At 41.0% G+C, this 56,871-nt stretch carries 61 protein-coding genes, 1 tRNA gene and 1 pseudogene (1 of these 63 only partly in view); 8 read left to right on the plus strand and 55 right to left on the minus strand.

What is annotated here, in order from left to right; translation table 11 throughout:
* Positions 1–103 precede the first annotated feature (103 nt).
* The 6 genes from K1I97_RS08310 to K1I97_RS08335 form a co-directional block, all read right to left on the minus strand.
* Positions 104–1,174 carry an ABC transporter substrate-binding protein gene (locus K1I97_RS08310; RefSeq protein ID WP_223332134.1) on the minus strand — a complete coding sequence of 357 codons (1,071 nt, stop codon included), beginning with the start codon at positions 1,172–1,174 and terminating at the stop codon, positions 104–106.
* Entirely contained in the window at positions 1,171–1,944 is a 774-nt protein-coding gene (locus tag K1I97_RS08315) for an ABC transporter permease (protein ID WP_000712716.1), read from the minus strand. The genes K1I97_RS08310 and K1I97_RS08315 overlap by 4 nt, the downstream gene beginning before the upstream one ends.
* The gene (locus tag K1I97_RS08320; protein ID WP_223332135.1) at positions 1,941–2,747 is read right to left on the minus strand and encodes an ABC transporter permease; all 807 of its coding nucleotides are present in this window, start codon (positions 2,745–2,747) and stop codon (positions 1,941–1,943) included. Before K1I97_RS08320 ends, K1I97_RS08315 begins: the two co-directional genes overlap by 4 nt.
* The gene (locus K1I97_RS08325; RefSeq protein WP_000742899.1) at positions 2,728–3,885 is read right to left on the minus strand and encodes an ABC transporter ATP-binding protein; all 1,158 of its coding nucleotides are present in this window, start codon (positions 3,883–3,885) and stop codon (positions 2,728–2,730) included. The genes K1I97_RS08320 and K1I97_RS08325 overlap by 20 nt, the downstream gene beginning before the upstream one ends.
* Positions 3,886–4,044: 159 nt before the next feature.
* Positions 4,045–4,950, minus strand: coding sequence for a UDP-N-acetylmuramate dehydrogenase (gene murB, locus K1I97_RS08330; protein ID WP_223332136.1), 906 nt, complete (start codon positions 4,948–4,950; stop codon positions 4,045–4,047).
* A 268-nt stretch (positions 4,951–5,218) separates the two neighbouring features.
* The gene (locus K1I97_RS08335; RefSeq protein WP_125453409.1) at positions 5,219–6,040 is read right to left on the minus strand and encodes an AraC family transcriptional regulator; all 822 of its coding nucleotides are present in this window, start codon (positions 6,038–6,040) and stop codon (positions 5,219–5,221) included.
* A 99-nt stretch (positions 6,041–6,139) separates the two neighbouring features.
* Between K1I97_RS08335 and K1I97_RS08340 the strand changes: the two genes are divergently transcribed.
* Positions 6,140–7,348, plus strand: a complete 1,209-nt coding sequence (locus K1I97_RS08340) for a hypothetical protein (protein ID WP_125453408.1) — start codon at positions 6,140–6,142, stop codon at positions 7,346–7,348.
* Between the two features lie 24 nt (positions 7,349–7,372).
* On the opposite strand, the gene K1I97_RS08345 is transcribed toward K1I97_RS08340, so the two are convergent.
* The 4 genes from K1I97_RS08345 to budA form a co-directional block, all read right to left on the minus strand.
* Complete coding sequence (locus K1I97_RS08345; RefSeq protein ID WP_223332137.1) at positions 7,373–8,305, minus strand: LacI family DNA-binding transcriptional regulator; 933 nt, start codon at positions 8,303–8,305, stop codon at positions 7,373–7,375.
* 43 nt (positions 8,306–8,348) lie between these two features.
* Positions 8,349–9,161 carry a Cof-type HAD-IIB family hydrolase gene (locus K1I97_RS08350; protein WP_223332138.1) on the minus strand — a complete coding sequence of 271 codons (813 nt, stop codon included), beginning with the start codon at positions 9,159–9,161 and terminating at the stop codon, positions 8,349–8,351.
* 370 nt (positions 9,162–9,531) lie between these two features.
* Entirely contained in the window at positions 9,532–10,284 is a 753-nt protein-coding gene (locus K1I97_RS08355) for a YhfC family intramembrane metalloprotease (RefSeq protein ID WP_125453405.1), read from the minus strand.
* Positions 10,285–10,292: 8 nt separating this feature from the next.
* Positions 10,293–11,024 carry an acetolactate decarboxylase gene (gene budA, locus K1I97_RS08360; protein WP_125453404.1) on the minus strand — a complete coding sequence of 244 codons (732 nt, stop codon included), beginning with the start codon at positions 11,022–11,024 and terminating at the stop codon, positions 10,293–10,295.
* A 145-nt stretch (positions 11,025–11,169) separates the two neighbouring features.
* Here budA and K1I97_RS08365 point away from each other — a divergent pair, with 145 nt between their 5' ends.
* On the plus strand, positions 11,170–12,441 hold the full coding sequence (locus tag K1I97_RS08365) for an aminotransferase-like domain-containing protein (RefSeq protein WP_223332139.1): 1,272 nt from the start codon (positions 11,170–11,172) through the stop codon (positions 12,439–12,441).
* Between the two features lie 19 nt (positions 12,442–12,460).
* Here K1I97_RS08365 and K1I97_RS08370 read toward each other — a convergent pair whose 3' ends face one another.
* From K1I97_RS08370 to K1I97_RS08485, 24 genes and pseudogenes are all read right to left on the minus strand, one after another.
* Positions 12,461–13,276, minus strand: coding sequence for an ABC transporter substrate-binding protein (locus K1I97_RS08370; RefSeq protein WP_223332140.1), 816 nt, complete (start codon positions 13,274–13,276; stop codon positions 12,461–12,463).
* Positions 13,277–13,433: 157 nt separating this feature from the next.
* A complete protein-coding gene (gene phoU / locus K1I97_RS08375) occupies positions 13,434–14,087 on the minus strand; it encodes a phosphate signaling complex protein PhoU (RefSeq protein ID WP_223332141.1) in 654 nt (217 codons plus the stop codon).
* An 11-nt stretch (positions 14,088–14,098) separates the two neighbouring features.
* Positions 14,099–14,857 carry a phosphate ABC transporter ATP-binding protein PstB gene (gene pstB / locus K1I97_RS08380; RefSeq protein WP_223332142.1) on the minus strand — a complete coding sequence of 253 codons (759 nt, stop codon included), beginning with the start codon at positions 14,855–14,857 and terminating at the stop codon, positions 14,099–14,101.
* Positions 14,858–14,869: 12 nt separating this feature from the next.
* Positions 14,870–15,673 (minus strand): phosphate ABC transporter ATP-binding protein PstB, encoded by an 804-nt coding sequence (gene pstB, locus K1I97_RS08385; protein ID WP_000049851.1) that lies wholly within the window; start codon positions 15,671–15,673, stop codon positions 14,870–14,872.
* A 10-nt stretch (positions 15,674–15,683) separates the two neighbouring features.
* Positions 15,684–16,568 carry a phosphate ABC transporter permease PstA gene (pstA, locus tag K1I97_RS08390; protein ID WP_000543055.1) on the minus strand — a complete coding sequence of 295 codons (885 nt, stop codon included), beginning with the start codon at positions 16,566–16,568 and terminating at the stop codon, positions 15,684–15,686.
* Positions 16,558–17,475, minus strand: coding sequence for a phosphate ABC transporter permease subunit PstC (gene pstC, locus K1I97_RS08395; protein WP_001070951.1), 918 nt, complete (start codon positions 17,473–17,475; stop codon positions 16,558–16,560). The genes pstA and pstC overlap by 11 nt, the downstream gene beginning before the upstream one ends.
* Positions 17,475–18,353, minus strand: coding sequence for a phosphate ABC transporter substrate-binding protein PstS (locus tag K1I97_RS08400; protein WP_223332143.1), 879 nt, complete (start codon positions 18,351–18,353; stop codon positions 17,475–17,477). The genes pstC and K1I97_RS08400 overlap by 1 nt, the downstream gene beginning before the upstream one ends.
* 210 nt (positions 18,354–18,563) lie before the next feature.
* Complete coding sequence (locus K1I97_RS08405) at positions 18,564–19,868, minus strand: RsmF rRNA methyltransferase first C-terminal domain-containing protein (RefSeq protein WP_223332144.1); 1,305 nt, start codon at positions 19,866–19,868, stop codon at positions 18,564–18,566.
* Positions 19,823–20,641 carry an inositol monophosphatase family protein gene (locus K1I97_RS08410; protein ID WP_223332145.1) on the minus strand — a complete coding sequence of 273 codons (819 nt, stop codon included), beginning with the start codon at positions 20,639–20,641 and terminating at the stop codon, positions 19,823–19,825. Before K1I97_RS08410 ends, K1I97_RS08405 begins: the two co-directional genes overlap by 46 nt.
* Positions 20,631–20,909: a UPF0223 family protein gene (locus tag K1I97_RS08415; protein ID WP_084948866.1), complete on the minus strand. Its 279-nt coding sequence runs from the start codon at positions 20,907–20,909 to the stop codon at positions 20,631–20,633. Before K1I97_RS08415 ends, K1I97_RS08410 begins: the two co-directional genes overlap by 11 nt.
* A complete protein-coding gene (locus K1I97_RS08420) occupies positions 20,910–21,311 on the minus strand; it encodes a Spx/MgsR family RNA polymerase-binding regulatory protein (protein ID WP_004246303.1) in 402 nt (133 codons plus the stop codon).
* Between the two features lie 197 nt (positions 21,312–21,508).
* Complete coding sequence (locus K1I97_RS08425) at positions 21,509–22,129, minus strand: TIGR01906 family membrane protein (RefSeq protein WP_223332146.1); 621 nt, start codon at positions 22,127–22,129, stop codon at positions 21,509–21,511.
* Positions 22,119–22,892, minus strand: a complete 774-nt coding sequence (locus tag K1I97_RS08430; RefSeq protein WP_223332147.1) for a TIGR01457 family HAD-type hydrolase — start codon at positions 22,890–22,892, stop codon at positions 22,119–22,121. The genes K1I97_RS08425 and K1I97_RS08430 overlap by 11 nt, the downstream gene beginning before the upstream one ends.
* A gap of 10 nt (positions 22,893–22,902) precedes the next feature.
* The gene (locus K1I97_RS08435) at positions 22,903–23,640 is read right to left on the minus strand and encodes an acyl-[acyl-carrier-protein] thioesterase (RefSeq protein ID WP_223332148.1); all 738 of its coding nucleotides are present in this window, start codon (positions 23,638–23,640) and stop codon (positions 22,903–22,905) included.
* 4 nt (positions 23,641–23,644) lie between these two features.
* Positions 23,645–24,775: a radical SAM family heme chaperone HemW gene (gene hemW, locus K1I97_RS08440; RefSeq protein WP_223332149.1), complete on the minus strand. Its 1,131-nt coding sequence runs from the start codon at positions 24,773–24,775 to the stop codon at positions 23,645–23,647.
* A 73-nt stretch (positions 24,776–24,848) separates the two neighbouring features.
* Positions 24,849–25,247, minus strand: a complete 399-nt coding sequence (locus K1I97_RS08445) for a YtxH domain-containing protein (protein ID WP_223332150.1) — start codon at positions 25,245–25,247, stop codon at positions 24,849–24,851.
* Positions 25,248–25,262: 15 nt separating this feature from the next.
* Positions 25,263–25,646, minus strand: a complete 384-nt coding sequence (locus K1I97_RS08450) for a DUF948 domain-containing protein (RefSeq protein WP_084857729.1) — start codon at positions 25,644–25,646, stop codon at positions 25,263–25,265.
* Positions 25,647–26,435 (minus strand): prolipoprotein diacylglyceryl transferase, encoded by a 789-nt coding sequence (gene lgt / locus K1I97_RS08455; RefSeq protein ID WP_223332151.1) that lies wholly within the window; start codon positions 26,433–26,435, stop codon positions 25,647–25,649. It lies immediately after the preceding gene.
* Positions 26,428–27,363, minus strand: a complete 936-nt coding sequence (gene hprK / locus K1I97_RS08460; RefSeq protein WP_223332152.1) for an HPr(Ser) kinase/phosphatase — start codon at positions 27,361–27,363, stop codon at positions 26,428–26,430. The genes lgt and hprK overlap by 8 nt, the downstream gene beginning before the upstream one ends.
* Positions 27,364–27,499: 136 nt before the next feature.
* Positions 27,500–28,462 carry a hypothetical protein gene (locus tag K1I97_RS08465; protein ID WP_223332153.1) on the minus strand — a complete coding sequence of 321 codons (963 nt, stop codon included), beginning with the start codon at positions 28,460–28,462 and terminating at the stop codon, positions 27,500–27,502.
* Between the two features lie 64 nt (positions 28,463–28,526).
* Positions 28,527–28,703, minus strand: a complete 177-nt coding sequence (gene rpsU, locus K1I97_RS08470) for a 30S ribosomal protein S21 (protein ID WP_000048054.1) — start codon at positions 28,701–28,703, stop codon at positions 28,527–28,529.
* Positions 28,704–28,843: 140 nt separating this feature from the next.
* The gene (locus K1I97_RS08475) at positions 28,844–29,158 is read right to left on the minus strand and encodes a hypothetical protein (protein WP_223332180.1); all 315 of its coding nucleotides are present in this window, start codon (positions 29,156–29,158) and stop codon (positions 28,844–28,846) included.
* A 51-nt stretch (positions 29,159–29,209) separates the two neighbouring features.
* Positions 29,210–29,821, minus strand: a pseudogene (locus K1I97_RS08480) (class I SAM-dependent methyltransferase); the annotation flags it as partial.
* A 103-nt stretch (positions 29,822–29,924) separates the two neighbouring features.
* The gene (locus K1I97_RS08485) at positions 29,925–30,632 is read right to left on the minus strand and encodes a glucosamine-6-phosphate deaminase (protein WP_223332154.1); all 708 of its coding nucleotides are present in this window, start codon (positions 30,630–30,632) and stop codon (positions 29,925–29,927) included.
* Between the two features lie 150 nt (positions 30,633–30,782).
* Between K1I97_RS08485 and queA the strand changes: the two genes are divergently transcribed.
* The gene (queA, locus tag K1I97_RS08490; protein ID WP_223332155.1) at positions 30,783–31,811 is read left to right on the plus strand and encodes a tRNA preQ1(34) S-adenosylmethionine ribosyltransferase-isomerase QueA; all 1,029 of its coding nucleotides are present in this window, start codon (positions 30,783–30,785) and stop codon (positions 31,809–31,811) included.
* A gap of 233 nt (positions 31,812–32,044) precedes the next feature.
* Here queA and rpsR read toward each other — a convergent pair whose 3' ends face one another.
* The 7 genes from rpsR to K1I97_RS08525 form a co-directional block, all read right to left on the minus strand.
* Complete coding sequence (gene rpsR / locus K1I97_RS08495; RefSeq protein WP_000068664.1) at positions 32,045–32,284, minus strand: 30S ribosomal protein S18; 240 nt, start codon at positions 32,282–32,284, stop codon at positions 32,045–32,047.
* Between the two features lie 31 nt (positions 32,285–32,315).
* Complete coding sequence (ssbA, locus tag K1I97_RS08500) at positions 32,316–32,786, minus strand: single-stranded DNA-binding protein SsbA (protein ID WP_223332156.1); 471 nt, start codon at positions 32,784–32,786, stop codon at positions 32,316–32,318.
* 11 nt (positions 32,787–32,797) lie between these two features.
* Positions 32,798–33,088 carry a 30S ribosomal protein S6 gene (rpsF, locus tag K1I97_RS08505; RefSeq protein WP_001151783.1) on the minus strand — a complete coding sequence of 97 codons (291 nt, stop codon included), beginning with the start codon at positions 33,086–33,088 and terminating at the stop codon, positions 32,798–32,800.
* Positions 33,089–33,236: 148 nt separating this feature from the next.
* A complete protein-coding gene (asnS, locus tag K1I97_RS08510) occupies positions 33,237–34,580 on the minus strand; it encodes an asparagine--tRNA ligase (RefSeq protein ID WP_252344775.1) in 1,344 nt (447 codons plus the stop codon).
* A 13-nt stretch (positions 34,581–34,593) separates the two neighbouring features.
* The gene (locus tag K1I97_RS08515) at positions 34,594–34,962 is read right to left on the minus strand and encodes a VOC family protein (RefSeq protein WP_223332157.1); all 369 of its coding nucleotides are present in this window, start codon (positions 34,960–34,962) and stop codon (positions 34,594–34,596) included.
* Positions 34,962–36,143, minus strand: coding sequence for a pyridoxal phosphate-dependent aminotransferase (locus K1I97_RS08520; protein WP_223332158.1), 1,182 nt, complete (start codon positions 36,141–36,143; stop codon positions 34,962–34,964). Before K1I97_RS08520 ends, K1I97_RS08515 begins: the two co-directional genes overlap by 1 nt.
* Positions 36,144–36,152: 9 nt before the next feature.
* On the minus strand, positions 36,153–36,629 hold the full coding sequence (locus K1I97_RS08525; protein WP_223332159.1) for a cell wall elongation regulator TseB-like domain-containing protein: 477 nt from the start codon (positions 36,627–36,629) through the stop codon (positions 36,153–36,155).
* A 118-nt stretch (positions 36,630–36,747) separates the two neighbouring features.
* Here K1I97_RS08525 and K1I97_RS08530 point away from each other — a divergent pair, with 118 nt between their 5' ends.
* On the plus strand, positions 36,748–37,194 hold the full coding sequence (locus K1I97_RS08530) for a MarR family winged helix-turn-helix transcriptional regulator (RefSeq protein ID WP_223332160.1): 447 nt from the start codon (positions 36,748–36,750) through the stop codon (positions 37,192–37,194).
* Positions 37,195–37,285: 91 nt separating this feature from the next.
* The gene (locus K1I97_RS08535) at positions 37,286–37,834 is read left to right on the plus strand and encodes an NADPH-dependent FMN reductase (RefSeq protein ID WP_223332161.1); all 549 of its coding nucleotides are present in this window, start codon (positions 37,286–37,288) and stop codon (positions 37,832–37,834) included.
* 177 nt (positions 37,835–38,011) lie between these two features.
* Here the strand turns inward: K1I97_RS08535 and pyrE are convergent, their stop codons facing one another.
* The 7 genes from pyrE to typA all read right to left on the minus strand — a co-directional run bounded on the left by pyrE (position 38,012) and on the right by typA (position 45,357).
* The gene (pyrE, locus tag K1I97_RS08540; protein WP_223332162.1) at positions 38,012–38,641 is read right to left on the minus strand and encodes an orotate phosphoribosyltransferase; all 630 of its coding nucleotides are present in this window, start codon (positions 38,639–38,641) and stop codon (positions 38,012–38,014) included.
* A 39-nt stretch (positions 38,642–38,680) separates the two neighbouring features.
* Positions 38,681–39,376 (minus strand): orotidine-5'-phosphate decarboxylase, encoded by a 696-nt coding sequence (gene pyrF / locus K1I97_RS08545; RefSeq protein ID WP_223332163.1) that lies wholly within the window; start codon positions 39,374–39,376, stop codon positions 38,681–38,683.
* Between the two features lie 204 nt (positions 39,377–39,580).
* Positions 39,581–40,702 carry a cell division protein FtsQ/DivIB gene (locus tag K1I97_RS08550; RefSeq protein ID WP_223332164.1) on the minus strand — a complete coding sequence of 374 codons (1,122 nt, stop codon included), beginning with the start codon at positions 40,700–40,702 and terminating at the stop codon, positions 39,581–39,583.
* Positions 40,703–40,711: 9 nt separating this feature from the next.
* Positions 40,712–41,770 (minus strand): UDP-N-acetylglucosamine--N-acetylmuramyl-(pentapeptide) pyrophosphoryl-undecaprenol N-acetylglucosamine transferase, encoded by a 1,059-nt coding sequence (locus K1I97_RS08555; RefSeq protein ID WP_223332165.1) that lies wholly within the window; start codon positions 41,768–41,770, stop codon positions 40,712–40,714.
* 1 nt (position 41,771) lies between these two features.
* On the minus strand, positions 41,772–43,124 hold the full coding sequence (gene murD / locus K1I97_RS08560; protein ID WP_084971616.1) for a UDP-N-acetylmuramoyl-L-alanine--D-glutamate ligase: 1,353 nt from the start codon (positions 43,122–43,124) through the stop codon (positions 41,772–41,774).
* A 117-nt stretch (positions 43,125–43,241) separates the two neighbouring features.
* Positions 43,242–43,496 (minus strand): DUF3165 family protein, encoded by a 255-nt coding sequence (locus K1I97_RS08565; RefSeq protein ID WP_084971614.1) that lies wholly within the window; start codon positions 43,494–43,496, stop codon positions 43,242–43,244.
* A gap of 19 nt (positions 43,497–43,515) precedes the next feature.
* Positions 43,516–45,357, minus strand: a complete 1,842-nt coding sequence (gene typA / locus K1I97_RS08570) for a translational GTPase TypA (protein WP_223332166.1) — start codon at positions 45,355–45,357, stop codon at positions 43,516–43,518.
* Between the two features lie 158 nt (positions 45,358–45,515).
* On the opposite strand from typA, the gene K1I97_RS08575 reads away from it, so the two are divergent.
* On the plus strand, positions 45,516–46,241 hold the full coding sequence (locus tag K1I97_RS08575; RefSeq protein WP_223332167.1) for a 16S rRNA pseudouridine(516) synthase: 726 nt from the start codon (positions 45,516–45,518) through the stop codon (positions 46,239–46,241).
* A gap of 40 nt (positions 46,242–46,281) precedes the next feature.
* Here K1I97_RS08575 and K1I97_RS08580 read toward each other — a convergent pair whose 3' ends face one another.
* From K1I97_RS08580 to K1I97_RS08590, 3 genes are all read right to left on the minus strand, one after another.
* On the minus strand, positions 46,282–46,509 hold the full coding sequence (locus K1I97_RS08580; RefSeq protein ID WP_173257712.1) for a DUF4190 domain-containing protein: 228 nt from the start codon (positions 46,507–46,509) through the stop codon (positions 46,282–46,284).
* A gap of 71 nt (positions 46,510–46,580) precedes the next feature.
* Entirely contained in the window at positions 46,581–46,961 is a 381-nt protein-coding gene (locus K1I97_RS08585; RefSeq protein WP_223332168.1) for a rhodanese-like domain-containing protein, read from the minus strand.
* Positions 46,958–47,191 carry a YqgQ family protein gene (locus K1I97_RS08590; protein ID WP_002882495.1) on the minus strand — a complete coding sequence of 78 codons (234 nt, stop codon included), beginning with the start codon at positions 47,189–47,191 and terminating at the stop codon, positions 46,958–46,960. The genes K1I97_RS08585 and K1I97_RS08590 overlap by 4 nt, the downstream gene beginning before the upstream one ends.
* Before the next feature lie 101 nt (positions 47,192–47,292).
* On the opposite strand from K1I97_RS08590, the gene K1I97_RS08595 reads away from it, so the two are divergent.
* Complete coding sequence (locus K1I97_RS08595) at positions 47,293–48,201, plus strand: LysR family transcriptional regulator (RefSeq protein ID WP_001222589.1); 909 nt, start codon at positions 47,293–47,295, stop codon at positions 48,199–48,201.
* A gap of 57 nt (positions 48,202–48,258) precedes the next feature.
* Positions 48,259–50,058 carry an N-acetylmuramoyl-L-alanine amidase gene (locus K1I97_RS08600; RefSeq protein WP_223332169.1) on the plus strand — a complete coding sequence of 600 codons (1,800 nt, stop codon included), beginning with the start codon at positions 48,259–48,261 and terminating at the stop codon, positions 50,056–50,058.
* A gap of 31 nt (positions 50,059–50,089) precedes the next feature.
* Here the strand turns inward: K1I97_RS08600 and K1I97_RS08605 are convergent, their stop codons facing one another.
* From K1I97_RS08605 to K1I97_RS08620, 4 genes are all read right to left on the minus strand, one after another.
* On the minus strand, positions 50,090–50,407 hold the full coding sequence (locus tag K1I97_RS08605; RefSeq protein WP_223332170.1) for a LiaF transmembrane domain-containing protein: 318 nt from the start codon (positions 50,405–50,407) through the stop codon (positions 50,090–50,092).
* A 241-nt stretch (positions 50,408–50,648) separates the two neighbouring features.
* On the minus strand, positions 50,649–51,512 hold the full coding sequence (locus K1I97_RS08610; RefSeq protein WP_223332171.1) for a DUF6287 domain-containing protein: 864 nt from the start codon (positions 51,510–51,512) through the stop codon (positions 50,649–50,651).
* A gap of 303 nt (positions 51,513–51,815) precedes the next feature.
* Positions 51,816–51,888 (minus strand) — tRNA-Thr (locus tag K1I97_RS08615).
* A 224-nt stretch (positions 51,889–52,112) separates the two neighbouring features.
* On the minus strand, positions 52,113–56,871 hold the 3' portion of the coding sequence (locus K1I97_RS08620; RefSeq protein WP_223332172.1) for a S8 family peptidase. It continues 1,673 nt past the right edge of the window; the window shows 4,759 of its 6,432 coding nt (coding positions 1,674–6,432); its start codon lies off the right edge, out of view; its stop codon occupies positions 52,113–52,115.

The raw sequence follows: 56,871 nt of genomic DNA on the forward strand, positions 1-56,871 counted from the left end.
CTCTCAACATCAAAAAAGAAAGGACGAATTTCGTCCTTTCTCGATCTTAGCTGACTTCAACCCACTACAGTTGACAAAGAGCCTTTTTCTTCATTCTCTCTTGTTACTTCCGATACATTTTAAACTGTAGGAAGAGGTCACTATATTTTCCTGTCCATTTATGGTCAAACTTCTCATAAACTTCTAGGTGTTTCATGGTATCAGCGTCTGGATAGAAGGATTTGTCCTCACGAGTCTCCTCTGGGAGCATTTCCTTGGCTGGTAGGTTTGGGGTTGAATAGCCCACATACTCGGCATTTTTCAGAGCATTTTCGGGTTTCAACATAAAGTTGATAAAGGCATAGGCTGCATCTTGGTTTTTCACGGTTTTTGGAATGACCATGTTATCAAACCAGAGATTGCTGGCCTCAGTCGGAACGACATATTTGAGGTTAGGATTTTTCTCCAACATCTGGCTGGCTTCTCCTGAGAAGGTCACACCGATGGCCGCGTTGTTCTGAATCATGTAACCCTTCATCTCGTCCGCCACAATAGCCTTGATATTTGGAGTCAGTTTGTAGAGTTTGTCTACCGTTTCTTCCAGCTGCTGAGGATCCTTGGAGTTGAGGCTGTAACCAAGTGAGTTAAGCCCGAGTCCCAGAACCTCACGCGCCCCATCAAAGAGCATGATGGAATCCTTGTATTCTGGCTTCCAGAGGTCATCCCAATGCTCAGGCGCCTCCTCTACCATGTTTTCATTGTAGACAATTCCCAAGGTCCCCCAGAAGTATGGAATGGAGAATTTATTTCCCGGGTCAAAAGACTGGTTGAGGAACTCAGGTCCGATATTTTCGATTCCTTCAATTTTTGAATAATCAAGAGGAACCAAGAGGTCTTCGTCCTTCATCTTGTTAATCATGTATTCACTTGGGATGGCAATATCATAGGTTGTTCCACCCTGCTTGATTTTCGTGTACATGGCTTCGTTAGAGTCAAAGGTCTCGTACTGAACTTGGATTCCCGTTTCTTCTGTAAATTTCTCCAAGAGTTCGGGATCAATGTAGTCTCCCCAGTTGTAAATAACCAGTTTTTGACTATCTCGACTGTTGATTTTACTATCTAGATGGTGGGCAATCCCCCACAAGACAAGGATAATCGCCGCAATTCCTGCTAAAAATGAATAGAGTTTTTTCATGCTTGCTCCTCCTTCTCACGTGAGATAAAGTAATAACCTACAACCAGGATAATACTAAAGAGAAAGACAAGGGCAGACAGGGCATTGATTTCTAGCGAAATTCCCTTACGAGCACGAGAGTATATCTCAACCGAGAGGGTCGAAAAGCCATTTCCCGTCACAAAGAAGGTCACGGCAAAATCATCCAGCGAATAGGTGAAGGCCATGAAATAACCTGCAATGATAGACGGAGTCAGGTAAGGAAGCATGATTTCCTTAAACATCTGAAACTGGCTAGCACCTAGGTCATAAGCCGCATGAATCATGTCATCATTCATCTCCTTGAGACGAGGCAATACCATCAAGACCACGATAGGGATGGAAAAGGCCACGTGACTAGATAGAACCGTCAAAAATCCAAGTGAAAACTTAAGCTGTGTAAAGAGAATCAAGAAGCTGGCACCAATCATAACGTCAGGCGCAACCATGAGGATATTATTGAGTGATAAAAAGGCTTCTTGGTATTTCTTACGAGACTGATAGATATAGATAGCACCAAAAGTCCCGATAATGGTCGCAATCAAGGCTGATAAAAAGGCCAAGAAAAAGGTTTGGGTGAGGATCAACATGAGACGGCCATCACCAAACATAGTTTTAAAATGGCTCAAGCTAAAGCCTGTAAAGCTGTTCATATCATCGCCAGCATTAAATGCATAGCCAATCAAGTAAAAAATTGGCAAATAAAGGATGATAAAGACAAAGGCTAGGTAGAGATTGGCAAATTTTTTCATCGTTCTCTCCTTTCCTTGGTCACCCACATGGTGATGAACATGGTCAGGATGAGGATCACGCCGATGGTAGAACCCATACCGTAGTTGTCATTGGTTAGAAAGTTCTGCTCAATAGCCGTTCCCAGCGTGATAACGCGGTTCCCACCGATCAAACGTGTCAGCATGAAGAGACTCAAGCTGGGGATAAAGACAGACTGAACCCCACTTCTCACACCGTTCATAGACAGAGGGAAGATAACATGGCGGAAGGTTTCCCACTTGGTCGCACCGAGGTCGTAGCTGGCATTGATAAGATTGTTATCCATATCATCCAAGACATTGAAAATCGGCAAAATCATAAAGGGAAGCTCGATGTAGCTTGCGACAAAGATAAAGGAGAAATCCGTAAAGAGCAACTGTTGCGAACCGATTCCGATAAATTCCAAGAATTGGTTAATAGAGCCATTTTGACCAAAAATCCCGATAAAGGCATAGGCCTTGAGGAGCAGGTTAATCCAGGTTGGCAAGATAATCAGCATGAGCCAGAGTTGACGGTGCTTGAGACGGGTCAAAAAGAGGGCTGTTGGATAGCTGATAAGAAGGGTCACCATGGTCACAATTCCCGCATAGAGCACTGAGTTGAAACTCATTTTGAGATAGGTCAAGTTTTGTGACGCAAAGTAGGATTTGTAGTTTTCTAAACTAAACTGGCCTTCAATGTTGAAAAAGGATTGACCGAAAATCAAGACCAAGGGTGTGAGGACAAAGAGGGCAATCCAAAGCAAGTAGGGCACTACAAAGAGTTTAGAGGTTGTTTTCTTCATCTCTTTCCTCCTCGATCGCGTTAATCAGACCTGCTTCTTGCTCTTCGATTTCTACGTACTCCTCGATACGAGCATCGAACTCTTCTTCGGTTTCGTTGAGACGCATGATGTGGATATCTTCTGGTTCAAAGTCCAGACCGATTTCCTCGCCAACGATGGCCTTACGAGTCGAGTGGATCATCCATTCATTTCCGAGCTCGTCATAGGCGATTATCTCGTAATGAACCCCACGGAAAAGCTGGGTATCAACTTTAACTTGGAGCTTGCCTTCTTCAGGAAGGGTAATGCGCAAGTCCTCTGGACGAATGACAATCTCGACAGGCTCATTTGGCTTCATCCCACCATCGACCGCTTCAAAGCGTTTGCCGTTAAACTCGACCAAGTAGTCCTCAATCATGGTTCCTGGCAAGATGTTGGACTCACCGATAAAGGTGGCAACAAAATGGTTGATTGGCTCATCGTAGATGTCCACAGGCGTTCCTGACTGGACAATCTCGCCATCGTTCATAACGAAAATCCAGTCACTCATAGCCAAGGCTTCCTCCTGATCGTGAGTGACAAAGACAAAGGTAATCCCCAATCGTTGTTGTAATTCACGCAGTTCATACTGCATGTCTGTTCGCAATTTCAAGTCCAGCGCTGACAAGGGCTCATCCAACAAGACCACACGGGGCTGGTTGATAATGGCACGGGCAATGGCCACACGCTGACGTTGTCCTCCAGAAAGTTTGCGGATGGAACGTTTTTCATAACCTTCCAACTGAACCATCTTGAGAACTTCTGCTACGCGTTGTTCGATTTCTTTCTTGTCAATCTTACGCAAGCGAAGCGGAAAGGCAACATTTTCAAACACATTCATATGTGGAAACAAGGCATAGGATTGGAAGACCGTGTGGACATCTCGCTTGTTGGTTGGAATGTCGTTGATCCGTACCCCATCCAGTAAAATATCTCCTGTCGTCGCATCCAGCAAACCTGCAATGATGTTTAGGATGGTTGATTTTCCTGAACCAGATGCGCCCAAAAGAGTGTAGAACTTTCCTTCTTCCAACTCAAAGTTGATGTCTTTGAGAACCTTGGTGTTGCTGTCTTCAAAAACTTTAGAGACGTTTTTGAATTCGATAATTGGTTTTTTCAATTGGCATAAATTCCTTCTTTTTCATAAATTAACAGATCAGGGCTCTGTCAAGCCGCTACTACCTCGTGTAGGAGATTAAACTGCCTACATATATCTTCACTAACGATAGGCTTTCACCCCCTTTACAATGGTTATAGCAGCAACTTTTCTACCCTAACCTTATTCCTTCTCACCCAAGATTCGGACCTCTCTTTCAAGAGTAACACCTGAGTGTTCCTTGACTTTTTCAATAACAGATTGGATCAAGTCTTCATAGTCTTTGGCCGTTCCGTCAGCAACATTGATCATGAAACCAGCGTGCTTTTCAGATACTTCAACACCGCCGATACGATAGCCTTTCAATCCAGCCTCTGAGATCAACTGACCTGCAAAATGCCCAACTGGACGCTTAAAAACTGACCCACATGATGGGTATTCTAATGGTTGTTTGAGTTCACGTAGGTGCGTCAAGCGGTCCATTTCTTGCTTGATAACCTGATGATTCCCTGGAGATAGGGCAAATTTAGCTGACAAAACAACAGCCCCAGAATCCTGAATAGCTGAATGACGGTAACCAAAAGCCAAGTCCTTGACTGACAAGGTCTCGATTTCCCCTTCCTTGGTCAAAATTTGACAAGACTGCAAGATATGGGCAATCTCTCCTCCATAGGCACCTGCATTCATAAAGACAGCTCCACCGATACTTCCAGGAATGCCACAAGCAAACTCAAAACCAGTCAAACTATGACGAAGGGCAATACGTGTCGTTTCAATCAAATTAGCACCAGCTTCTGCTTCGATGGTATAGCCATCAACTGAAACGTTATTAAACTTATCACACAAGATGACAAAACCACGGATTCCACCTTCACGAACAATAATATTGCTGGCATTCCCAAGCACCATCCAGGGAATATTCTCTTGATTGGCAAATTGGACGACACGAGCCATCTCATAGCGATTGCGTGGCAAAACCAGATAATCCGCTCGACCTCCAACCTTGGTATAGGTATAGGTCTTCAAAGGTTCCTTAAAACGAATATCGATTCCTTCTAGGATTTCAAGTATTTTTTCTTTTACTGACATGTCACTCATCCTTTTTCAAAATTCATTCCATTATACCATTTTTAGAGACATTTGACGACCTCAAAATGACTATTGATAATTCAACTCATGTTTTTCAAATGATGGATACGGTTGTCAACGTGAATAGGAGACAATAGAAAACACCCCAAAAGTTAGTTGAATGACATCTAACTTTCAGGATGCTGTTTTGAAAATTTTTTTATATTGAATCTATCTGCACTTGAAGCAATCAATAAGACCCTTCTAAAATCGAATGCCGAAATGGATGCTAATCGGATGGAGGATTTTTCCAGCTTTGGCGGTAAAATTTAGGACTCACAGAAAAAAAGTTCTTAAAGGCTTTTGAAAAGACTAGTTGGTCCTGATAGCCGACTTCCAAAGTAATTTCTTTTATAGATAGATCAGTGTCAGTTAAGAGTGTTCTTGCCTTTAGTAGCCGTGTTTCAAGGAGAAATTGTTGAGGAGATTTATGGTAAAGTTTCTTAAACTGACGAAACAAGGTGCTACGACTGAGTCCGACCTGGGATGCCAAGTCTTGAATGGAGATGTCTTGTGCATACTGTTGTAGCAAAATTAGCGCAGCTTTTTCAACAGGGAGTTGAGTGACATTCAGAGGTATTTCTGCTGGAAATTCTTCCTGCAAGTAGTAAAGGAAGGTATAAATTTGCATCTGGTACCAGCTTTCTTTTTGCCTATTTTCTGCAGTTTTGTGACAGATGTCTTGAATGATTTCTCTGCTTTGAAAAAGACTATCGAAATGGCAAACAGACTCATAAAAAACTTGTGTGTGTTGGAGATAGTCGCTTAATTTATCTCCAGAAAACCCCAGCCAGTAGGTGGTCCAAGGATCTTCTTGATTTGCCCAATAACGCACTTTTTGGCCTTTTCTTAGGATAAAACCATCATTTTTCTCCAAAGAGTAAGTCTGCCCATCAACTTGCAGGTAGCCTTTCCCCTCATAAATCCAGTGGATGACAAAATCCTGAAAAACAGTATAGTCATAAAACGGAAAACTAGAATAATCATCAATCCCACATTCTTCAAGGTAGAATTCCTTAGATGTTTCTTTAAAATAGTGCCATAGTTTCATAAATGCTTTCTCCTTGCAACATAAGTGCATATTTCTTCATCATGAACTCCTAGAAAAGGAACAAACTCTAGTTTATAATGAGGCAAGAAAGGAGAACAAATGAAAAAAACGTATCAATCTAGTATGGTAGGGCTCAACCTCGGTAATCAAATTGTTTCTATCACCATAACAGGGGACTTCATGATTCTTTTTATGAGTCAGATTTTAAGTTTTAGTGATTTGCAAAATAGCTGGCTTATCACAATGCTACCAATTATAGCCCTTGTCCGCATTCCCTTGTCTTATCTGATGCGGAGGAAAAATCTCCTTGACCTGATGCGGTGGAGTATACTGTCTAAGCTGTGTTTGCTAGGGATATTAGTAGTGATTCCCTACGAAAGTGTGACTTTTTCTATCTATGCTCTTTTTCTGGTTCTATATCAGATAGCCGTGGAGCTGGGCTTTGGTCTGGCTTGGAATCCCTTAATATTATTATTAACAGAAGAGAAAGTCCGCGCAAAATTTCTCAGTTACTTAGGTTTGTTTCAGCTGGTCACGAGCTTTTATACCCTTCTTATTTCCTTTTTCATTGGAAAAGAGCTGACTGCACTTCATTATCGTTGGTTACTGGTGATTGCTCTTGCTAGTCTGTTCATGCAGTTTATCCTTTTGAAACAGTTACAAACAGACTATAGCTTGTTTCAAAATCATCAAGTAACAAGGCAGATGGACTGGCAGGTTTTGAAAAAACAGCTCTGGCACCATGTCCGTATCCTACTTTTGGATAGTTTGATTTTATATGTAACCTTAACGATGAATGTCCTCTATATGGTACAGGTATTGCACCTCTCCGCCAACCTCATGTCTCTATATTCGAGTATGAGTTTGCTGGGGAACGTCCTAGCCTTTGCTCTTGCAGGTCCTTGTTTTGAAAAAAGACGTTCTCTGTTTTTCACACTCTTACTGTTGGTAACGGGATGCGAGATTCTTTTGATCTTCTTTCTTCCGCATGATGCTGTAACCTATACAATCTTTTGGAGCATAGGTTGGGGGTTATTAAATGGGGCTGTGGGAGCTCTATGGGGACTCTACATTTCTCTAGTCAAACACCAGGCAGCAAGTCCTAGCCCCTTTACAATTTGGAATATTTATCAGGGGATTGCCTATCTTGTTAGTGTACTTGTCTTTTATCTCTCTGGTAACTTGGTGCACCTAGCTAGTTCCAGCTCAGGGCTGGATCCGTATCGTCTGGTCTTGATTGTCTGCCTAAGCATCTGCATCCTGGTTTGTTTACGGATGCTGTATAGAAGAAAAATAGATCTCAAGTGACGATTGTCGCTTGAGCCTATTTTATCATCGTATGATAAACTCCGATTGTAGGATAATGGTCCGTTTTTCGTCAGAGAGAGCTTGCTTGAAGCTTTCCTGACCGAGTTGGTAGGATTTGTTATCAATGGTAGGAATCCCCAGTACCTCTCCTGTCAGTTGCTTTTCTTGGCCAATCAGCAAAGGTAATTCAAGATTTTTCTCCTGATAATAGCGAACCACACCAGTTGCCACATCATCTCCGTTGCTGAAAATACAGTCTAAATCTTGCTCTAGTAGGCTATCCCCTTGCTCATAAGCATCCTCTCCCGTGGAAATGCCATCCAAAATCAGAGGTTCTGTTTTTTCACCAAAAACTTCCTTGTAGGCTTCCATAGTGAGACGGTAGGTGGAACTTTTTAGGTCTTTTCGGGTAAATAGCAGAGCAATTCTACTTTTTCCCTGGTCTTTAATCCAGTTAAAGGCTATCTTGCAAGCATGGGTGCGGCTCACATAAACGCTACTCAGATTGGGGTCCTGCACTTCTTCACAGCAGACAATATTGCCATACTTAGCGTAGGAAGCAATGGTTTCTAAGTCTACACTGCGAGAGGTGAAAATAAGACTGTCAAAGGCCCTTCCTCGAAGCTGCTCCAGATAATATTTTTCCAAGTCTATATCATAACGAGAAGGTAGAATGAGCAAGGTATAGTTATGATCCATAGCAGCATCCAAAAGCCCGTTCAGTAACTGACTGAAATAAGGGTGCAGGGTCGTGTTGGGAATAACTACACCGACCCGACGAGTCGAACCTGAACTTAACTCCTGAGCTAGAATGTTGGGACGGTAGTCCAGTTCCTCCATGACTTGCAGGATTTTCTGACGAGCCTCCTCGGATACATGAGGATGGTTGTTGATGACGCGTGACACGCTAGAAACTGAGTAGCCACTCAGTTTGGCAATTTTTCGAATATTTGTCATTGTTTGCTTTCTATAGGAGGATTAACATCCTCCAAACACGTGATTAGTGGATTTTTTTGAGATATTTACGAATGCCGTAGCCGACACCATGTTCATCATTGCTGTGTGTTACCTTATAAGCCAGCTCTTTGATGTCAGGAAAGGCATTGCCCATTACAATTGGATAGCCCACCATCTCAAACATTGGGATATCGTTGTGCCCATCACCAAAGGCAGCGGTCTGGCTCTTATCTAAACCTTCTTTTTTGAGAATATAAGCAATACCTTTTGATTTTTTAGCAGTTTTGCTGGTAATTTCTAGATGATATTGACCAGATCGGAGAATGCTGACCTCGCCCAAGTCTAGGGCTTGCAAGTATTTCTCCAGTGCTAATAGTTCGTCATTATCTAGGGCAATCATCATTATCTTGAAGGTATTGTCCTTGGCAGCTAGAAAATCCGCCTCGTTTGTAAGTGTTGGTGCCTGACGCGTGATGTTGAACTCTAGACGAATCCCTTCATCTATTCTATCACAATACCAGTTCGTCATATCATAATAGCTGACGCTAATTTGTGGAAAATGCTGGCGCACTGCCTGTAAGATAGTTTGTGCTGTCTTTCTAGGGAGAATATCTATATGAAGGGGCTTGACCTTTCCATCCACAATCTGATAAATCAAACCACCGTTAAAACCTACTTGAGGGCCAGTCAGCTGAAGTGCTTCGATAGCCTCTCTCATTTCCATTGGAGCTCGAGCAGAAACCAGAGTCAGCGGAATCTGAGCATCGCGGATAGCCTTGCTATTCTCGCTAGAAACGCGGCCCTCAGAATTGAGAAGGGTGCCGTCCATATCTGAAAAAATACGTTTGATGGTCATAATGTTGTCCTCTTTTCTTCTTTGTCCGCTAGCGTGTGATAGGTCGGTTTAAATGCGCATTCCCAACCCTTGAAACCATTGTACATTCTGAAACGCGTTCCATGTCAAGAGGAAAATAAAAAATTTTTTAAATTTTTTTCGAGCATATATAAAGTTGATGTGGACTTGCTTGATAACGGCATCTCCTTGGCTTAATTGAAGAATTTATTAAACAAGATTTTCATTTCTTAAAAAGCTGGCTGTCCCTTGGTAAATAGGTATTAAACAGAAAGATAGGCTTGTCTTCCAGATAATACAACGGGTGGTAAATAGTAAGAAATAGACAAAAACAGAGTTAAGAGAGAACAATAAAAAGAGGTCACCCCTCTTTTTATGATTTTTTCCAAAATGTAGATTTGGTTAGCCAGATAAAGACTAAAAGTTCTACGAGAAGAATAAACTCAACTAGAAGCGGATTTGCAATCCCTCCCACTTGAGATAAGGCTGGAGCCAAGTCAAACAAGGCATGCAAACCATAGGCAGCAAGGAGGTAGATCCATTTCTTTTGACGGACACTTTGATAGACCCAGATGGAAAGACCGATTTGTAGAACCAGAGCAAGCACACGTTCAACTCCTAGTAAATAAACCTGCCATACAGAAAGAGACTGAACCGTTTCGAGTGTAGACTTTGGAAGGAGATTGGCTACATCAGTATTTGAAGACTGGATGAGTGAAAAGAGAATCAAAAGACTGATCAAGCTTCCCATTCCGAGATAGAGCATCTCCAAGCCCCCATGTCCCAAGCCATAAGCCAAAGCATCCCTATCTTCTAGACTTCTCTTTTTCTCCAACCATTTAAAAAAGACAAGGCGAGCAGTTTCCTCAAAGAGGGCTGCCATGGCAATCGCGTAAAGAACGTATAGGAAGGGTTGCTCATTCATGAGCGGAATGGTTCCATCTTTTTGCGGATGGAGTACCAGAAGATGAACAATCTTCTCTAACACTTGAGAAGAAACAAAAAATGCGATTGCCCCCAAGCCCATCACTGCAAGAGAGATCTGAAACCGTTTTTTGGCATACCAAGTTCCACTTACTAGAATGAGAACCAAAGCGATCATGGTGAGGATAATATGTACTGTCATTTTTTCTCCTATTCTGACTTATCAATATCTTTCTTCATCTCGTCAACGTTAAATTTGGCAAATAAATACTGGCGATCTTGGACTGGAAAACGTTGGTCCAACTGGTCGACTGCCCCAACCTCGATCATTCCTTCTTTGATAACAAAGTCCATCACATGCCCACCAAAGGTCAAATCATCTGAGATAAAATGCAAATGGTAGCCTGCAACACTCACTCCATGGAAAATCTCCGGTGTCCAAAATCCAACAATGGTTCCTGATATATTCTCACGGCTATATTCAGGTTGGTGAGTCGCCACATCAGCAAACTTGGTATCAGGTGTGGATTTGGGAATCATCCGTACATGCATTTGTGAAAATTCGCCATGAATCTTAATGGAACGAAAGAGATTCTCCCCATCATAGTAGGACTCAATTCGCTTTTCCAATTCCTTATCTGTCATCTCAAAACGCTGACGGAAAATCACTTCTGCCTGATGGGGAACCACTGCCGCATAAGGGATAAGGGCATCGGGTGCGACTTCTACAATTTCAGGTTGCTCCCCTGAACCTTTGGCTTGATAAGCCTTGCCATCAAGGACAATCAACTCCCCATCAATCGAATCAAGGGTTCCCAAGCCGAGGTCACCATGTTCTAGCAATTCTCCCACTGTCATGGTTCCACCATAGAGACCTGCCATTAGGGCACCTAGAGTATTGTATTGAAATAATTTAACCGGTTCCTGCACTTTTCTATCCATTCTCTTTCTTATCTTCTTTTCAATGAATCATCATACTTTCTAAGTATACCACATTTGCTCCTAGTTGTGAAAGGAAGAAATGCTTTTCCCATTGCAAAGGAGTCAAAAAAAAGGTACAATGTAACAAAATCAACGGAGGTCTGGAATGAAGAAAGAAAGTAAATACCAAGCAGTCGTTTCCTTTCTAAAAAAGGGGATTGAATCAGGAAAATTCCCAACAGGTAGCCGGCTACCCTCCATCCGTCAACTGAGCCAAGACTTCCACTGTAGCAAGGACACTATCCAACGAGCCCTGCTGGAATTACGCCATGAACAATACCTCTATGCCAAACCCCAAAGTGGCTACTATGTTCTGGAACAAGGACAACACCAAGACTTGGAAATCGAAGTCACTGACGAACATGCCAGTGCTTATGACGACTTCAGACTCTGCGTCAACGAAACCCTGATAGGCCGAGAAAACTACCTCTTCAACTACTATGACAACCAAGAAGGCCTTGAGGAACTCAGACAATCTGTCCATCAACTCCTCTTTGACCAGGCTCTCTACTGCAAACCCGACCAACTGGTTCTAACTTCTGGCACCCAACAAGCTCTCTTTATCCTTTCTCAGATTGACTTTCCGAGCCAGGGAGCTGACATTTTGGTCGAACAGCCGACCTATCACCGGATGAACCGCCTCTTGGTCGCTCAGGGATTGGCCTACCAGACCATTGAACGCCGTATTGATGGCATTGACCTTGAAGAACTGGAAAAACAATTCAAATCTGGGAAAATCAAGTTTTTCTATACCATTCCTCGCTTCCACTATCCCCTAGGTCATTCCTATTCTGATCAGGAAAAAAGGGCTATTCTGGATCTAGCAAACCAGTATGGTGTTTATATCGTAGAGGATGACTATCTAGGGGACCTAGATCCTAGAAAGGGCCAAACCTTCCACTATCTGGATACTGAGGATCGGGTTATTTATATCAAGTCCTTCTCAACCAGTCTCTTTCCAGCCCTTCGTATTACCGCTCTCATTCTCCCAAATGCCCTAAAAGATGCCTTTGTTTCCTACAAAAATATCCTGGACTATGACAGCAATCTCATCATGCAAAAGGCCCTCTCTCTTTACATCGATAGTCAGTTATTTGAAAAAAATCGACTGGCTCGACTGACCCTTCAAGAGAACTATCAGGCTCGGATAAAGAAAGTGCTTGAAGAAAACACCTGTCCCTTGCCCCACTATCCTCTACACGATGGCCTTCTGCTTGATTTGAGAAACTATCCTAAAATTGCCAGTTTGAAACACAGCTCACTCAAACTAGACTTTTTTGAGAAGGCTTATTTGGACGCCTGCCCTTATCAGTTTGCCAAAGTCACTCTTGAGAATCTAGAAGAGCTATTAGAATACATAAAAGCAGAATTGGATTAAAGTCCAACTCTGCTTTTTCTTATTGTTCAACTTCTGTTAGTTTCGCTGCCTTTTCAAGATAAGTTTGATAGGTTCCGTCATCTTTCAGTTTTTGGATAACCTTATCGACTACCGCTTTCAAGTCTGATTGATCCTTCTTGATAGCAACGGCATTGGTTTCACCATCTTTCATTGTCAAAGTAGCTGTCGCAACGACAAGGTCTGCGTTTTTACCTGCGTAACTAAGAGCAACTGGTTCATCCATATGAACAGCATCCACTTTTCCAGCCTGCAATTCATTGACGGCTTCCCCCATATTGGTCAAGGATGTCAACTGCGCATTTGGCAATTGTTCCTTTACCATGGTTTCTGGCACAGTTCCCTTTTGAGCTGCGATATTGGCACTTGCAAGGCTTGAAAGATCCTTGTATTTGTCTAAATCGGCTTTTCTAACCAAGAAGCTCATTTTGTTTTCATAGTAAGGGATTGAAAAGTCAAAGACTTCCTTTCTCTCATCTGTAGCACTAATACCTGCAATGGCCAAGTCAGCCTTTCCAGTCTGAAGACTGGTCAAGACATTGTCAAAACTCATGCTAGAGATTTCAAGTTTAACCCCGAGCTCATCTGCAATTGCTTGAGCCATATCAATATCTGCACCAACCACTTGGTTTTTACCATCTACCAAGGCTTGGAATTCAAACGGTGCATAGTCTGGACTGGTCGCAACGACTAGCTTTCCTTTTTGTTTGATAGCCTCCACAGCAGACTGGAAACTATCCGTTCCTGACTGGCAAGCTACTAAAATCATGCTGGCAAGCATACTACACACAACTAATATCCATTTCTTAAATTTCATAAATAAACGACCTTTCTGTTAATTCTGAATAATTATAACTCTTTTAAAAATAGTTGTCAACCCTTTTAGAGATTTTGATTGTAAAACAATTCTTTTCATAAAAAAGAAGACTGATTTATTTTAATCAGCCTTTTCTTCTGTATATTTAAACCGTTTCTTATAGTTCGACAATCTTACCTGTTTCAAAGTAAACAACCCATTCACAGATATTTTTTGCGTAGTCTCCGATACGTTCCAAGAAAGAAATGACCTGGAAGTAATCACGGCCTGTAACGATAGCTTCAGGATTTTTCCTAATTTCTTCTGTAGCCAAATCACGGATGCTATCAAAGTAATGGTTGATTTTTTCATCCATAGCCGCTACTTCGTAGGCTTGATCCACAGAACCGTTGAGATAGAGATCTAGAGCTGCTTCGACGAAGTTTTTCACATCGCGCCCCATCTTTTTGATTTCTTCTTCAACGGCAGGGATACGTTGCTCCCCTTTCATACGAATAGTCGCTTTTGCAATTGACACCGCATGATCTCCCATGCGTTCCAAGTCTGATACCGCCTTGAGAACGGTCAAGACAGTACGAAGGTCTTGCGAAACAGGTTGTTGGAGGGCAATCATTTCGAATGATTTCTTTTCCAACTTCACTTCGTATTCATTTATCTCTGCATCTTCCTCAATAACTTCTTTTGCCAAATCACGGTCATGCGTGACAAAGGCACGTACTGTACGATTGATCTGTGAGAGCACTTCTTGTCCCATGGCGTAGAACTGGTTGTGCAATTTCTCCAAATCTTCTTCAAATTGTGATCGTAACATCATTCAACTCCTTATCCAAATTTTCCTGTAATATAATCTTCTGTTTCCTTGTTTTGTGGGTCTAGGAACATCTTCTTCGTATCGTTAAACTCGATCAAATCCCCATCTAGGAAAAATCCTGTTTTATCAGAGATACGTGAGGCCTGTTGCATCGAACGCGTTACCAAGAGCATGGTGTACTTATCTTTCAGACCATACAAGGTTTCTTCAATCTTACCTGCAGAAATAGGATCCAAAGCTGAAGTTGGTTCATCTAAGAGGATAATTTTCGGACTGGTTGCTAAGACACGAGCAACACAAACACGTTGTTGTTGTCCACCTGAGAGACCAATGGCCGAATCATGCAAACGATCCTTTACTTCATCCCAGATAGAAGCACGTTGCAAGGCCTTTTCGACCGCTTCATCAAGGACTTGCTTGTCCTTAACCCCATTGATACGTAGCCCATAGACAACATTTTCGTAGATAGACATAGGGAAGGGATTAGGCTGTTGAAAGACCATCCCGATTTCCTTACGCAATTCAACCGTATCGGTGCGGGGACTGTAGATATTGTGACCATTATAGACTACTGATCCAGTTGTAGTCACCTCAGGATTTAAATCGCCCATGCGGTTGATAGCTTTGAGCAGGGTAGACTTTCCTGATCCAGAAGGACCAATCAAGGCCGTTATTTCCTTAGGTTGGAAAGAAAGGGAAATACTATTCAAGGCCTTCTTTTTATTGTAATAAACGGACAGGTCTGACACCTGTAAAATCGCTTCTGACATACCGTTTCCTTTCTAACCAAAGTGTCCCGTTACATAGTCATTGGTTGACTGTAACTTAGCATTTTGGAAAATATTGGATGTCTTATCATACTCAATCAAATCACCCAAGTAGAAAAATCCTGTGTAGTCACTTGCACGCGCAGCCTGCTGCATACTGTGGGTAACGATGATGATGGTAAAATCCTTCTTCAATTCCAGCATGGTTTCTTCCAGCTGGGCTGTCGCAATCGGATCCAAGGCTGAAGCAGGCTCATCCATCAAGAGGATATCTGGCTTGACAGAGATGGCACGAGCGATACAGAGACGTTGTTGCTGACCACCAGAAAGCATCAAGGCTGATTTATGGAGGTCATCTTTGACCTGATCCCATAGGGCAGCCTGTCTTAGAGAGGTTTCTACAATTTCATCAAGTACTTTCTTGTCCTTAACACCTGCACGTTCATGAGCAAAAGTGATGTTGCGATAGATAGACTTGGCAAATGGATTTGGACGTTGAAAGACCATTCCGATATGCTTGCGCATCTCATAGACATTAATTTCTGGACGATTGACGTCAATCCCTCGGTAGAGGATTTGACCTGTGACCTTGGCAATATCAATGGTATCATTCATCCGATTGAGACTGCGAAGATAAGTAGATTTCCCAGATCCAGAAGGACCAATCAAGGCTGTAATTTTATTTTTTTCAAATTGCATATCGATGCCCTTGATGGATTCATTTTTACCATAGTAAACATGTAAATCCTTGGTAGAGAGGGCCACTTTTTCTTCAGGGAAGGTGATGATATGCTTTTCATCCCAGTTATATTTTGACATGGCTTCTCCTTTAGGCAGCGGTTAATTTCTTGTGTAAATAGCTTCCGAGTTTGCGTGCTCCAAAGTTAAAAATCAAGATAAAGATGAGGAGCACGGCAGCAGAACCAGCTGATACGATGGTAGCATCAGGAATGGTTCCTTCGCTATTGACCTTCCAGATGTGGACAGCCAAGGTTTCTGCTTGACGGAAGATTGAGATAGGACTGGTAACACTGAGGATATTCCAGTTAGACCAGTCAAGTGCTGGAGCGGATTGTCCTGCCGTATAGATAAGAGCGGCGGCCTCACCAAAGATACGGCCAGATGCCAAGACAACACCCGTTACGATACCTGGAAGAGCTTCTGGAATGACGACATGGACCACAGTCTCCCAACGAGAAATTCCAAGGGCCAGACCAGCCTCACGTTGCGTATGGTGAACGTGTTTTAAACTGTCCTCAACATTTCGAGTCATCTGAGGGAGGTTAAAGACCGTCAAGGCCAAGGCGCCTGAAATGATTGAAAATCCATACTCAAACTGGACTACAAAGATCAAGTAACCAAAGAGACCCACAACAACTGATGGTAGAGAAGACAAAATCTCAATACAGGTACGAATAAAATTGGTCACAGGTCCTTTTTTGGCATACTCAGCGAGGAATACGCCAGCCCCCATAGATAGCGGAACAGAAATAATCAAGGTAATGACCAAAAGGAAGAAGGAATTGTAGAGCTGAATCCCGATACCCCCACCTGCTTGATAAGAGGAGGATTTCCCAGTCAAGAAAGACCAAGAGATATGAGGTAACCCTCTCACCAAGATATAGAGAATCAAAGATGCCAAAATGGTCACGATGATACCCGCGATGGTATAGAGGACAGCTGTTGCAAGTTTATCTAATTTCTTAGCGTGCATAGTTTTTCTTTCCTCTTTCTTTCGTAATCAATTTAATCACACTGTTAAAGGCCAAACTCATCAAGAGCAAGACTAGGGCCAGTGACCAGAGAACGTTATTATCAACCGTTCCCATGACGGTATTTCCGATACCCATAGTCAGTACAGATGTCAATGTCGCAGCTGGTGTTGTTAGCGAGGTTGGGATAACTGCTGAGTTTCCGACAACCATCTGAATAGCAAGGGCTTCACCGAAGGCACGCGCCATCCCAAAGACCACTGCAGTGAAAATACCTGAACGTGCTGCTTTCAAGGTCACACGCCAGATGGTTTGCCAACGAGTGGCTCCCATAGCTAAACTAGCTTCACGGTAATGACGAGGAACAGCACGCAAGCTGTCTGTTGTCATAAAAGTTACAGTTGGTAGGATCATGACAAAAAGAACGAAAATACCTGACAAGATCCCAAAACCAGTTCCACCAAAGACGCTACGAACAAAAGGCACCACAACTTGCAAACCGATAAATCCATAGACGACTGAAGGAATACCGACGAGAAGTTCAATGGCTGGCTGCAAAATCTTTGCCCCCTTTGGTGATACTTCTGTCATAAAGACTGCAGCACCGATAGCAAAGGGAGTTGCGATGAGGGCTGATAAAATCGTCACAATAAAGGAACCCAAAATCATTGGAAGGGCACCAAATTGTTTCCCTGAAGGATTCCAAGTTTGTCCAAAGAGGAAATCAAAGATGTTGACCCCATTGACAAAGAAGGTAGATAAGCCTTTTTGGGCTACAAAAATCAAAATCATGGCCACAATGATAACAATCAAAGAAAGGCAGGTAAAGGTCAAACCTTTACCAAACTTCTCAAGGCGAGAGTTCTTTGAAGGAGAGAGTAATTTTTTTGATAATTCTTCTTGATTCATTATTGACCTCCTTCTACTGTTGTAACGGTACCTGAAGCATCCTTTTGGACTTTCATTTCATTGATAGAGATATAGCCCATGCCCTTAACAATTCCATTTTGGGCTTCATCTGAGAGGACGAAATTCAGGAATTCAGCAGCCAACTCATTTGGCTGACCAAGTGTGTACATATGTTCATAAGACCACAAAGGCCAGTTGTTGGTCGTTACATTTTCAGATGTAGGTTCATATCCATTCAGTTTCATGCTTTTCACGGAGTCATCTACATAGGCAAAAGCCAGGTAAGAAATGGCTCCAGGCGTTTGGGATACAATCGACTTGACCATCCCGTTAGAATCCTGTTCTTGGCTCTGCATTGCCGCTTGGCCATTCATAACCACCGTATCAAACGTCGCTCGTGAACCAGAACTTGCTGCTCGGTTGATGATTGAAATGGCCAGATCTTTGCCCCCAACTTCTTTCCAGTTGGTCACTTCACCTGTAAAGATTTTGCGAAGTTGCTCGGTTGTGAGATTTTCAACATCCACTTCCTTGTTTACAATCACTGCAAGACCAGCCACTGCAACCTTGTGGTCTACTAGAGCCGAAGCATCGATTCCTTCTTTTTCCTCTGCAAAGACGTCAGAGTTCCCGATGTCAACTGCTCCAGACTGGACTTGGGATAGTCCTGTACCCGATCCACCACCTTGAACATTGACTGTTTTTCCGATGTTTCTGGAACCAAATTCATCTGCTGCCGCTTCGACAAGAGGCTGAAGAGCAGTTGAACCAACGGCTGTCATGGATTCTCCACGATCAATCCAGCTAGCACATCCTGCTAGAGAACCTGCCATCAAAAGAGCTGCAAGAGACATGACAAGCTTTTTTCTTTTTTTCACTGTTATTCTCCTTGAACATAATGATAAATGTTCTGATTTCTTCCGTTTGTCCTGATCATCCAATTATCATCAATGATTGTCCCGCTTTATTTTATCTAGACATTCTTCGGAGCGGGAAATTCCATCGTATAATATAAGTAATAATGAAAGACTATCAGAAAAAACTCATACTTCCACTATAACATAGAATAGGCTCTTTGACTAGCTTTTTCACCTGAATCTGAGCCCTTTTGGATAATAATTTTTCAAAACATTTCCCGTTACCTTGGCAAAGCCCAAACCGTTTCCTTGAACCACAACTTGGTACCAGCCATTTGGTCGAGCTTCAGATAATTGAACGGTCTCACCAGCCACATATTTTACAAAGTCCTCATCATTGATTGCGACACTTTGTTTTACTTGACTTGGTTTCAATGCTAATCCCAGAGCAAAGCTTGGTTCGAAGCGTTTCTTCTTAAAAGTACCCAGATGAAGTCCATTTCGGGCAATTTTGAGTTTCCCTAGATCAGGTAACATCTCTGGCAAGAGATAGAGTTGGTCTCCAAAAGTCTGCAAGATACCAGTTAAGGACGTTTCGAGATGTTTTTGGGCAAATTCTTGCCACAAGTTCTGCTGTTCACGACTGAGATTGGTCTTGCTGGCTTTGAATTTAGGTGCCGGATTTTCTCCCTTAAACTGCAGGTGGGCAACAAACTGGCCTTCTCCCTTGAAATGATGAGGATACATCCGCGCCGTTTCAGGAAGGCCAATTCCTGCTACCATACCGTTTAAATGCTTAACTGGAAGCAGTTCAAAATCATAAGTATCCAGCAACCAGTGGACGATTTCTTCATTTTCCTCTGGTGCCCAAGTACAGGTCGAATAGACCAAACGACCACCTTCTGCAAGCATGGTCACTGCATCTTCTAAAATTTCTCTTTGGAGACTGGCACATTGGCTAGGATAATCGGTACTCCAATAATCCATGGCATCTGGCTGCTTACGGAACATCCCTTCCCCCGAGCAAGGTGCATCAAGGACAATCACATCAAAATAACCTTTAAAGACCTTGGTCAAGCGGTCAGCAGATTCGTTGGTTACAACAACATTTGTCGCTCCAAACCGCTCCATATTTTCCACTAAAATCTTAGCTCGCTTGCTTGAAATTTCGTTGGAAACAAGGACTCCCTGATTAGCCAGATAGGCTGCCAATTGAGTGGATTTTCCACCTGGTGCTGCCGCCAAGTCCAAGACCTTCATGCCAGGAAGGGGTTGAGCTACCTGGGCCACCATTTGGGCTGCAGGTTCTTGCGAATAAACGAAACCGGTCACATGCTCTGGAGATTTCCCAGAAACCTTACCATAATACCCCCAAGGTGTATTGGGAATAGCATCTGCAAACGATAACTGACTTTCTTTTAAGGGATTGACCCGAAAAGCCGAAACTGCTTCTTGTTTAAAAGAGGCAAGAAAGTCTCTTGCCTCGTCTTCTAGTATCGCTTCATATTTTTCAACAAATCCTTCTGGAAATTGCATTTAAATTCTTTCCTTTCATAAATGTAGTACTGAATCTCTTCTTGCATCTCGATTGGCACCATCATGACAGGCTGACGCGTTTGAAAATCAACAGGCTCACCTGATACCGTAAGAAGACGATAACCCAGACTTTCCCCTAAGATACTGGCCGCAGCGTAATCCCATGGTTGCAGGTAGGTAATATAAGTCAGAAGACGCCCCGATAAAACCTTGGCAAAACTAATGGCCGCACTGCCATATACACGGACTCCCAAAGCTGCTCGCCCCAAATCCGCCAGGCCCCACTCATTGCTTTCAAACATACCTGAGTTACCAGCAACCAGGAATTCTCTGAGGGGCTTCTTTTTAAAAGGCGGTAAGGGCTCATTATTGCGGCAAGGAGGAAAAGCACCACCACCATGATAGCAATCACCTTTCATAACATCATAGATGATGCCAAATTTGCCCACACCATTCTCAAAATAAGCCAACATAACAGCAAAATCTTCCTGCTGAGCAACAAAGTTATTGGTACCGTCAATGGGATCAATCACCCAAACAGAACCTTGACCAACTCCAGCACGCAAACATCCCTCTTCCGCGCAAATCAAATCCTCAGGATAGGTGGACTTAATCCGATCAACCAAGAGTTCCTGGACCTCCTTATCTAAACGCGTCACCAAGTCTGTAGGCGAAGACTTGCGCTCAACCTGCAAATCTTCTTTCATGTGAGCCAAAATGTACTCAGCAGCTTCCTGCACAATCTGCTTGGCAAATTCAAATTTAGTTTCCAAGAGAAATCTTCCCTTCTCTTTTTTCTTTTGCTAATTGAACTGCACGATAGAAGGAATAACCGCTAGCCGTCTCAAATTCGCGACCTAAGCGTTTTTCTTCGCTTTTGCTTGGAACCACAGACTTAAATTCCTTATAGGAATCTAGCAGTTTTTTAGCTTCTACCTTGTCTTCATAGGCAGCTTCAACATCATTAAAAAAAGAAAGCACTGAAGCAAGTTCTTCAGTGCTCCACGACAAATCTAGTGGGTAACTATACTGTTTGTTCATCTATCCAATACCAGCTCTCAATGTTGCTTCTTTTAGTTCTTGTTTACGGTAGCTACGAGGGAGAAAAGCACGAATCTCATCTTCATTAAAACCGATCTGCATGCGTTTGGTATCAATAATAATTGGGCGACGCAAAAGACTAGGATATTGCTCAATCAACTGAAGCAACTCCGATACCGAAATACTCTCTACATCAATATCCAATTTTTGAAAAATTTTTGAACGAGTTGAAATGATGTCATCAGTACCATTTTCGGTCAAGGAAAGAATGTGTTGCAATTCTTTTCTTGTTAAAGGACTGGTCATAATATTGTGCTCCTCAAAAGGAACTTTATGCGTCTCTAACCAGGCCTTTGCCTTACGACATGATGTACAGCTCGGTGATAAAAATAGTGTAATCATGCTTTTCTCTTCTTTATCTATACTTTGCTATTCTTATTATACAAAAAAATAAAGCGCTTGACTAGGGATTTTTAGAAAAAAAGCCTATTTTTTCAAGAAAAACAGACTGTATGCGAACGATTTACTCAATTCCGATGAAGTTAATTCACTCCTCGTAAGAATTTTTAACTTCATCTCTGTTTTATCAATGCAACACATTAAAGTATTCTACGACTTTTCAAATAAAGGAAGCCAAAGAAACTTTCATAGAGTCCAAAGAAGAGAAGGAAAGCATGGAGGAAGAAAATCTCTGGTAAAATCCAAATAACGGGATCCTTTGCGGGATCAAAAAGCCAGGTATCATCTCCCACAAAGAGAATCTGATGGAAAAGAGTAAAGAATTGCTCAAAACCAATTAACACTCCTACAAGCCCAATGAATGGAGGTAATAGCACTAGAATCAGGATACTTTTACGATAGAGTGCTAGGAAGCCTTTTTTTACAATATTTTTAACAAAGAAATAAAAACATGGTAGTGTCACTAGGGCAACTAGCTGATCCAAGTGGAAAAGATTCTTCACCACCGCAAAGTGGTGTAAACCTGCCGCTGACGAACGAAAATCTGGCATCTCTAAGATCTGACTAAAGGGATTGGTCAGGTAATTCATCAAGATATGAAAATTGTACTGAATGGTTTCTGGCTTTAGATAGACTCGATTCGCTAAGTTCAGCCACTGAATTTCCATGGGATAGAAAACCCATGCCAGATAAATGGTTAAGAGAATAGACAGGGAGAGGAGAAAGAGCATACTTCCCCAAAAGGTCAGTTTAGTTTTCATCAAAATTCCACTCCGCAAGACTAGAAACTACATGAGTTGGTGCGATTGGCAAGTCCGCCACTTCTTCTGCTTTGGTAAAACCTGTCGTCACCAAGAGCGTTGGAATGCCATTGTCAATCCCTGCTCGGATATCTGTCAGGTAGTTGTCCCCAACCATGAGCAATTCTTCTCTTTTCAAACCTAGGTGCTCAACCGCCTTGTCCATAATGATAGCATTTGGTTTCCCGATATAAACTGGTTTTACCCGAGTTGCTACTTCAAGAAGTGTAATTAGTGAACCAGCACCTGGCAAAAGACCACGTTCCGTCGGGATATTGAGGTCAGGGTTGGTTCCGATAAAGTGAGCACCCTTTTGAATGGCTAGAGTTGCTGTCGCAAATTTTTCATAGTCGACTTGCCAGTCCAGTCCAACTACCACATAGGCTGGATTTTCCTTGTCTTCGACATAACCAGCTGCCTGAATGGCATCCTTGAGTCCAGCTTCGCCGATGACATAGACTGTCTTTTCCAGTCCTAAGTCATTCATATAGTCGATGGTTGCCAAGGTTGCTGTATAGACAGTCGATAGAGGCGTATCAATATTAAAATTCTCAGCCAACATCTCTTGAACACTCTCTGGAGTTCGGGTTGTATTGTTGGTCACAAAGAGATAGGGAATTTCTCGCTTTTGCAACTCATGGACAAAAGCCTCTCCGGCCGGAATTCGGTCTTTCCCCTTGTAAATGGTTCCGTCTAAATCAATTAAATAACCTTTATAAGCCATATCGTCCTTTCTAATTCGCTTCAATTTCTTGCCAAGTAATCATAGCTTGGGCATTTATCTCGCCATCACTGATGATCTCATGCTTGCTTTCTAGTCCATTGAGTTCATATGCTGAAGCAATCATACCACCTGGTCGCACTTCTTTGACATATTTGAGATTGATTTTCTTTGGAATATACTTGGTCAAAAAGTCTGCTCCCATGACCTCAAAAATCCAATCTAGGTATTTGCTGTTATTAACATGACCATTCATATCCAAGTCGTAAAAACGAACATGGTAATCCTTGCTGATTGGCTCGTTCAAGGACTCATACTTTGGCCCACGGATGAGTTTTTTATCAAACTCAGACTGGTAAGGAGCTACAATCTCAGGCTCGACAGCATGGACTTTTCGACTGTCTCGGTCCATAAGAACAAAGGTTGCCAACATGCGAATGATTTCTTGACCTGCTTCATCATAGATAGTGAAACGGCGGTAGCAAAAAAGACGATTGTAAGTCAATGCTTCTGTTTCAATCGTAATCTCCTCAGCAAAGCGAGGCAAGCGTACCACGTCAATCGCATAGTCTGTAATAATCCAGACCAGATTGTAGCGTTCTAGCACATCCTTATCACTAACTCCCAGCTCAATCGACTGCATACCTGATACTTGCAGGGACAGCAAAATCACATCTGGAAGTTTGATATGACCGTTCATGTCCGCCATATCAAAAGGAATTTTCATTTTCATTTGATAAGTTAAGCCCATTGTTCTACTCCAAAATAAATCGTTCTGCTACAGTGTCTCCTAAAAAGAGACCCCTCTTTGTCATTCGGACACGGTCACCGTCGATCTGCATGAGGCCTTGTTGAACCAAGTCTCTGACGATTTCGCCATAAAGTCCATCAAAGGATCGTCCGAATTTTTCCTCAAATCGTGCCATGGAAACCCCGGATTTTTTCCGGAGGCCTAGGAACATTTCTTCTTCCATCTGCTCCCTTTGACTCAGGTGTTCTTCTGTAATCCGAGCATTTCCTGCCTCTACCGCATTGAGATAGTGGCGAATCGGACCATGATTTTTATAGCGCACTCCATTGACATAACCTGAAGCACCTGCACCGATACCATAATACTCAGCATTATCCCAGTACATGAGATTGTGGCGACTTTCAAAGCCAGGTTTAGAGAAATTGGAAATCTCATAATGCTCAAAACCAGCTCGCTCAAGCTCTGCGATGATGTACTCAAACATCTCCGCTTCCAGTTCTTCCTTGGGCAGGGGCAATTTCCCTCGTCGCATGCGGTTCATAAAGACCGTATGATTTTCCAAAATCAAGCTATAAAGGCTCATATGAGGAATATCAAGCGAGATAGCCTTAGCGACATTGTCCTTGACCTGATCCATAGTTTGACCAGGTAGAGCGTAAATCAAATCGATAGAAATATTGTCAAAACCAGCCAATTTGAGGCGGTCGATATTTTCATAAATATCCTTCTCTAAATGACTGCGCCCAATCTTTTTCAGCATTTTGTCATCAAAAGTCTGCACACCTAAGGAAACACGATTAACTGGCGAATGCCTCAAAACCGCGATTTTATCCGCGTCCAAGTCTCCTGGATTGGCCTCAATCGTCAACTCTTCCAAGACAGACAAGTCTAGGTTTTTAGTCAAACCATTCAAAAGCACTTCTAGTTGCGGAGCGGACAAAGCCGTTGGCGTCCCACCTCCAATGTAGAGAGTTCGTAACTTTTGGATATCATAAGAACGAAACTCCTCTAGCAGATGCTCCAAATAACTATCTACTGGTTGATTCTTGATAAAAACTTTTGAAAAGTCACAATAATAACAAATCTGTGTGCAAAAGGGAATATGCACATAGGCGGACGTTGGTTTTTTCTGCATAGTATTTATTATACCACAAAGACAGGCTTGCAGATAAAAATCACCATCTCCAAAAACCAGAGATGGTGATACTTTATACTTCAGTAATATCGATGATGATTTCTTCTTGGTCTTCAGCAACGTCTGAAGTTGCTGACTGTTCTTGCCACTGCTCCTTGAGATTGTTAAAGGTTTCCTTTGACGCTTCCGTCGCTTGTCGAGCACAGTTTTTAGCTTGGTCAAGGACACTATCAAAAGTGATTTCACCAGATTCTACTTGTTCCTTTGTCTTCAGCACAAAGTCAGTTGCCTGTTCCTTCACTTCTGTCAATTTCTCACAGACTTGCTCTCTGGCATATTCTGGATCTTCTCTCAAATCATCTAGAAAATCCTGAGCTTGACTACAAACTTGCTTGCCCTTATCACTCATCAAAAACAAAGCAAGAGCAGCACCAGAAACCGTTCCTAAAAGGATTGAGGATAGTTTTCCCATAAGATTTCTCCTTTTCTATTTTTTGAAAATTTTACTTGCGAAACGAAGAGCTGACAAGCCTGCACCTGTCTTAATGGTCTTTGAACCAGCTGATGAGGCTTTTTTACCCAAGACACGCGCATGTTGATTGAGGTCAGATACTGACTCAGACAAGTCAGCTACAGCAGTAAAGAGTGGATCAATCGTCGCAACTTTGATATTGATATCGTCTGCCAACACATTGACCTTAGCCAACAATTCATTGGTCTGATGCAAGGTAACGTTCACATCTGAGCTCAATGTTTTGATGGTTTTCTCTGTCTCATCAATCATACGACCTGCTTTTTGAATCGTGATTGTCAAATAGACTAAACAGACAATCAAAGCAATCGCAACAAGTATATATGCAACTTCTAACATTTATTTTTCCTCCTCTGTATGATAGAAAGGGGCTTTCTTTCGATTTTGATAAAGTATGATAAAAATACCGAGTCCGATAAGGATAACTGATAACCATTGGGAAACTCGCAGACCAAAGAACATGAGACTATCCGTCCGCATCCCTTCGATAATCATACGACCAAAGCCATACCAAATCAAGTAGAAAGCAGTGATCTGACCACGTCTGATTCCCTTTAATTTTCTTCTAAAAATCAGAATCAAAGCAAATCCAATCAGATTCCAAACCGACTCATATAAGAAGGTCGGCTGACGGTAGCTACCATCAATGTACATCTGGTCACGAATGAATCCTGGCAAATAATCCAAACTATCTACCGCTGCACCATAGGCTTCTTGGTTAAAGAAGTTCCCCCAGCGCCCTAAACTCTGGGCAACCATGACGCTCGGTGCTGCAATATCTAAGAAATCCCAAGTATTGATCAGCTTTCTATCTGCAAAGATATAAAGAACAATAGCCCCTGCTATCAAACCTCCATAAATGGCCAAACCACCATTCCAGATAGCGATGATTTCACCTGGATTTTGCAGATAATAATCTAAACGAAAGAATACATAGTATAATCTAGCACCTAAAATAGCAACTGGGAAAGCAATCAGGATAAAATCCAAAATATCATCTGACAAAATCTTCTTTTTAGGAGCTTCTTTCATGGCAAGATAGACAGCCAAGACCAATCCAGCCACAATACACAAAGCATACCAACGAATGGAAAAAGGACCGATTTCAAATGCAACTGGATTAATCATCTTTCACCTCATTTTTGGAGATGAGATTAGTCAAGCGTTCTTCAAATAAACGCGTCGCATCAAATCCCATTTCTTTAGCGCGATAGTTCATGGCTGCCGCCTCAATAACAACTGAGATATTGCGTCCTGTTTTTACTGGGATGCGGATACGCGGAATCGTCACACCAGAAACTTCGAGTTCTTCGGCATTATTTCCTAGACGGTCAAAGGTCTTATGGGTATCGTAATTTTCCAAGTAAACAGCCAACTGAACTTGTGAAGAATCTTTTACAGCACTTGCTCCGTAGAGACTCATCACGTCAATAATACCCACTCCACGAATCTCAAGTAAATGCTTCAAAATTTCAGCGGGCTCTCCCCAGAGGGTCATTTCATCCTTGGCAAAGATATCTACACGGTCATCTGCTACCAAACGGTGTCCACGTTTCACAAGCTCAAGACCTGTCTCACTCTTACCGATACCACTATCCCCTTGGATCAAGACACCCATGCCATAGATGTCCATCAAGACACCATGCACACTGGTACGTTTAGCCAAACGGGAATCAAGGTAGCTAGATAACTCTCCAGATAAACGACTGGTTGATGTTCGACTGGTTAAAATCGCAATCTTACATTCCCTAGCAGCTTTCAACATTTCTTCTGGCACTACCAAGCCACGAGCAACGATGACAGCAGGTGTTTCAGGTAGAAACATTTTCTTCAAAACTTGATAACGGTTATGGGCAGGCATGGCGACCAAATAGGACCACTCCTTCATCCCTAACAGTTGAATCCGTTCTGGAGTATAGTAATCAAAATAGCCCGTCATTTCAAGACCAGGTCTCATAATGTCCGCAGTGTTGATTTCTTTTTCAAGCAATTCTCCTTCACCATAGACAATATCTAGTCTGAGCTTTTCAATTACTTCTCTTACTAAAACCGACATAATTTCCTCCTTCAATCGAGTTCTCCCTACTATTATATCAAATTGTAGGTCGAAGTTTCCTTTTTTTGCAGGATTTACAGTATTTATTTGATGTTGCTTGGGAAAAGATTTAACTAGGAAGTCTTTTCGTACTCCTTCAAATTAACCGAGACAAATCTACTGCAAATCGGTCAACGTCTATCACCAAGTCCCTTCCAGATTTTTCTATGTAAATCCTTGGGAGACCTTTTGTTAGTATTCTATTTGCATCAGCCCTATCTTGAGGATAGATATAGAACTGTTGACCTTGTGGAAACTGATTTTGGACTTGCCATTCTTCAAACTCCTTCAAAAATGTCTTATGAGATGGCATACTGACTTCTTCAAACAAGGAATGGTCAAAAAATCGTACCAAACGATATAGACCATGAATCTCATCCGCAAAGCACTTATCAATTTTTTCATAAGGGTAACCTCGCCTCTGATAGGCTTGGCATAAACTTTGTAAGGACTCACTTAATGCAACTGCATCTTTTCTTGCCAAGTTTATAAAATACCGAACAGAAAATTCTTCCATACCAGTTCGTTTTTTCTTCCCTAAAAACTGTTGTGCACGCAAGAGAGACTCGGATAATCTTTCTTCATCTTGATAATAAAGAGCGTATAAAAGATTAATCACATTTTCTGGATAATAAGTTCCTTTCAACAAGGGTAAATCTTTAGGGATGAATGATGGAATGGCTGAAAAATCGTTACAAGCAAAAGAGGTAAACAAGCCTTTCAAAATCCCAGCTGTGTAAATGGTTCCACTTGCTAACAAACCGCCTCTCAACAACTCGGTTCTTCCTGTTTGCCATAGAGCATTGTTTAACTGCTTATAATTCCCATCTAAAAACGCAGCATAATAGGCAAAATATTTAATATCATCTAGCAATAAGCTACTGTACAATTTTACTCTTAAAACCTTGTCAGACAATACTTTTGAATCGGTCAAATACTTTTCAAAAATTCTTTGGTTTGACTCTTCAAATTCCTTCCAATCGATCGGATCAGCACAATAACCCCAATCTTCCAAGTGATTGTCACGCATCTTTGGATATTCTTTTATATACTCTCTCATAACAATTTCTTCCTCTAAATACTATGCAAAAAAAGACTAGACAAGTCTAGCCTTTCATTTCAAATTAGAATTTTTTACGTTTACGAGCTGCTTCTGATTTACGTTTACGTTTTACAGAAGGTTTTTCATAGAATTCACGTTTGCGTGTTTCTTGAAGAGTACCAGCTTTAGTAACCGCACGTTTGAAACGACGAAGTGCATCGTCAAGAGATTCATTCTTACGTACTACTGTTTTAGACATTTTTTTCACTCCCTTCAAGTTCAAGATCTATTCCATTTTACACGCAAAATGAATATTTGTCAAGGGAAAACCTACATTTATTCCGATTTTCCGATTCATTAATTACTTTCTTGCCTATACTTTATCAAATCCACTAATTTTTACATCAAATCATACAACTTTGTTACTGCTTGTTCAAAAGGTTCAATATATTCCCAATATTCATCAGGAAGATTCGAAATCTTACTCAAGTCATTGCTGTCAAAATGATATACCAGATGACGAAGAATTTGATTTTCAATAAAATGCAAATCCCTCATCTGATCTATACTAATAGAATCGAGCTTTTCTATGTAGCGACATAAATCAGCCAGCGACTGCGAATCAAATACTTTTTCCTCGTGTAAATAATAGAGAAAGCTTTGGTTTTCAGCTTTTTTATTATCTTCTATCAAATTCCTATTCTTCGTATTCATTCCGATCCCTCCTGTAAAAGATTTTAAAAAAGCTACTTTTTTAACAAATCCTTTACGAATTTTATAAAGGATCCATGATTCCTTTCTTTGACTAGTTACGAGCTCAAATCCTACTGATAACAAGAATCGTCTAAATGCTTCTTCGCTTTGAACCTTTGGTAAAAAGTAAGACAACTTGTTATATTCACAAGCCAGTAAGAGCATCCCGTCTGATTTGAGTATTCTTCGAAGTTCCATAAAAGAAGCCTCTAGGTCCCGCCAATGAAAATGAGTTTGAAAGACTGTGATTAAATCAACACTTTCATCAGAAAAGCCTGTCTCCCTAACGTCTCTTCGTTCAAAATTTAGTTAAGTCATCCCTATCTGTTTGGCTTGAGCTATTGCAGTATATGAAATATCGATTCCAGTTATGGTACTTTGCGGAAAAGTTTCTTTCAGCAGGATGGTTGAACGACCATTCCCAACTCCTACATCTAAGATTACAGGGTAAAATGTTCTATCCAGATGACGAATTGCCCATACAAACATGGGGAGATAGGCTCGATTCCACAATTTCATCATTCGTTTTCCTAGAAAGCCCGAAGGATTCTTTGATTGCTGAATTAAGCGACTAAACAGAAACATTAAAAGTAAAAAACAAATAAAACCGATTATATAAATCAAAGTTTGGGCCTCCCCGTATAGCTATATTATACCACTTTAGCAGGATAGTGAACATTTGAAGTAAAAAGCCACTCACTCCAAAGAGCAAGTGGTTCTTGTAGTTTTACTTTTCAAGCAAGCTGAGCGCCTCAGCATCCGCAATAATAGTCACATCAGGGTGGTTTTGTAGGCTGCTTGCTGGTAGACTCTCAGTCACTGGGCCAGATACTGTTCCAGCAATGGCCTCTGCTTTTGACTCACCGTAAGCAAAGAGAATAATTGACTTGGCATCCAAGATATTTTTAATTCCCATTGAAATGGCTTGAGTTGGAACGTCTTCAATCTTGTCAAAGAAGCGAGCATTGGCTTCGATTGTAGACTGGTCTAGGTCTACAAGGTGTGTCTGGCTATCAAAAGCAGTTCCTGGCTCATTAAATCCGATATGTCCATTGCGACCAATTCCCAAGATTTGCAAATCAACAGGATGGTCAGCCAAAATTTGATTGTAGCGTTCTACTTCTTCTTCAGCATTATCCTTAACACCACGTGGCAAGAAGCTTTCCTTAAATGGTTTTTGGTTGAACAAGTTTTCCTGCATGAAGTAACGGTAAGATTGTGGGTTGTCTCCATCCAGTCCCACATACTCATCAAGGTTTACACTGGTTAGATTTGAAAAATCAAGGTCACTCTCTACGATTTCCTTGTAAAACTCAAGTGGACTACTCCCTGTCGCAAGTCCTAATGTTTGAGCACCATTGGCCAATTTTTCCTTCAAAATTTCAAAAGCTACTTTTCCACCTTCGACTTGATTTTCAACTTTAATAACTTTCATCTTTTCATCCTCCATTTTAATCTATATTCATTATATGGTATAGACCAATTTTTGTCAAGTGAAAACGATTTAATTTCTAAAAAAAGAGCGTCTAAACTTGAAACATGTTATAATGGTTAGGATTAGAACTTAGAAAGAATGAACAGATATATGAATACAGCTGATTTTGATTTCCACTTGCCAGAGGAATTGATTGCCCAAACGCCACTTGAAAAACGTGATGCATCCAAACTACTTATCGTTAATCGTGAAACGGGAGAGATGCAGGATAAACACTTCCACTCCATTATTGATATGCTGGAACCTGGTGATGCCCTTGTCATGAACGACACCCGTGTTCTCCCTGCCCGCCTTTATGGTCAAAAGGAAGAAACAGGAGGCCATGTGGAGCTTCTCCTGCTCAAAAATACTAGTGGTGATGAGTGGGAAGTCCTCGCTAAACCTGCCAAACGTCTCAAGGTTGGCACTCGTGTCAACTTTGGTGATGGTCGCCTCAGTGCTGTCGTTACGGAAGAATTGACCCACGGGGGCCGCATTGTCCGCTTTGAATACCAAGGAATTTTCCTAGAAGTTTTGGAAAGTCTCGGTGAAATGCCACTCCCACCCTACATCCACGAAAAACTAGATGACCGTGAACGTTATCAAACGGTCTACGCTAAAGAAAGTGGCTCTGCTGCTGCACCAACTGCTGGTCTGCACTTCACCAAAGAACTGCTGGCAGAAATCCAAGCCAAAGGTGTCCATTTGGTTTATTTAACGCTCCACGTTGGTTTAGGAACCTTTAGACCCGTTTCTGTTGACAATCTGGACGAACACGAAATGCACTCAGAGTTCTACCAACTTTGTGATGAAGCCGCAGCCACCCTTCGCTCTGTCAAGGAAAATGGAGGTCGTGTTATCGCTGTTGGAACTACTTCGATCCGCACACTGGAAACCATCGGTTCCAAGTTTGATGGGCAAATCCAAGCAGATTCTGGCTGGACCAATATCTTTATCAAGCCTGGTTACGAGTGGAAGGTTGTTGATGCCTTCTCAACCAACTTCCATCTGCCAAAATCAACCCTCGTCATGCTAGTTTCTGCCTTTGCAGGCCGTGACTTAGTCCTAGATGCTTACCACCACGCGATTCAAGAACACTACCGCTTCTTCAGTTTTGGTGATGCCATGTTTATCTATTAAAAAGACTTACACGGACGTATGAACTGCACCCCAAAAGTTAGACAGAGATCTAACTTTTAGGGTCAGTACAGATTTAACTCGCTCTCTTATTTCCACGCTCATGAAAAAGAGGTCCACCAGACCCAACTCACTCCCTCGTTTCAATCAAAGCTCGTGAAAAAAAGACCCGTCAGGGTCTTAATTCGCTTTCTTATTTTCAAACTCATGAAAAAGAGGTCCACTGGACCTCTTTTTTAATCTTCGTTTACGAAAGGCATCAAAGCCATTACGCGAGCGCGTTTGATAGCTGTTGTTACTTTACGTTGGTTTTTAGCTGAAGTTCCAGTTACACGACGTGGAAGGATTTTCCCACGTTCTGAAACGAAACGGCTAAGAAGCTCAGTATCTTTGTAATCAACATATTCAATTTTGTTTGCTGCGATGTAATCAACTTTTTTACGGCGTTTGAATCCGCCACGACGTTGTTGAGCCATGTTTTTTCTCCTTTATAGTTTTAATTGTCCATTAGAATGGTAAATCATCATCTGAAATATCCAACGGATTGGTTGCTCCAAATGGATTTTCATCACGTGAAAAGTCTGGTACTGATTGCGTAGGTGCTGTATAACTAGCAGTTGATGCAGAATAAGCTCCACCTGTATGTCCTTCACGCACGCTACGGCTTTCCAACATTTGGAAATTGTCAGCCACGACTTCTGTTACGTAGACACGTTGTCCTTGCTGGTTATCGTAACTACGAGTCTGAATACGACCGGTAATCCCGATAAGAGAGCCTTTTTTAGCCCAGTTAGCAAGATTTTCAGCCTGTTGGCGCCACATAACGATATTGATGAAATCAGCCTCACGTTCGCCATTTTGACTCTTGAATGTACGGTTTACTGCAAGAGTAAAAGTCGCAACTGCTACATTTGATGGGGTATAACGCAACTCAGCGTCACGTGTCATACGCCCTACAAGTACAACATTGTTAATCATAATTTACCTTCTTACGCGTCAAGTTTGACGATCATGTGACGAAGAATGTCAGCGTTGATTTTTGAAAGACGGTCAAACTCTTTAAGAGCTACGTCGTCGTTAGCTTCAACGTTAACGATGTGGTAAAGTCCTTCGCGGAAATCTTGGATTTCGTATGCAAGACGACGTTTTTCCCATGATTTTGATTCAACAACAGTTGCACCGTTGTCAGTCAAGATAGAGTCAAAACGTGCTACCAAAGCGTTTTTCGCTTCTTCTTCAATGTTTGGACGAATGATATAAAGAATTTCGTATTTAGCCATTGATATGTTCCTCCTTTTGGTCTAATGACCCCTAGTCTTTGCAAGGGGTAAGTGAGGTTTGCTCACAATAAACTATTATACTAGAAAAACTGATAGATAGCAAGATAAAAGTGAAAAAAGAAGATAAAATTATCTTCTTTTTACTAGTTTATGGTTTGATACGGTGCAACATACGTGGGAATGGAATAGCTTCACGGATATGTTTTGTTCCAGCTGCGAAGGTTACCATACGCTCTATACCGATACCAAATCCTCCGTGAGGAACTGTTCCGTATTTGCGAAGGTCAAGGTAGAATTCATATTCTGTACGATCCATTCCAAGTTCTTCCATTTTAGCGACAAGGGCATCGTAGTCTTCCTCACGCATAGATCCACCGATGATTTCTCCATAACCTTCTGGTGCCAGCAAGTCTGCACAAAGCACGCGCTCCGGATTTCCAGGAACTGGTTTCATGTAGAAGGCCTTGATAGCTGCTGGGTAGTTCATGACAAATGTTGGCACACCAAAGTGGTTTGAAATCCATGTTTCGTGTGGTGAACCAAAGTCATCTCCATGCTCAAGATGCTCGTAGTCAGCATCTTCATCATTTTCATGCTCTTGCAAAAGGTCAATGGCTTGATCGTAAGTGATGCGTTTGAATGGCTCTGCAATGTAGCGTTTCAAAAGCTCCGTATCACGTTCCAAGGTTTCCAAGGCTTGAGGCGCACGATCAAGGACACCTTGAAGAAGGGCTTTTACGTAAGCTTCTTGCAAGTCAAGTGACTCATCGTGTGTCAAGTAGGAGTACTCCGCATCCATCATCCAGAACTCAGTCAAGTGACGGCGCGTTTTTGATTTTTCAGCACGGAATACTGGACCAAAGTCAAAGACACGACCAAGAGCCATAGCTCCTGCTTCTAGGTAAAGCTGACCTGATTGGCTCAAGTAGGCTGGTGTTCCAAAGTAGTCTGTTTCAAAGAGTTCTGTTGAATCTTCTGCTGCATTTCCTGAAAGAATTGGGCTATCAAATTTCATGAAACCATTCTTGTCAAAGAACTCATAGGTTGCATAAATTATGGCGTTACGGATTTGCATAACAGCCACTTGCTTACGAGAGCGGAGCCACAAGTGACGGTTGTCCATCAAGAAGTCTGTTCCGTGTTCTTTTGGTGTGATTGGGTAGTCTTGAGATTCACCGATCACTTCGATGTCTGTAATATCCAACTCATAGCCAAACTTAGAACGTTCGTCTTCTTTGACAATTCCTGTCACATAAACAGAAGTTTCTTGGCTTAGGCGTTTAATCGTATCAAACTTCTCAAGTCCCACTTCTTCACCAAATTTTTCTACAAAGTTTGGTTTAAAGGCTACACCTTGGAAAAAGGCAGTTCCATCACGCAATTGCAAGAAGGCAATTTTCCCTTTTCCAGATTTGTTGGCAACCCAGGCTCCGATGGTCACTTCTTGACCAACATAATCTTTTACATCGATAATTGTTACACGTTTTGTCATTATTTTTCCTTTTCTATTCTTCTTTATGGCAAACTGCCTCTATGTTATTTCCATCTGGGTCAATAATAAACGCAGCATAGTAAGGCTGATGATATTGAGGACGAATACCTGGACGACCATTATCTTGACCACCAGCTAAAAGACCAGCTTCATAAAAAGCATCTACCTGCTCCCTCGACTCTACATTAAAAGCAAAGTGAGTCGGATCAGATTCCCCTTGACTCAACCAAAAATCACCCGCTGGAGCAGTTCGAGATTCTGCAAAACTGACTGCCTGAGGAATATCAAATACTATTTTATATCCCAAAGGAGCCAAAGTTTTCTGATAAAAAACTTTACTAATCTCTAAATTACTAACTTGAATTCCAAAATGATCTATCATTATGATTCCTCCATAAATTGATGCAAACGACGAATAGCTTCTTTTAATGTATCCAAGTCTGTGGCATAGCTGAGACGAACATTTTCTGGTGCTCCAAATCCAGCTCCTGTAATCAAGGCAAGGCCGACTTCTTCGAGAATAGCCGTTGTAAACTCTGTCACATCAGTATAACCCTTCATCTCCATCGCTTTTTTAACATTTGGGAAAAGATAGAAGGCTCCTTGGGGCTTGACAACTTCAAATCCTGGCACTTGGCACAAGAGAGAATAAATGGTATTCAAGCGCTCTTCAAAGGCTTGGCGCATGGTTTCAACAGAGTCTTGCGGTCCAGTCAGCGCCTCAATCGTTGCATATTGAGATACTGCTGTCAGATTTGAAGTCGTTTGTCCTGTTAGTTTGCTCATGGCAGCAATAATTTCAGGATTTCCCACAGCATAACCTACCCGCCAACCAGTCATGGCATAGGCCTTAGATACACCGTTAATCACGATGGTTTGCTTACGAATGGCTTCTGACAGACTAGAGATTGGAACAAATTCGTTCCCGTTATAAACCAGACGACCGTAAATATCATCTGCTAGGATAAGGACATCATGCGCAACAGCCCAATTTCCGATGGCCAAGAGTTCCTCACGAGAGTAAATCATACCGGTAGGATTCGAAGGTGAATTGAGAACCAAGACCTTAGTCTTATCTGTTCGGGCTACTTCTAGCTGCTCTACTGTTACTTTAAAGTGATTGTCTTCCTTGGCCTGGACAAAGACTGGCACTCCTTCTGCCATTTTGACTTGATCTCCATAGCTGACCCAGTATGGTGTAGGAATGATGACCTCATCACCTGGATTGACCACAGCCATAAAGAAGGTGTAGAGAGAGAACTTGGCACCAGTGGCAAAGGTAACCTCGTTGGCTGCTACAGAATACCCATAATGGCGTTCAAAATAGGTATTAACCGCTGCTTTTAACTCTGGTAGGCCTGAAGCAACTGTATAAAAGGAAGCTCGTCCATCTCGAATCGCTTCTACCGCTGCATCCTGAATGTTTTCAGGAGTATGAAAATCAGGCTGTCCCAAGGTTAAGAAAAGAACATCCTTTCCTTGAGCTTTTAATGCTTTGGCTCTTGCATCACTAGCTAGAGTGACGCTTTCTTCCATTTCTAGTACACGTTTGGATAGTTTCATATGCCCTCCTTATTGGATCACTGCTCCTGTTTCAAAGTCGACCAGATAGTACTGGTTTCCTGACTTGACTTCCCAAATCGGCTTATCCTGATAACGACCAAAGGTAATCTTGTCAATGTCGCTAGCTCCTTTTTCCCTCGAAATCGTCGCTGCCTTGTCTTGAGAAATCCCCTTATCTAGCTGATAAACATAAATCTTGTGGTCATTCTTTTCAATCAGTACCGCAATGCCCTCTTGCTTTTTATTATGCCCCATAACGCTGTAATAACCTTCGAGTCCATTATAAAAATCAACCTGATCCGCCTTTTCCAATTCTGCATACTGCTTGGCTAGTTTTTCTCCTTCAACTCTAGCATCTTGATAGGGTTTCATACTGAGAGATATCAGGTAAAGAAAGGAGGTCGTCATGACTAGTAGTACCAGAGCAATGCCGATTCCATACTGTAAAAGTAGCTTGTTTTTTGCTTTTTTCTGTCTTAGTTTCACTCGTCTATTTTACCATCTCTCCTCCTTTATTACAAGTGAAGACAGGAACATTCTAAGATTCTTTTCCTATAAAATATAAGTTCTTGTTTTTCTCTCTCATTATTGATAAAATAGCCTTATGAAACAATATTTAAAAGAGAAAATCTCCGATAATCAACTAGACTTAAAAACAGCTATCGTCCTCAATAAAGCCATACGAACTTTTAAACCATATGAAGCTAAGGCTGCTAAAGAACACGGACTAACACCCACTCAATTTTCAGTTTTGGAAACCCTCTATAGCAGGGAGGAACTGCGCATTCAGGATTTGATTGAAAAAATGCTAGCCACTTCTGGAAACATGACTGTTGTCATTCGAAATATGGTTCGAGATGGATGGATTTCTAGAACTTGCGACCCCAAAGATCGTCGCTCCTTTTTCCTGAAATTAACACCTGCAGGACGCAGAAAAATCGAAGATGTTCTTCCTGATTATATTGATTCTATCGTAGAAGCACTCAGCATCTTGGAAGATGGCGAAAAGGAAGACTTAATCCGGATTTTAAAAAAATTTAAAAATTTGTGAGCACATTTATTGCTAATTAGTATCATTTGTTGTAACATAAATGGTGACAAAAGAGTTCGCTCTTTAAATTTTAAACAAAAGGAGACACATCATGTCTAAAAAAGTATTATTTATCGTCGGTTCACTACGCCAAGGTTCTTTCAACCACCAAATGGCCCTCGAAGCTGAAAAAGTACTTGCTGGAAAAGCGGAAGTTAGCTATCTTGATTACTCAGCTGTTCCTCTCTTCAGCCAAGATTTAGAAGTTCCAACTCATCCAGCTGTAGCTGCTGCTCGTGAAGCAGTCCTTGCTGCCGATGCTATCTGGATCTTCTCTCCAGTCTACAACTTCTCTATCCCTGGAACAGTGAAAAACTTGCTTGACTGGTTATCTCGTGCCCTTGACTTGTCGGATACACGTGGCGCTTCTGCCCTTCAAGATAAATTTATCACCGTATCGTCTGTAGCCAATGCCGGTCACGATCAACTCTTTGCTATTTATAAAGACCTCTTGCCATTTATCCGTACACAAGTCGTTGGTGACTTTACAGCTGCTCGTGTTAATGACTCTGCTTGGGCAGACGGAAAATTGGTGTTAGAAGAAGCAACTGCTTCATCACTTGCAAAACAAGCTGACGACCTTCTTGCAGCCATCAATTAAATGCATAATGAAAAACTCCTAGAAAGATGGATGTTCCAATCGTTCTGGGAGTTTTACTGTATTTGGCTGTGAAGAAAAAGGCAAGCAATTTACTAATCGATTCTTTAGTCTGACTTATATTTTAAAAGTTGACCAGATAAGTTCTCTGAAGCGTATCTGGTCAACTTTTCCTATAAATTATCCCTGCCAATTTTCTTGGTCTTCTTTAAAGCGTTTTAGGAGAGCGAGTCCTTCTGGTGTGATATATCCCTCTTCTTGGGCTAGGTGGATCAATTCACTGTAGTTAGACAGTGTCACCAATTTCACACCAGCTTCCGCAAAGTTCTTATCGGCTTTTGGCAATTGATAACTGAAAATCGCTACGACACCAAGCACATCGGCCCCTTCACGTTCAGCAGCTGCCACAGCTTCAAGAACAGACCCACCAGTTGAAATGAGGTCTTCAACAACAACCATCTTTTGCCCCTGAGCTACACGACCTTCGATTTGGTTACCAGCTCCGTGGTCTTTTGGTTTGCTGCGGATATAGGCAAAAGGCAAGTTCATCTTGTCAGCGATGATAGCTCCGTGTGGAATTCCTGCTGTCGCAGTTCCTGCAATCACTTCTACTTCTGGAAATTCTGCTTTAATAGCTTCCACAAAACCATTTTCAATCAAGGTCCGAGTTTCTGGATAGGCAAGCGTCACACGGTTATCAGTATAAATCGGCGATTTGATACCAGATGCCCAAGTGAAAGGCTCCTCTGGTTTGAGGTAAACGGCTTGGATTTTCAAGAGGTGGCTAGCGATATCTTTAGCAAGTGTCATAATATTCTCCTTTTGTTTTTATAATCTATTTCTTTCATTTCAGTCTTGGTTCCATTCATCCTTGATGGCATGATAAGCTGCAACAGGATCCTCAGCTTGGGTAATGGGACGTCCCACTACGATATAGTCACTACCGATTTGATAGGCGTCAGCAGGTGTCATGACACGTTTTTGGTCTCCAACCGCAGCTCCCGCCGGACGAATACCTGGTGTCAGACAGATAAAATCTGGATTGGTGGCCTGCTTGATGAGTTGCACTTCCTGAGCTGAGCAAACGACACCGTCCAAGCCCGCTTCAGCTGTCTTCTTGGCATAGTGAATCACAGACTCTTGCAGAGTGGTTTGGATATTTTGAAAGTCTCTCATTTGTTCTTCAGAAGTTGAAGTCAATTGAGTGACAGCAATCAATTTTGCTTCTTTTCCAAGACCTTCACGCGCAGCCTTCATCATCTCCACACCACCAGCAGCATGAACATTGGTCATATCCACGCCAAGCTGAGACAAGACCTTCATGGCAGATTTAACTGTATTTGGAATATCATGTAGCTTGAGATCCAGAAAGACACTATGCCCAAGTGACTTCAAATAACGGACAACTTCCGGTCCCTCCGCATAATAAAGCTCCATTCCCACTTTTAAATAAAGACTTTCTTCTGCTGGGAAAAGAGATAAAAATTCCTTGACCGCCTCAAAACTAGAAAAATCAAGAGCAATAACTGGACGATGTTCACGCATACTTTTCTCCTTTTACCTTTACGAGCAAGAGAGTATGGTCAAAAACAAACCACGAAAAAAGGAACCTGCCAACAGCAAGGTTCCACGAAAAATGGGTAGTCTCCACCCTTTCACCGTCTAACCTTAGCTGCCTCTCTGGACTGCTTTAAAGGTTTTTTTCTATTCTATTATTTATAGTAGGACTTGTCAAGCAAAAACTGAGCTTTATTGCTGTTGCTTCTTTTCTTCAGCTTCTTTTTCTTCCTGTTTTTTCTTCTCAGCTTCCAACGCCTCTTTTTTAGCTTTTTCCTCAGCTTCTTCCAAAAGTTTATCAGCCAGACTAGTGCTATAGATGCCAGCTTCCATATCGACCACACTCGGTTCCGTCAATTGTGGCTTGATTTTGCTGTAATAAGGCAATTTCTTGCTCAATTCTGACAAGGGAACCAAAATTTCATCTGTATCCAGCATGGTAATTTTTAAAAGATCTGCTGTTGCCTTGCTCGGCGCTAATTCGATTTTCTGGATTTGACTCTTGATATCCTCACTAATAGTAGACAATCCCGTTATCAGCTCTTTCACCTGCTGCTCATCGTTAAAGGTAACTGTCAGATAAGTCTCAGGCAAGTTTAAGCGATTTACAGGACTTGACTCTACTGTACCACTAGACAGAATAGGATAATGTCCTTCACCAGACACATAATAACCAACAATATCAAATTCCTTAACCTCAATCGTAAAGTTAGTCGGAAATTGATAGTCAATCTTCGCAGACTCTATCCAATGGTTGGACTTGATTCGCTCAGCGTATTTTTCCTTATCCAACAATAGAGCCAAGGTATAATCGCTATCTTGAATTCCAGAAGCCTGTTTGATGTCATCTGCTTGGGTGTTACTATTCCCCTTAACCTCGATATTTTTGATGGACGAAAGCGGAGTCAACAGATAGACTGAAAAAAGGAGGACCAGGACACTGGGTACCAAGATACTCACAGCTCGCCAAATATGAACAGGCGCAATTTTAGTCTTAGCTGGTTTTTCTGGTTTTTCTTTTTTCTTCTTCTCTTTTTCCTCTTTGACTTTAGGATCCTCCTTTTGAGATTTTTCTTCTTTTTCGGATGGTTCCTTGCTTGGACTTGAGGCTTCCTCATCTGACTCACTCGATGATTTCTTGGATTCCTCCAATAGTTTCGAGTTGGCTTCCTTACGAGCTTGTTTTTCCTTTTCCTTTTCTTCAGCTAGGGCAGCTTCTTCCTCAGCCTTCTTCTTCAGGTATTCCTGGTTTCGTTTCTGCCATTCAGACAATTCTTGCTTCTGGTTTGATTCTTTTTTCTTATCCTTTGACATTGATATTCCTTATGCTAGGTCTTTTCTTAGTAGATCGTAAAAATCTGCAAGAGATTTCAATTCAGTTGAAGCCTTCATGCTAGCTTGGTATTGGTTCTTGTGACTAAGCAAGTGACTGAGTTTCGCCTCCAAGCTTTCCAAGGTCAAGTCACTTTCTTGAAGTTCTTCTGCATAGCCTTTCTTAACAAAGTAGGCTGCATTTTCAATCTGGTCTCCTCGACTTGCTTCACGCCCCAATGGTACGATGAGATGGAGTTTCGCCATGGCTAAGAGCTCAAAAATCGTATTGGCACCGCCACGCGTCACCACCACATCTGCTATCTCCATCAAGGGTTGATAGAGGTCCGTCACATAGTCAACACGAAAGAGATTTTGACTCAACTCGTTCAGACTAGTATCTCCAGTGAGATTAATGATATTGTAGCGCTCTGTCAGTTCTTGCTTATGATCTGTCACTAATTGGTTAAAAACACGAGCTCCTGCAGAACCACCAACAAACAATACCGTTGGCAATTTAGGATCAAAGTGGGTTTGGATATCCACCAATTCATCTGGTTCAGGAGTGTTTTGATCTGAAACCTTTGTCACTGCTCCCACATGCTCGACTTTTGCGAGACCAGCAGCCTGCTCAAATGTCGAATACATCTTGGTCGCAAATTTATAGGCAATTTTATTGGCCAAGCCCATAGACAGGTCCGATTCGTGAATAAAGACAGGCACTCCTGACACTCGCGCTGCGATAACCGGCGGTACAGAGACAAATCCCCCCTTTGAAAAAAGAGCCTGTGGACGCAGTCGTAACATGATAAAGAGCGATTGAACAATTCCCCAACCAACTTTGAAGACATCCAGCATATTTTGCCAAGAGAAATAGCGACGTAATTTCCCAGTCGCAATGGAGTGGAAGGTCACATTCAAGCCTGACTTGAGAATTTCTTGGTGTTCGATTCCGTGTTTATCACCAATATAGTGAACTTCCCAGCCGTCTTCGATGAACTTGGGCATTAACAAAAGGTTGAGGGTGACGTGTCCAACCGTCCCCCCACCTGTAAAGACAATTTTTTTCATATTATTCCTTTAACTCCGCTACTGTGTCGATAAAGAGGTCGCCACGTACTTCAAAGTTAGCATACATATCCCAGCTAGCATTGGCAGGACTGAGAAGAACCACATCTCCTTGAGTCGCTAGCTCATAAGCCTTGCGGGTCGCATCAGCAATATCTGTCGCATCTACATAAGCCACACCAGCCTTATCCGCTGCCCGTTTGACACGTTCTGCAGACTGACCGAGGATGACCATCTTCTTGAGCCCAGTAATATCTGGCACCAATTCGTCAAACTCATTGCCGCGGTCCAAACCACCTGCAATTAAGATAACCTTACTGTTGTCAAATCCTGACAAGGCTTTTTGAGTAGCCAAGATATTGGTTGATTTGCTATCGTTATAGAATTTGACACCCTTAATTTCATCCACAAATTGGAGACGGTGTTTGACACCACCAAAGGTTGAAAGAGTTTCCTTGATGGTTTGGTTGTCTACACCACGAAGCTTGGCAACAGAAATGGTCGCAAGGGCATTCTCCACATTGTGGCTACCTGGAACTCCGATTTCATCAGCTGCCATGACCACTTCGCCACGGAAATAGAGTTGACCATCTTCCAAATAAGCTCCATCAACCTCTTCAAGTGTTGAAAATGGAACAACAGTGGCTTGTGTTTTAGTAGCCAATTCTTTTGCCAAGTCTTGGTTAAAGTTCAAAACAAGAAAATCATCTGCTGTCATCTTGTTCTGGATATTCCACTTGGCCGCTACATATTCCTCAAAAGAACCATGGTAGTCGATATGAGTTGGCATGAGGTTGGTAATGACTGCAATCTCAGGATGGAATTCTTGAACGCCCATCAGTTGGAAAGAAGAAAGTTCCATGACAAGCGTGTCCTTGGCTGTCGCAGTTTGAGCCACTTGACTAGCAGGATAGCCGATGTTCCCTGACAATAGACCATGTTGTCCGGCAGCAGTTAAAACTTCCCCAATCATCGTCGTTGTGGTTGTTTTCCCATTTGAACCAGTGATGCCGATAATCGGTGCTTCTGAGATCAAGTAAGCCAACTCCACCTCGGTCAAAACCGGAATCCCCTTTGCCAAAGCCTTTTCAATCATAGGATTGCTGTAAGGAATCCCTGGATTTTTCACCATCAGAGCAAAATCTTCATCCAAGAGCTCCAAAGGATGGCCACCAGTAACAACCTTGATCCCCTCTTCTAGCAAACTTTGCGCAGCAGGATTTTCCTCGAAAGGCTTGCCGTCATTTACTGTCACAATGGCACCCAGCTTGTCCAACAAACGGGCTGCAGACTCACCAGACTTAGCCAAACCTAAAACAAGTACTTTCTTATTTTTAAATTGATCGATTACTTTCATGTCTCAAACTCCATTTCTACTCCTACTATTTTACCATTTTTATGGAAATAATACTAAACGAAAATGCTCTAGTTCTCATTCTAGCATAGAAAAAGAGAGCCATAGCTCTCTTTCTATTTATCTTCTTCTGCTCTTTTTTACAGGCATGAGCGTAATGTCTCTCAAGCTAAAGTAGGCTAGGAAGAGCATAGCGATTGTGACAAAGAATTCTGTCGGTAATTGGAAGATTTGCAAGATGGACAACATCAGCAAAATCAAGAGTGCAACAACTACAAAAACCAAGATAACGATGTTGACTGTTCCTTTGATACTTTGAGGTGTCGCAAAAACATAGAGTAGTAATAAGAGTATCCCTATGATTAAATAGACCATCTTTATCTCTTTCTAGCTCTTATTCAGCTGATTTTTTCTTTTTGTTGGCTTTCTCACGCTCTGCCTTGTTGAGGATTTGCTTACGCAAACGGATAGACTCAGGCGTTACTTCCATGTACTCATCGTCATTCAAGAACTCAAGAGACTCTTCAAGGGTCAAGATACGAGGTGTCTTGATAACCGCTGTTTGGTCCTTAGTAGCTGAACGAACGTTGGTCATTTGTTTGGCCTTAGTGATGTTAACTGTCAAGTCGTTTTCACGAGAGTTTTCACCGATGATCATTCCTTCATAAACCTCAGTACCTGGGTTAACAAAGATGGTTCCACGTTCTTCGATAGACATGATTGAGTAAGTTGTAGCCTTACCAGCATCGATAGAAACAAGGGCACCACGGTGACGTCCACCAATTTCACCTGGGATGAGTGGCAAGTATTGGTCAAAGGTATGGTTCATGATACCGTAACCACGAGTCATAGATAAGAACTCAGTTGAGTATCCGATCAAACCACGCGCTGGAACTAGGAAGACCAAACGAGTTTGACCATTACCAGTTGCAATCATATCCAACATTTCACCCTTACGTTCAGAAAGGCTTTGGATAACAGATCCTTGGTATTCTTCTGGAGTGTCGATTTGGACACGCTCAAATGGCTCACATTTGACACCGTCAATCTCTTTTACGATAACTTCTGGACGAGATACTTGAAGTTCATAACCCTCACGGCGCATGGTTTCGATCAGGATTGACAAGTGCAATTCTCCACGTCCTGAAACGGTCCATTTATCTGGTGAATCAGTTGGGTCAACACGAAGGGAAACGTCTGTTTGCAATTCTGCTTGCAAGCGTTCTTCTACCTTACGAGAAGTCACCCATTTACCTTCTTTACCCGCAAATGGTGAGTTGTTGACCAAGAAAGTCATTTGAAGCGTTGGCTCATCGATGTGAAGGATTGGAAGAGGCTCAACTGCATCTGTCGGTGTAATCGTCTCACCAACAAAGATATCTTCCATACCGGAAACGGCAATCAAGTCACCTGCTTTAGCTTCTTGGATTTCACGACGTTCCAAACCGAAGAATCCGAAGAGTTTTGTAACACGGAAGTTCTTCGTTGTACCATCTAGTTTAGAAAGGGTAACTTGGTCACCAACTTTCACACTACCACGGAAGACACGACCGATACCGATACGACCAACGAAGTCATTGTAGTCCAAGAGTGAGACTTGGAACTGTAACGGTTCATCTGAGTTGTCCACTGGAGCAGGGATATGATCGATAATGGTATCAAAGATTGGTGCCATTGTTTTTTCTTGATCAGCTGGATTGTCTGACAATGAAGAAGTTCCGTTGATAGCTGAAGCATACACCACTGGGAAGTCAAGCTGGTCATCGTCTGCACCAAGTTCAATGAAGAGCTCCAATACTTCGTCTACTACTTCTGCTGGACGAGCAGATGGTTTGTCGATTTTGTTAACAACCACGATTGGGACAAGGTCTTGTTCCAAGGCTTTTTTCAATACGAAACGAGTTTGTGGCATGGTTCCTTCGTAGGCATCTACGACCAAGACAACCCCGTCAACCATTTTCATGATACGCTCAACTTCTCCACCGAAGTCCGCGTGTCCAGGTGTGTCCATGATGTTGATACGAGTTCCATTGTAAGCAACGGCTGTATTTTTAGCAAGGATGGTAATTCCACGCTCTTTTTCGATATCGTTTGAGTCCATAGCGCGCTCTGCCAATTCAGTACGTGCATCAAGCGTTTCAGATTGTTTCAATAATTCGTCAACGAGGGTTGTTTTACCGTGGTCAACGTGGGCGATAATCGCAATGTTACGGATATCTTCTCTTAATTTTGTCATGATTTCCTCTAATATTTAAATTTTTATTTCTAACTGAACAATTATACCACAGTCTCATTCAAAAATCACAGTTCAGCTAAGTGTAAATGTTTTCACTCTGCTTTTCTAGTCAAGGCAACTCTTTTCAAAGTCAGAGACTTATGATAAGATAAGCTGGTATGCGTTTAGATAGATTATTAGCCCAAGAAAAGGTCAGTCGCAAGGCTATGAAACAGGCTTTATTAAAAAAAGAAATCCTAGTAGATGATTGTCCAGCTCGCTCACTCGCTCAAAATGTCGACACTGGGTTGCAGAAACTAGTCTTTCAAGGACGACAAATCCAAGGCTACGAGCACAACTACCTCATGCTTCATAAGCCAAACGGAGTCGTTACAGCTAGCAAGGATAAGAAACTTCCAACCGTCATGGACCTCCTTCCACCTGACAGCCAGTCTGACCAGCTCTATGCTGTCGGCAGATTAGACCGCGATACCACGGGACTGCTCCTTTTGACAGACAATGGACCGCTTGGTTTTCAACTCCTTCATCCCCAGTACCATGTTGATAAATCCTATCAAGTGGAAGTCAACGGACCGCTCACGTCAGACCATATCCAGCAGTTTAAAGACGGGATTGTCTTTTTAGACGGGACCACTTGTAAACCAGCAAAGCTAGAGATTCTAGCCGCTAGCCCAACAGAGAGCCGGGCCTCCATCACTATCTCTGAGGGCAAATTTCATCAAGTCAAGAAGATGTTTCTATCAGTTGGTGTCAAGGTGACTGCTCTAAAACGCGTCCAATTCGGTGACTTTACATTAGACCCAGAACTAGCAGAAGGGCAATATCGTCCCTTGAATCCAGAGGAATTGGAAATCATTAAAAACTATTTAGAGAAAAGTGGATAAAAGAAAAAAGCTTTATGTTTAAAGCTTTTTTCAATCTTCTTTAATTCATGTGTAAGAAAATTCCAATAATCCAGTTAAGAGCAGAAAGAACAATACCTACAATAGATACAATTCTCTCTGTTTTAAAGTCTAAGCCAGATTCTTTTTGAAGTTCATTAGCAAACAATACACCAGTGATACCTAAACCAATACCTCCCAACGGAAATAACAAACTAAGAATGATAGATAGGATACCCACTAAAAGCGGGTTTTTCTTCTTTTCTTGCATTTTCTAAAAATTCCTTAAAATGATTATTAACTTAGTATATGAGACCGACTTTATCAACTTTTTCCTTGACCTTAGCTCGTCTTGACCTTCCCGTTCCAAGAATCCAACCCATAAGAAAGGATATAAATCTCAGAGAAACCTTGTTTTTTCAAATAAAGTGCTGCATTGGTCACTCGTTGTCCACGTTGATTTTCGTAGAGAAGGACAGGTTTATCCTTGCGAAGGGCTGCAAGGCTTGACTTCAACTGATTTGAAGGAATATTGCGAGCTCCGAGGATATGTTTTCTGTGAAATTCTGCTGGTTCACGGACATCAATCAATTGCCCTTTCCGAATCAAGGCTTCAAAGTCCGTATTGTCCACAATCTTAGCCGCACGACGAATACGAAGGTAGTTATACCCCATCCATGCCACCATTGCCAGTACGATTCCCCAAACAATCCAAATTGTCATAAGTTCTTATCTCCATTTTTCTCTATGTAGTCTAATTCTATCTTGTGCTCTCTACGAAGAACAGCTTCCGCCTCTAGATAGTCTAGCTTGTCCATCAGACCTGCATCATAGATTCGAGAGAGTTCGAGCTTCATCAGTTCAATATCATACAAGCGCTTCCCCACATAGACAATAATGCCAAATTGTTTGAGAAATTGCTGCACATCATAGAATGTTTTCATAGCTTCCATTTTAGCAGATTCTAGACATTTTTTCAATACCAGTTTGGGCCTTTCCTCTCTTCCCTTCATCTTCTTTGCTCATTCTTCCGCAAGTGTGGTACAATAAAAGCATGAGAATTCAACAACTACACTATATTATCAAAATCGTCGAAACTGGCTCTATGAATGAAGCAGCCAAGCAACTCTTTATCACCCAACCCAGTCTCTCTAATGCCGTTCGAGACTTGGAAAATGAAATGGGTATTGAAATCTTTATCCGCAATCCCAAGGGCATTACCTTGACTCGTGATGGGATGGAGTTTCTCTCCTATGCCCGTCAGGTTGTCGAGCAAACCCAGCTTCTGGAGGAACGCTATAAAAACCCTGTCGCCCACCGCGAACTCTTTAGCGTTTCGTCTCAACACTATGCCTTTGTGGTCAACGCCTTTGTATCGCTACTTAAGAAAAGTGATATGGAAAAATACGAGCTTTTCCTTCGTGAAACTCGGACTTGGGAGATTATTGACGACGTCAAAAACTTCCGTAGTGAGGTCGGTGTCCTCTTCTTAAACAGCTACAACCGTGATGTTTTAACGAAAATGCTGGATGACAACCACCTGCTTGCCCACCATCTCTTCACAGCCCAGCCCCATATCTTTGTCAGCAAGACCAACCCTCTGGCAAAGAAAGATAAGGTGAAACTAGAAGACTTGGAGAACTTCCCTTACCTTAGTTATGACCAAGGGACACACAATTCTTTCTACTTTTCGGAAGAGATTCTTTCACAAGAGCACCACAAGAAATCTATCGTGGTCAGCGACCGTGCCACCCTCTTTAATCTCTTGATTGGTTTGGATGGTTATACCATTGCGACAGGGATTTTAAATAGCAACCTCAATGGAGACAATATCGTTTCCATTCCACTGGACATAGACGATCCCATTGAACTAGTCTATATCCAACATGAAAAAACCAGCCTATCCAAAATGGGCGAACGCTTTATCGAGTATCTACTTGAAGAAGTTCAGTTTGATAGTTGATAAACCATCAGACATATTTTATAATATTTCTTAGAAAATAATGATTGGAGAATATCGTTGAAAAAGTTCATATTGGCAAGTGCTGTTGTCCTTTCAATGGCAGGATTTGTCCAAGCACCTATCTACGCCGAGGAAAGTAATGCTAATCCTCCTGCTACCACCGAACAAAGCAACTCTAAGGAAGATAAGAAGGATCTTTCAACTAAAACTGAGGAGGAGGTTGCAACACTTCCAAAAGACAGGACAAAAGAAGAACCCCCTAAAAAAGAAGGATGGCAGGAAGAAAATAAGCAGTGGCGTTTCTATGAAAACAATCAGCCCGTCCTCAAATGGAAAAAAATTCAAGATAAGTGGTACTATTTTGACCAAGAGGGAAATCGACTTAGTGATACTATCTTTGATGGCTATGTTCTCAATAAAGATGGGGTCATGGTAGAAAATAGTTGGGTAGATCTTGAAGGGAAATGGTACTACGCCAATGAGTCTGGAAAAATCATCCAGCAAAAATGGGAAAAAATCGGAGGAGTTTGGTACTACTTTGACAAAGATGGTATCATGCTCAGTCAGACAATCGTTGATGGCTACCTTCTCACTAAAAGTGGAGCTATGGCAGAGAGTGGCTGGGTGAGGGTTGACCAAAATTGGTATTATGTCACACCATCTGGCAGAATCTCACAAGACAAATGGGAAAAAGTAAACGGTTCCTGGTATTATTTTGATAAAAACGGCGTGATGCTCAGCAAAACGACCGTTGGTGCTTACCTGCTCGGCAGTAGCGGGGCTATGGCGGAAAACTCTTGGGTGAAGATTGATCAAAATTGGTATTACGCTAATGAATATGGGAAATATAGCCAAGACAAATGGGAGAAAATCAAGGGAACTTGGTATGCTTTTGAACAAAATGGAGTCATGCTTTCCAATAAATGGAAAGGAAGCTACTACCTCAAATCTAGTGGAGCCATGGCTGAAAAAGAGTGGATCTTTGATAAGGCCTACAACAGTTGGTTCTATCTAAAAGCGAATGGGACCTACGCGGCTCGTGAATGGATTGGAGCCTACTATCTCAAGTCTGGTGGTTATATGGCCAAGAATGAGTGGATTTACGACGACTATTACAAGGCTCGTTACTATTTGGACGATAGCGGACATTATGTTTCAGGAACCTACAAGATAGATGGAAAGGAACATTTGTTCCAAAAATACGGCCAATGGATTTCTGAAGTCTCAACAGAAGGTGGATTTGTAAAAGGCCAATACAGTAAAACTATCTTCCTAGATCCTGGACATGGTGGCCGGGATTCCGGTGCCTTTTACTACAATGTCGCTGAAAAAGATCTCAACATGCAGATTTACCGTAAACTTCGTGCTAAGTTAGAAGAACTAGGCTACAAGGTTCTCACTTCTCGTGATAGTGATATTGACGTTGACTTTATTACCGAACGTTCTCGCATGGTTAATAAAACCAACTCTGACATCTTTATCAGTATTCACTTCAATGCTACTGGTAGCTCATACTCAAAAGCGAGCGGTATTCAAACCTACTCCTATAGTGATGAACCTGATTATCCAAGTAAGATAAATAAGTACTGGCACAATCACCCTGATCGTATGAGTGAAAGCAAACGCCTTGCTGCTGCTATCCACTCCTCACTCCTAGCTGAAACAGGAGCCAAGGATGCAGGCTTATTGGAAAGTAGCTTTGCCGTACTACGTGAAACAGCTAAACCAGCTGTCCTACTGGAACTTGGATATATGGATAATTTTACCGAAAGCCAACAAATCAGAGATAGCCACTACCAAGATAAGCTGGTGGCAGGCATTGTAAAAGGTATCCAAAAATATTACGCTGGTAAATAACAATAAAGTCTCGAGAAACCTCGAGACTTTTCTATTTGTCTTCTTTTTTATCTTTATCAGGAAAGAGGTAGCCAAGTCCTACACAAGCTAGCACACCGGCACCAATCACCAAACCACTTGAAATTGGCAAAAGATCCAAGATGGCATTTGCAATGATAAAGGCAATAATCAAGCACATGAAGCTAGCTTTGTAGTCTTTTTTTAAAAAGTTTTCTAGCGCGAAATAGAGGAACAATCCAACTGGAATCAGTGACCAGAGGTTGATATCTAAACTTGGCCATCCAACAGAACCTAAATACAATACGAGCGCTGCTGCTACTAAGAATACAAGTCCTAATAATTTTTTCATTTTTTGTCTCCATTTTCTTTTTTTATTGACTTGAGTTATCTGATACTGACTCCTCACATCCCTTACATGAATCATTATAGCAGAGGATTTTTTCAAGAACAAGGCCTTTTGCCTATCTGGTCTATATCTCGGTCTAAGTGGTTGAATAGTAGTGATAAAGAAAGAAGCCCATTAGGGCTTCTTGATTTTGCCGAGTACAAGAGCAGTTCTGAACGATGATAATCTAAAGTTTGATTCTAAACTAGTTTTTCTTTTTCTTAGATTCTAGAGAAGATTTGATTGCTTCACGATCAGCTTGCAGTTGAGCTAAATTCTTTTCTTCTTCCTCAAGTTTACTGGTATCTGGTTTCACACGATAGTAAACATCTTCTGGTTTCATTAACATCGCTTCATATTGTTGTCCAGAAAAAAGTCTTTCCTCAGCATGATTACTTTTATCCGTAATCTTTCCATCATCACCAGGTTGCATAACAACTCCACTTGGAACAGCAACTACTACAAATCCTCCAGCAACAGAATCTTTTACCCATGCACTGATAGACGCTGTCTCAGGGTTACGACTATCTTGACCTTTTGATACCTTTAATCCAACTACAGATTCGTACTTTTGATCATTTGTAAACCAAGTCGCATCTACTTCTCCAGAATTCGTAATAATGTATTCATTGCCAGATTGACTACGCCAAGTGCCTTCTAAACTAGACAAATCATTGTTCTTGATTGCTTCAATATCTAGTTTTGGAACGGCAGTTTCTTTCTTTAGCTTGCTAACAAGTGCTTCTGCTTCAGTAATCTTGGTGTCCAAATCAGCCAGTTGATTCTTGAGTTTTTGAATTTCCTCTTGTTTATCCTTATCAGTCTCATCCGTTTTTCCTTGGCTTGTAGACGCTTGACTTGTTGTCTCTGTAGTTGAAACTGAAGACGATGCTTGATTTGACTCTTTCTTTCCAATCAGAGAATATGAGAAAATACTTACTAGGATTAGAGCAACCAAAATACCGAGGACTATCCCGATATAGATTTTTATATTTGGAGCCGACTTTGATTCAGACCGCTTAGGTCCATTGACCTCTTCAAATTGTTTTTCCCGTTCTTTCTTATTCATAATTTTCTCCTTTTTGATTTATATTCAGGCAAGCTTACGAGACTTCATTCGTTACTATCCATGAATTTTTATGACTTTTTTAAAAAATCTAAGCAAAAATTGCTAGAATAATTCACTATAAAAACATCTCTAGATTGGTAGCAAAACAAGTATTTATTACAATACATTATACCACAAAATATAAACTACCGTTTGTAATTATTTTTTCATAAGTCGAAGGTATGTTTTTTAAACAGAAGCCATCTCAAATATTTCATCTTTTCTGTGTTTACAAAAAAGAAACCCATTAGGGCTTCTTCATTCTGCCGATTGCAGGGATCGAACCTGTGACCTACGCGTTACGAGTGCGTTGCTCTACCAACTGAGCTAAATCGGCGACTACTCTTTTAGTATAGCACTCTGAAAATAGATGTCAAGAGATTTTCATCACCATTAGAAAAAGCCTGTCCTGAGACAAGGCTTTTATATATATCTCTTTAAAATCTCCCATTTTCATAGAAATCTAAATAATATATTTATAAATCAATATTTTCACAAAACTATGTCATCACCTCACTATCTAATCTCAGTACATAAACCATTTTTTCTATAGCTTTTGTCTTAATCTTTATTTTTTTTCTTCAATCCAAGAAAAGCTCCTACTATAAACATTATTCCGGCAGCTAATAGTGTCTGGGCTCCGCTTGCTGTTCCGGTTTTTGGCAACTCATTAGGATTGTTAATAGTTGATTTACTATTGATGTTGGTATTTTTATTAGTTAAGTTCCCTTTTTCATTTAGATAAACTTTCTTGTTAATTTCAAAGTTTTTATCATTTTCATCAGAAACAATACTGTTGACATCATTAGTTGAATCAGATTGTGTTTTTTCTTTCTTTTTCGATACATCAAAAGTAGGTTTATTTTCCTCCTCCTTTTTCTCCTCTATTTTCTTGAATACAGGTTTTATAAAGGTATCTTTTGATAGATTAAGAACATAGCCGGCGTCTTTTTTCCCTTCGAAACCAGAAATTTCCCAACCATCAAATTGGTATCCTTTTTCTAATTCACCCTTATAGACAGGTAACATAAAATCTTCTTCCGACACTATCGTTGAACTCATTTCTTTTCCATTTTGAATGGTCACGGTTACCCTATGAGGTTTTAGTTCGCTTACCTCCCCCGTATCTTTGTTTAAAATGAATTCTTTTACGGTTGTATTTCTTGCAAAATCTTTTACAACAATCTTAATGTTTAGTGTCTTATCTGTTAGTTGTTTAATATCATTAAATGATTTATATTCTTTTCCATTTACATAAATATGTTGTTCTTGAATCTCACCATCGAATCCATTATTTCTTTTATCATTGATGTTAAAGACTACAGATTTTCCGTTAGCATATTCGATACTAGTATTTCCCTTAGGATCAATGCTTACTTCAGGTTTTACATTATCATATAAGAATTGATAGTGTACTCCAACCGCTTTCGCATTCAAATCGCTATAGCCAGTTTGAAGATAAACATTTCCATCCATATCTGTTACCTTATCTGGAAATCCGTTTGCTTTATAGTCTTTCATTCCCCAGTCCATGATGTCACCGTCTTTAACATTAAGCTTAATGTTAAAATCTCTAGTGTTATCAATGTGTAAATCTCCATAGATTAAATAATTATCTACAACCGATTCATTAACTCTCAACTCCCAGTTAAAACCACCCTTATCAGAAATCTTACCTCTTAAATAGAATTCTGGATTTCGTACATAAATTTTATTAGTTTTAGATGGATTAAAGTAGTTCTTGTCCATTGAAAGATTTACTGGTTTTGCATCAATAAATAACGTAGAGCCATCTTCTTTTATAGCTTCGATGTTGGACTTATCCTCTCCTGTGTACTCTTTACCATCCTTACCAAATAATACCAGTTTAGAAGGATCTGTCACAAGATTGCCATCTTTATCGATTGCCTCCCCTTTATCATTCATTTTAAATGTAAACACTTGATATCTTACAATGTTAAAGCCGTCCAAAGCCGACATTAATACTGATTGAGTACTTCTTCCATCTTCAACATTTCTACTATCAGCATAAATTGTTGTTTCTGATAAGACTCTTAGATTAGGATTGGCCTTTTGGATTTTTGCTATATCTTCCTTGCTATAGACTCCATTCCCTTCTAACATATCCGTTTTCCCAGGATTATAGGTAGTCACTTTTAGTGCATAGCCTTTTCTTAGAATGATGTTATCCTTTAACAGATATTGTTGTTTTTCTGAATCAGAATAGATTTTACCAGATTCCATGTCCGTTAAATTGTTTGGTTTATTTTTTGAAAGATCTCCTTCTCCTAATTCTATTACATTCCCATAACTTGATGCATACGGATATTCTGATTTAGTTTCTTTAATTTTTTCAGGCATTCTAATTTTAGTTTCAGCTTTTATCCGACCATCATCTTTAACAAAGAATCTCATATCTCCTGCAAAAGCTAATCCATCCACAATATCATTAATATTAGCGTATAAATCAAATGTCATCGTTTTTGAGTGGGAATCATACTTGGTCGTTTTGATTTCTATAGATTTATAGTTATTTCCATAATATACCTTGGCATTTTTAGAAACATTACTGATCTTTCCAAGAATTTCAAAGTGTCCATCTTTAGATGGGTTTAGAATGCCATAAATTTTTGATTTGATTTCATCAAGTTTTTCAGTTTCATATTCTAAGGCACTACCATCATCATATGCAATGATATTTCCCTTATCATCGTATTTATAATCGTATTCCTCTATTCTCTTACCAGTTTCACTTGTAAAGTCATCAACTTCTCTAAATTTCTTTTTAATGAGTTTCTTTAAATCTTTGCTTTCAAAGTCTCTAATTGTTGAAATTGTTTTATGAATAGTCAAGCTAGATTTTTCTTCGGTAGCCTCTTCATTTTCTTGATGATGTTCTACTTCCGTTGTATCTTTTTTAAGACTATCCTCTTTTCTATTTTCTAAATTTTTAAATTTAGATTCGGAAATCTCGCCAAGCTTTTGGTATTTAGATGAATCTTGATCAGGATCTACTAGATAATAGGAAATCATCCCCTTTTCATCAGCATGATCAGCAAATTTAATTCTATGAATCTTTGTGAAATTGCTAGAACCGTCTAATGCAATCACTTCAATGATTTTGCCTCTTAAATCTCCTGCACCTTTAATTTCATAAATGGTATTTCCGTCTTTGTCAAGTTTCCTATTTCTTCCTTGACCCTCACCTGCATAAGTTACTTCAAGATTTTTCTCAACCTCTCCATCTTCATTAACAAGAGCGGCGCCAGCATACCAAACTTCATTGGCAATCTCGTCAAATTTTTCAGGATGTTCTTTTTGATCTCTCGCAAATAGCGTTTCATTCTTATATTGCTCTTTGACCTTGTGATAAGTATCCTTTGTAATTAACTTAATTTTTTCAGGATTTGAAAAATCAATTGAAACAATCTTTGGAGGTGTGTTATCAATTTTTACAGGAATATAGGAAACTTGCCATGGGTAATCCTTGGTTAATCTATATTTAAATTTATAGAAATATTGGCCTTCCGCAATCGGTTCAAATTGTCCTCGTATCTTAGTAGCAGGATCTTTTTTGTCATTACTTTCTGGGGCATTTTCTTCTCTACCTCTAGGGTTATAAATGAGTCCATCCCATTTCAAGTCACCCCAAACTTTTAGTTTAGATGATTTAATGCCCTTTGCATCATTTCTTTTAGAGTTTAAAATTCCTTTAATAAAGTGTTCTCTCGAAATGACTTTTAAGTCTCTTTGATTTTCTCCTTCTTTATTTGTATTTACTATTGAAATCACTCCTTCTTCTGCACTTCTTAATACAAGTGGAGAAGGCGTTAATCCTCTCTCAAGTTGAGCATCTTGAGGATTTCCATTTGAATCTAAAGGATAAATTTTAGCAATATTAGAACCACTTGATGACGGTGCGTTGATTCCTTCGTTATTGAAAGCAAATAATTCTGGATTTTGATCTAGGGATGTTATATTTTTATCTTTTCTATTTTGTATAACTCCTGCTGGATTAAATTTATCTATACCATGTTCTCCACCAATCCCCTTATTTAAGGTACCTGGAATTTTTGGTTTACCATCATCATCATAACCTTCCATCGCTTTTGATTTTGACCCTTCTTCCCAGGCCCATTTATCAAGGATTGGTTCGTGGTTCCAATTCCCTGCAAATCCCATTAGAGGCATCGATAAAGAAGGTTGGAAATTTATTTTCTTCCCGTTGGAGTTTAGAGCTTCCATTTCTTCCACTGACTCAAAATGAATAAATGATTCTACAAATTTATTTTTATTTTTTGCTTCTCCAACATTTATAACTGCATTTAAATCAAAGCTGGAATTTGGGCCTATAGTGAAAGTGTCATGCTCAAATGTGATATTTGCTCCTTTGACTTTTTCTGGGTGAATTTCTGGAACAATTTGCTTCCCGTCCGGAGATTTTTCATCTTTATATGTTTCATCGAGTTTTAGTCTATCAGTTAGAGCATCTGTAGTTACAGTTGATGCAGAAACTTTAAATGTTAAAGGTCTGTTTGAGGTATTGTGAAGCTTAATTGTAAAGTATTTTTTATCACCTTTTATTTCTTTAAGAGAAATGGAACCATATGAATTTACCAAACCTTTAGAATCTGTATTTTTGAAAGTTGCTACAACTTCATTTCTCAAAGCGTTGGCAACATTAATTAGTCCCGCTCCCTGCTGTCTAGGCGATGCAAAGTATTGACTCTTTTCTTTCCAAGAGGTTGCATCCATCATAGGTCTTGCAGTATTTTGTAGAGCTATTTTTGTAAGACTTGTAAGGTCTATTTTGTCATCTCCCTTAAGATTTTTCAAGACAGGTCTTTCAAGCAATTCCTTTAATTTGGGTCGAATCAAAACAGTAGAAGCTGCTACAATTGGAGTTGCCATGCTAGTTCCTGACATATAACCATAAGTAGATTTACCATTAATAACATTTAGAGTGGATTTAATATTTTTACCAGGTGCTGAAACATCCGGTTTTAAAAGCAAATCTGTTCTTGGCCCCCAAGATGTAGACCCTGCTGGAACTATAATATCTTCTTTATAAAGTTCTTTGTCTGTGTCAGGTGCAAATTTAAAGTCAATTTCTTTTTCATCACCTACATTCGGTTTATTAGAATTATAGCTTTCCATATCAATTGGATAGTATTGTTCTAAGTTATCTTTAAAATCTTCCTTATTATTTCTTTTAACTTCAGTTTTTTTATCAGGGTTAATCATGTTCCATAATTTTACACCATCATCTCCTGAAATTGAAAATACTTGACTTTTAGTCCCTTCATCCGCTTCATATCCC

The organism is Streptococcus oralis, from assembly GCF_019929345.1.
Classification (GTDB): Bacteria; Bacillota; Bacilli; order Lactobacillales; family Streptococcaceae; genus Streptococcus.

Excerpts from the sequence above, each read along its gene's own strand:
- K1I97_RS08310 (WP_223332134.1), bottom strand. The coding sequence starts at position 1,174 with ATGAAAAAACTCTATTCATTTTTAGCAGGAATTGCGGCGATTATCCTT.
- K1I97_RS08315 (WP_000712716.1), bottom strand. The coding sequence starts at position 1,944 with ATGAAAAAATTTGCCAATCTCTACCTAGCCTTTGTCTTTATCATCCTT.
- K1I97_RS08320 (WP_223332135.1), bottom strand. The coding sequence starts at position 2,747 with ATGAAGAAAACAACCTCTAAACTCTTTGTAGTGCCCTACTTGCTTTGG.
- murB (WP_223332136.1), bottom strand. The coding sequence starts at position 4,950 with ATGTCAGTAAAAGAAAAAATACTTGAAATCCTAGAAGGAATCGATATT.
- K1I97_RS08335 (WP_125453409.1), bottom strand. The coding sequence starts at position 6,040 with ATGAAACTATGGCACTATTTTAAAGAAACATCTAAGGAATTCTACCTT.
- K1I97_RS08340 (WP_125453408.1), top strand. The coding sequence starts at position 6,140 with ATGAAAAAAACGTATCAATCTAGTATGGTAGGGCTCAACCTCGGTAAT.
- K1I97_RS08345 (WP_223332137.1), bottom strand. The coding sequence starts at position 8,305 with ATGACAAATATTCGAAAAATTGCCAAACTGAGTGGCTACTCAGTTTCT.
- K1I97_RS08350 (WP_223332138.1), bottom strand. The coding sequence starts at position 9,161 with ATGACCATCAAACGTATTTTTTCAGATATGGACGGCACCCTTCTCAAT.
- K1I97_RS08355 (WP_125453405.1), bottom strand. The coding sequence starts at position 10,284 with ATGACAGTACATATTATCCTCACCATGATCGCTTTGGTTCTCATTCTA.
- budA (WP_125453404.1), bottom strand. The coding sequence starts at position 11,024 with ATGGATAGAAAAGTGCAGGAACCGGTTAAATTATTTCAATACAATACT.
- K1I97_RS08365 (WP_223332139.1), top strand. The coding sequence starts at position 11,170 with ATGAAGAAAGAAAGTAAATACCAAGCAGTCGTTTCCTTTCTAAAAAAG.
- K1I97_RS08370 (WP_223332140.1), bottom strand. The coding sequence starts at position 13,276 with ATGAAATTTAAGAAATGGATATTAGTTGTGTGTAGTATGCTTGCCAGC.
- phoU (WP_223332141.1), bottom strand. The coding sequence starts at position 14,087 with ATGTTACGATCACAATTTGAAGAAGATTTGGAGAAATTGCACAACCAG.
- pstB (WP_223332142.1), bottom strand. The coding sequence starts at position 14,857 with ATGTCAGAAGCGATTTTACAGGTGTCAGACCTGTCCGTTTATTACAAT.
- pstB (WP_000049851.1), bottom strand. The coding sequence starts at position 15,673 with ATGTCAAAATATAACTGGGATGAAAAGCATATCATCACCTTCCCTGAA.
- pstA (WP_000543055.1), bottom strand. The coding sequence starts at position 16,568 with ATGCACGCTAAGAAATTAGATAAACTTGCAACAGCTGTCCTCTATACC.
- pstC (WP_001070951.1), bottom strand. The coding sequence starts at position 17,475 with ATGAATCAAGAAGAATTATCAAAAAAATTACTCTCTCCTTCAAAGAAC.
- K1I97_RS08405 (WP_223332144.1), bottom strand. The coding sequence starts at position 19,868 with ATGCAATTTCCAGAAGGATTTGTTGAAAAATATGAAGCGATACTAGAA.
- K1I97_RS08415 (WP_084948866.1), bottom strand. The coding sequence starts at position 20,909 with ATGAACAAACAGTATAGTTACCCACTAGATTTGTCGTGGAGCACTGAA.
- K1I97_RS08420 (WP_004246303.1), bottom strand. The coding sequence starts at position 21,311 with ATGATTACACTATTTTTATCACCGAGCTGTACATCATGTCGTAAGGCA.
- K1I97_RS08425 (WP_223332146.1), bottom strand. The coding sequence starts at position 22,129 with ATGAAAACTAAACTGACCTTTTGGGGAAGTATGCTCTTTCTCCTCTCC.
- K1I97_RS08430 (WP_223332147.1), bottom strand. The coding sequence starts at position 22,892 with ATGGCTTATAAAGGTTATTTAATTGATTTAGACGGAACCATTTACAAG.
- K1I97_RS08435 (WP_223332148.1), bottom strand. The coding sequence starts at position 23,640 with ATGGGCTTAACTTATCAAATGAAAATGAAAATTCCTTTTGATATGGCG.
- hemW (WP_223332149.1), bottom strand. The coding sequence starts at position 24,775 with ATGCAGAAAAAACCAACGTCCGCCTATGTGCATATTCCCTTTTGCACA.
- K1I97_RS08445 (WP_223332150.1), bottom strand. The coding sequence starts at position 25,247 with ATGGGAAAACTATCCTCAATCCTTTTAGGAACGGTTTCTGGTGCTGCT.
- K1I97_RS08450 (WP_084857729.1), bottom strand. The coding sequence starts at position 25,646 with ATGTTAGAAGTTGCATATATACTTGTTGCGATTGCTTTGATTGTCTGT.
- lgt (WP_223332151.1), bottom strand. The coding sequence starts at position 26,435 with ATGATTAATCCAGTTGCATTTGAAATCGGTCCTTTTTCCATTCGTTGG.
- hprK (WP_223332152.1), bottom strand. The coding sequence starts at position 27,363 with ATGTCGGTTTTAGTAAGAGAAGTAATTGAAAAGCTCAGACTAGATATT.
- K1I97_RS08465 (WP_223332153.1), bottom strand. The coding sequence starts at position 28,462 with ATGAGAGAGTATATAAAAGAATATCCAAAGATGCGTGACAATCACTTG.
- rpsU (WP_000048054.1), bottom strand. The coding sequence starts at position 28,703 with ATGTCTAAAACAGTAGTACGTAAGAATGAATCTCTTGACGATGCACTT.
- K1I97_RS08475 (WP_223332180.1), bottom strand. The coding sequence starts at position 29,158 with ATGAATACGAAGAATAGGAATTTGATAGAAGATAATAAAAAAGCTGAA.
- K1I97_RS08485 (WP_223332154.1), bottom strand. The coding sequence starts at position 30,632 with ATGAAAGTTATTAAAGTTGAAAATCAAGTCGAAGGTGGAAAAGTAGCT.
- queA (WP_223332155.1), top strand. The coding sequence starts at position 30,783 with ATGAATACAGCTGATTTTGATTTCCACTTGCCAGAGGAATTGATTGCC.
- rpsR (WP_000068664.1), bottom strand. The coding sequence starts at position 32,284 with ATGGCTCAACAACGTCGTGGCGGATTCAAACGCCGTAAAAAAGTTGAT.
- ssbA (WP_223332156.1), bottom strand. The coding sequence starts at position 32,786 with ATGATTAACAATGTTGTACTTGTAGGGCGTATGACACGTGACGCTGAG.
- rpsF (WP_001151783.1), bottom strand. The coding sequence starts at position 33,088 with ATGGCTAAATACGAAATTCTTTATATCATTCGTCCAAACATTGAAGAA.
- asnS (WP_252344775.1), bottom strand. The coding sequence starts at position 34,580 with ATGACAAAACGTGTAACAATTATCGATGTAAAAGATTATGTTGGTCAA.
- K1I97_RS08515 (WP_223332157.1), bottom strand. The coding sequence starts at position 34,962 with ATGATAGATCATTTTGGAATTCAAGTTAGTAATTTAGAGATTAGTAAA.
- K1I97_RS08520 (WP_223332158.1), bottom strand. The coding sequence starts at position 36,143 with ATGAAACTATCCAAACGTGTACTAGAAATGGAAGAAAGCGTCACTCTA.
- K1I97_RS08530 (WP_223332160.1), top strand. The coding sequence starts at position 36,748 with ATGAAACAATATTTAAAAGAGAAAATCTCCGATAATCAACTAGACTTA.
- K1I97_RS08535 (WP_223332161.1), top strand. The coding sequence starts at position 37,286 with ATGTCTAAAAAAGTATTATTTATCGTCGGTTCACTACGCCAAGGTTCT.
- pyrE (WP_223332162.1), bottom strand. The coding sequence starts at position 38,641 with ATGACACTTGCTAAAGATATCGCTAGCCACCTCTTGAAAATCCAAGCC.
- pyrF (WP_223332163.1), bottom strand. The coding sequence starts at position 39,376 with ATGCGTGAACATCGTCCAGTTATTGCTCTTGATTTTTCTAGTTTTGAG.
- K1I97_RS08550 (WP_223332164.1), bottom strand. The coding sequence starts at position 40,702 with ATGTCAAAGGATAAGAAAAAAGAATCAAACCAGAAGCAAGAATTGTCT.
- K1I97_RS08555 (WP_223332165.1), bottom strand. The coding sequence starts at position 41,770 with ATGAAAAAAATTGTCTTTACAGGTGGGGGGACGGTTGGACACGTCACC.
- murD (WP_084971616.1), bottom strand. The coding sequence starts at position 43,124 with ATGAAAGTAATCGATCAATTTAAAAATAAGAAAGTACTTGTTTTAGGT.
- K1I97_RS08565 (WP_084971614.1), bottom strand. The coding sequence starts at position 43,496 with ATGGTCTATTTAATCATAGGGATACTCTTATTACTACTCTATGTTTTT.
- typA (WP_223332166.1), bottom strand. The coding sequence starts at position 45,357 with ATGACAAAATTAAGAGAAGATATCCGTAACATTGCGATTATCGCCCAC.
- K1I97_RS08575 (WP_223332167.1), top strand. The coding sequence starts at position 45,516 with ATGCGTTTAGATAGATTATTAGCCCAAGAAAAGGTCAGTCGCAAGGCT.
- K1I97_RS08580 (WP_173257712.1), bottom strand. The coding sequence starts at position 46,509 with ATGCAAGAAAAGAAGAAAAACCCGCTTTTAGTGGGTATCCTATCTATC.
- K1I97_RS08585 (WP_223332168.1), bottom strand. The coding sequence starts at position 46,961 with ATGACAATTTGGATTGTTTGGGGAATCGTACTGGCAATGGTGGCATGG.
- K1I97_RS08590 (WP_002882495.1), bottom strand. The coding sequence starts at position 47,191 with ATGGAAGCTATGAAAACATTCTATGATGTGCAGCAATTTCTCAAACAA.
- K1I97_RS08595 (WP_001222589.1), top strand. The coding sequence starts at position 47,293 with ATGAGAATTCAACAACTACACTATATTATCAAAATCGTCGAAACTGGC.
- K1I97_RS08605 (WP_223332170.1), bottom strand. The coding sequence starts at position 50,407 with ATGAAAAAATTATTAGGACTTGTATTCTTAGTAGCAGCAGCGCTCGTA.
- K1I97_RS08610 (WP_223332171.1), bottom strand. The coding sequence starts at position 51,512 with ATGAATAAGAAAGAACGGGAAAAACAATTTGAAGAGGTCAATGGACCT.